At 70.2% G+C, this 54,227-nt stretch carries 60 protein-coding genes and 3 pseudogenes (1 of these 63 cut by a window edge); 37 read left to right on the top strand and 26 right to left on the bottom strand.

Annotated features, from left to right (window positions below; all coding sequences use genetic code 11):
- The first annotated feature begins 527 nt into the window (after positions 1–527).
- Complete coding sequence (locus ACFY1L_RS50495) at positions 528–1,379, top strand: calcium-binding protein (RefSeq protein WP_388841864.1); 852 nt, start codon at positions 528–530, stop codon at positions 1,377–1,379.
- Positions 1,380–1,841: 462 nt separating this feature from the next.
- Here ACFY1L_RS50495 and ACFY1L_RS50490 read toward each other — a convergent pair whose 3' ends face one another.
- The 4 genes from ACFY1L_RS50490 to ACFY1L_RS50475 all read right to left on the bottom strand — a co-directional run bounded on the left by ACFY1L_RS50490 (position 1,842) and on the right by ACFY1L_RS50475 (position 5,296).
- On the bottom strand, positions 1,842–2,306 hold the full coding sequence (locus tag ACFY1L_RS50490; RefSeq protein WP_388841861.1) for an ArsI/CadI family heavy metal resistance metalloenzyme: 465 nt from the start codon (positions 2,304–2,306) through the stop codon (positions 1,842–1,844).
- A 28-nt stretch (positions 2,307–2,334) separates the two neighbouring features.
- Positions 2,335–3,699 (bottom strand): FAD-dependent oxidoreductase, encoded by a 1,365-nt coding sequence (locus tag ACFY1L_RS50485; RefSeq protein ID WP_388841858.1) that lies wholly within the window; start codon positions 3,697–3,699, stop codon positions 2,335–2,337.
- A 118-nt stretch (positions 3,700–3,817) separates the two neighbouring features.
- Positions 3,818–4,786 (bottom strand): MFS transporter, encoded by a 969-nt coding sequence (locus ACFY1L_RS50480; protein ID WP_388841890.1) that lies wholly within the window; start codon positions 4,784–4,786, stop codon positions 3,818–3,820.
- Positions 4,787–4,939: 153 nt separating this feature from the next.
- The gene (locus ACFY1L_RS50475; RefSeq protein WP_388841855.1) at positions 4,940–5,296 is read right to left on the bottom strand and encodes an ArsR/SmtB family transcription factor; all 357 of its coding nucleotides are present in this window, start codon (positions 5,294–5,296) and stop codon (positions 4,940–4,942) included.
- An 86-nt stretch (positions 5,297–5,382) separates the two neighbouring features.
- Here ACFY1L_RS50475 and ACFY1L_RS50470 point away from each other — a divergent pair, with 86 nt between their 5' ends.
- Genes ACFY1L_RS50470 through ACFY1L_RS50460 form a run of 3 tightly spaced genes read left to right on the top strand, consistent with a single transcriptional unit; the run spans position 5,383 to position 6,268 of the window.
- Positions 5,383–5,751 carry an ArsR/SmtB family transcription factor gene (locus ACFY1L_RS50470; RefSeq protein ID WP_388841852.1) on the top strand — a complete coding sequence of 123 codons (369 nt, stop codon included), beginning with the start codon at positions 5,383–5,385 and terminating at the stop codon, positions 5,749–5,751.
- A gap of 29 nt (positions 5,752–5,780) precedes the next feature.
- A complete protein-coding gene (locus tag ACFY1L_RS50465; protein WP_388841849.1) occupies positions 5,781–5,924 on the top strand; it encodes a hypothetical protein in 144 nt (47 codons plus the stop codon).
- Positions 5,924–6,268, top strand: coding sequence for a hypothetical protein (locus tag ACFY1L_RS50460; RefSeq protein ID WP_388841847.1), 345 nt, complete (start codon positions 5,924–5,926; stop codon positions 6,266–6,268). The genes ACFY1L_RS50465 and ACFY1L_RS50460 overlap by 1 nt, the downstream gene beginning before the upstream one ends.
- 23 nt (positions 6,269–6,291) lie before the next feature.
- Here ACFY1L_RS50460 and ACFY1L_RS50455 read toward each other — a convergent pair whose 3' ends face one another.
- Genes ACFY1L_RS50455 through ACFY1L_RS50445 form a run of 3 tightly spaced genes read right to left on the bottom strand, consistent with a single transcriptional unit; the run spans position 6,292 to position 8,503 of the window.
- Entirely contained in the window at positions 6,292–7,359 is a 1,068-nt protein-coding gene (locus ACFY1L_RS50455) for an ArsO family NAD(P)H-dependent flavin-containing monooxygenase (RefSeq protein WP_388841844.1), read from the bottom strand.
- Positions 7,356–8,150 (bottom strand): aquaporin, encoded by a 795-nt coding sequence (locus ACFY1L_RS50450; protein WP_388841842.1) that lies wholly within the window; start codon positions 8,148–8,150, stop codon positions 7,356–7,358. The genes ACFY1L_RS50455 and ACFY1L_RS50450 overlap by 4 nt, the downstream gene beginning before the upstream one ends.
- A 38-nt stretch (positions 8,151–8,188) precedes the next feature.
- Entirely contained in the window at positions 8,189–8,503 is a 315-nt protein-coding gene (locus ACFY1L_RS50445; RefSeq protein ID WP_388841839.1) for an ArsR/SmtB family transcription factor, read from the bottom strand.
- Positions 8,504–8,607: 104 nt separating this feature from the next.
- On the opposite strand from ACFY1L_RS50445, the gene ACFY1L_RS50440 reads away from it, so the two are divergent.
- From ACFY1L_RS50440 to ACFY1L_RS50430, 3 genes and pseudogenes are all read left to right on the top strand, one after another.
- Positions 8,608–9,243: a low molecular weight phosphatase family protein gene (locus tag ACFY1L_RS50440; protein ID WP_388841836.1), complete on the top strand. Its 636-nt coding sequence runs from the start codon at positions 8,608–8,610 to the stop codon at positions 9,241–9,243.
- A gap of 48 nt (positions 9,244–9,291) precedes the next feature.
- On the top strand, positions 9,292–9,711 hold the full coding sequence (locus tag ACFY1L_RS50435; RefSeq protein ID WP_388841834.1) for an arsenate reductase ArsC: 420 nt from the start codon (positions 9,292–9,294) through the stop codon (positions 9,709–9,711).
- 5 nt (positions 9,712–9,716) lie between these two features.
- Positions 9,717–10,028 (top strand): annotated as a pseudogene (locus ACFY1L_RS50430) (NAD(P)/FAD-dependent oxidoreductase); the annotation flags it as partial.
- 357 nt (positions 10,029–10,385) lie between these two features.
- On the opposite strand, the pseudogene ACFY1L_RS50425 reads toward ACFY1L_RS50430, so the two are convergent.
- Positions 10,386–10,529, bottom strand: a pseudogene (locus ACFY1L_RS50425) (cytochrome P450); the annotation flags it as partial.
- An 83-nt stretch (positions 10,530–10,612) separates the two neighbouring features.
- A complete protein-coding gene (locus tag ACFY1L_RS50420; RefSeq protein WP_388841831.1) occupies positions 10,613–11,746 on the bottom strand; it encodes an FAD-dependent oxidoreductase in 1,134 nt (377 codons plus the stop codon).
- 110 nt (positions 11,747–11,856) lie between these two features.
- Here ACFY1L_RS50420 and ACFY1L_RS50415 point away from each other — a divergent pair, with 110 nt between their 5' ends.
- The 4 genes from ACFY1L_RS50415 to ACFY1L_RS50400 all read left to right on the top strand — a co-directional run bounded on the left by ACFY1L_RS50415 (position 11,857) and on the right by ACFY1L_RS50400 (position 14,052).
- Positions 11,857–12,585 carry a TetR/AcrR family transcriptional regulator gene (locus ACFY1L_RS50415; protein WP_388841828.1) on the top strand — a complete coding sequence of 243 codons (729 nt, stop codon included), beginning with the start codon at positions 11,857–11,859 and terminating at the stop codon, positions 12,583–12,585.
- Between the two features lie 111 nt (positions 12,586–12,696).
- Entirely contained in the window at positions 12,697–12,846 is a 150-nt protein-coding gene (locus tag ACFY1L_RS50410) for a hypothetical protein (protein WP_388841825.1), read from the top strand.
- Between the two features lie 389 nt (positions 12,847–13,235).
- Complete coding sequence (locus ACFY1L_RS50405) at positions 13,236–13,484, top strand: hypothetical protein (RefSeq protein ID WP_388841822.1); 249 nt, start codon at positions 13,236–13,238, stop codon at positions 13,482–13,484.
- A 43-nt stretch (positions 13,485–13,527) separates the two neighbouring features.
- The gene (locus tag ACFY1L_RS50400; RefSeq protein ID WP_388841819.1) at positions 13,528–14,052 is read left to right on the top strand and encodes a hypothetical protein; all 525 of its coding nucleotides are present in this window, start codon (positions 13,528–13,530) and stop codon (positions 14,050–14,052) included.
- 131 nt (positions 14,053–14,183) lie between these two features.
- Here the strand turns inward: ACFY1L_RS50400 and ACFY1L_RS50395 are convergent, their stop codons facing one another.
- Positions 14,184–15,089 (bottom strand): LysR family transcriptional regulator, encoded by a 906-nt coding sequence (locus ACFY1L_RS50395; protein WP_388841816.1) that lies wholly within the window; start codon positions 15,087–15,089, stop codon positions 14,184–14,186.
- Between the two features lie 139 nt (positions 15,090–15,228).
- Between ACFY1L_RS50395 and ACFY1L_RS50390 the strand changes: the two genes are divergently transcribed.
- A complete protein-coding gene (locus ACFY1L_RS50390; protein WP_388841813.1) occupies positions 15,229–16,047 on the top strand; it encodes a 3'(2'),5'-bisphosphate nucleotidase CysQ in 819 nt (272 codons plus the stop codon).
- A 40-nt stretch (positions 16,048–16,087) separates the two neighbouring features.
- Entirely contained in the window at positions 16,088–16,684 is a 597-nt protein-coding gene (locus tag ACFY1L_RS50385; protein ID WP_388841810.1) for an NADPH-dependent F420 reductase, read from the top strand.
- Positions 16,685–16,931: 247 nt separating this feature from the next.
- Here the strand turns inward: ACFY1L_RS50385 and ACFY1L_RS50380 are convergent, their stop codons facing one another.
- The 3 genes from ACFY1L_RS50380 to ACFY1L_RS50370 form a co-directional block, all read right to left on the bottom strand.
- On the bottom strand, positions 16,932–17,366 hold the full coding sequence (locus ACFY1L_RS50380) for a DUF2267 domain-containing protein (RefSeq protein WP_388841807.1): 435 nt from the start codon (positions 17,364–17,366) through the stop codon (positions 16,932–16,934).
- A 125-nt stretch (positions 17,367–17,491) separates the two neighbouring features.
- The gene (locus ACFY1L_RS50375) at positions 17,492–17,887 is read right to left on the bottom strand and encodes a DUF2267 domain-containing protein (RefSeq protein WP_388841804.1); all 396 of its coding nucleotides are present in this window, start codon (positions 17,885–17,887) and stop codon (positions 17,492–17,494) included.
- 90 nt (positions 17,888–17,977) lie between these two features.
- A complete protein-coding gene (locus tag ACFY1L_RS50370; RefSeq protein WP_388841801.1) occupies positions 17,978–18,412 on the bottom strand; it encodes an Hsp20/alpha crystallin family protein in 435 nt (144 codons plus the stop codon).
- Between the two features lie 131 nt (positions 18,413–18,543).
- Here ACFY1L_RS50370 and ACFY1L_RS50365 point away from each other — a divergent pair, with 131 nt between their 5' ends.
- The 5 genes from ACFY1L_RS50365 (at position 18,544) to ACFY1L_RS50345 (ending at position 22,874) form a co-directional block, all read left to right on the top strand.
- A complete protein-coding gene (locus ACFY1L_RS50365; RefSeq protein ID WP_388841798.1) occupies positions 18,544–19,224 on the top strand; it encodes a type III effector protein in 681 nt (226 codons plus the stop codon).
- Positions 19,225–19,665: 441 nt separating this feature from the next.
- Positions 19,666–20,571 carry an NADP-dependent oxidoreductase gene (locus tag ACFY1L_RS50360; RefSeq protein WP_388841795.1) on the top strand — a complete coding sequence of 302 codons (906 nt, stop codon included), beginning with the start codon at positions 19,666–19,668 and terminating at the stop codon, positions 20,569–20,571.
- Positions 20,572–20,651: 80 nt separating this feature from the next.
- A complete protein-coding gene (locus tag ACFY1L_RS50355) occupies positions 20,652–21,713 on the top strand; it encodes an alkene reductase (protein ID WP_388841793.1) in 1,062 nt (353 codons plus the stop codon).
- Between the two features lie 11 nt (positions 21,714–21,724).
- A complete protein-coding gene (locus ACFY1L_RS50350; RefSeq protein WP_388841790.1) occupies positions 21,725–22,204 on the top strand; it encodes a MarR family winged helix-turn-helix transcriptional regulator in 480 nt (159 codons plus the stop codon).
- Between the two features lie 265 nt (positions 22,205–22,469).
- Positions 22,470–22,874: an NAD(P)H-binding protein gene (locus ACFY1L_RS50345; protein ID WP_388841788.1), complete on the top strand. Its 405-nt coding sequence runs from the start codon at positions 22,470–22,472 to the stop codon at positions 22,872–22,874.
- Between the two features lie 678 nt (positions 22,875–23,552).
- Here ACFY1L_RS50345 and ACFY1L_RS50340 read toward each other — a convergent pair.
- The 3 genes from ACFY1L_RS50340 to ACFY1L_RS50330 all read right to left on the bottom strand — a co-directional run bounded on the left by ACFY1L_RS50340 (position 23,553) and on the right by ACFY1L_RS50330 (position 27,276).
- Entirely contained in the window at positions 23,553–25,016 is a 1,464-nt protein-coding gene (locus ACFY1L_RS50340) for a hypothetical protein (protein ID WP_388841784.1), read from the bottom strand.
- Positions 25,013–26,233 carry a hypothetical protein gene (locus tag ACFY1L_RS50335; RefSeq protein ID WP_388841781.1) on the bottom strand — a complete coding sequence of 407 codons (1,221 nt, stop codon included), beginning with the start codon at positions 26,231–26,233 and terminating at the stop codon, positions 25,013–25,015. Before ACFY1L_RS50335 ends, ACFY1L_RS50340 begins: the two co-directional genes overlap by 4 nt.
- An 872-nt stretch (positions 26,234–27,105) precedes the next feature.
- Positions 27,106–27,276 carry a hypothetical protein gene (locus ACFY1L_RS50330; protein WP_388841778.1) on the bottom strand — a complete coding sequence of 57 codons (171 nt, stop codon included), beginning with the start codon at positions 27,274–27,276 and terminating at the stop codon, positions 27,106–27,108.
- Positions 27,277–27,476: 200 nt separating this feature from the next.
- Between ACFY1L_RS50330 and ACFY1L_RS50325 the strand changes: the two genes are divergently transcribed.
- Positions 27,477–27,623, top strand: coding sequence for a hypothetical protein (locus ACFY1L_RS50325; RefSeq protein ID WP_388841774.1), 147 nt, complete (start codon positions 27,477–27,479; stop codon positions 27,621–27,623).
- Between the two features lie 28 nt (positions 27,624–27,651).
- Positions 27,652–28,371: a hypothetical protein gene (locus ACFY1L_RS50320; RefSeq protein WP_388841771.1), complete on the top strand. Its 720-nt coding sequence runs from the start codon at positions 27,652–27,654 to the stop codon at positions 28,369–28,371.
- 213 nt (positions 28,372–28,584) lie between these two features.
- Here the strand turns inward: ACFY1L_RS50320 and ACFY1L_RS50315 are convergent, their stop codons facing one another.
- Positions 28,585–29,574 (bottom strand): D-2-hydroxyacid dehydrogenase, encoded by a 990-nt coding sequence (locus ACFY1L_RS50315; protein ID WP_388841768.1) that lies wholly within the window; start codon positions 29,572–29,574, stop codon positions 28,585–28,587.
- 74 nt (positions 29,575–29,648) lie between these two features.
- Positions 29,649–30,284, bottom strand: a complete 636-nt coding sequence (locus ACFY1L_RS50310) for an RraA family protein (protein WP_388841765.1) — start codon at positions 30,282–30,284, stop codon at positions 29,649–29,651.
- A gap of 281 nt (positions 30,285–30,565) precedes the next feature.
- On the opposite strand from ACFY1L_RS50310, the gene ACFY1L_RS50305 reads away from it, so the two are divergent.
- From ACFY1L_RS50305 to ACFY1L_RS50265, 9 genes and pseudogenes are all read left to right on the top strand, one after another.
- Positions 30,566–31,918: an MFS transporter gene (locus ACFY1L_RS50305; protein WP_388841762.1), complete on the top strand. Its 1,353-nt coding sequence runs from the start codon at positions 30,566–30,568 to the stop codon at positions 31,916–31,918.
- A 27-nt stretch (positions 31,919–31,945) separates the two neighbouring features.
- A complete protein-coding gene (locus ACFY1L_RS50300) occupies positions 31,946–32,752 on the top strand; it encodes a LamB/YcsF family protein (protein ID WP_388841759.1) in 807 nt (268 codons plus the stop codon).
- 8 nt (positions 32,753–32,760) lie between these two features.
- Complete coding sequence (locus ACFY1L_RS50295) at positions 32,761–33,498, top strand: allophanate hydrolase subunit 1 (RefSeq protein ID WP_388841756.1); 738 nt, start codon at positions 32,761–32,763, stop codon at positions 33,496–33,498.
- Positions 33,495–34,490 carry a biotin-dependent carboxyltransferase family protein gene (locus tag ACFY1L_RS50290; protein ID WP_388841753.1) on the top strand — a complete coding sequence of 332 codons (996 nt, stop codon included), beginning with the start codon at positions 33,495–33,497 and terminating at the stop codon, positions 34,488–34,490. The genes ACFY1L_RS50295 and ACFY1L_RS50290 overlap by 4 nt, the downstream gene beginning before the upstream one ends.
- A 51-nt stretch (positions 34,491–34,541) precedes the next feature.
- Entirely contained in the window at positions 34,542–35,327 is a 786-nt protein-coding gene (locus ACFY1L_RS50285) for an SDR family oxidoreductase (protein WP_388841750.1), read from the top strand.
- Between the two features lie 28 nt (positions 35,328–35,355).
- On the top strand, positions 35,356–36,531 hold the full coding sequence (locus ACFY1L_RS50280; RefSeq protein WP_388841747.1) for a pyridoxal phosphate-dependent aminotransferase: 1,176 nt from the start codon (positions 35,356–35,358) through the stop codon (positions 36,529–36,531).
- Between the two features lie 32 nt (positions 36,532–36,563).
- Positions 36,564–37,151, top strand: coding sequence for a TetR/AcrR family transcriptional regulator (locus tag ACFY1L_RS50275; RefSeq protein ID WP_388841744.1), 588 nt, complete (start codon positions 36,564–36,566; stop codon positions 37,149–37,151).
- A 32-nt stretch (positions 37,152–37,183) separates the two neighbouring features.
- Positions 37,184–37,445, top strand: a pseudogene (locus ACFY1L_RS50270) (metallophosphoesterase); the annotation flags it as partial.
- 731 nt (positions 37,446–38,176) lie between these two features.
- Positions 38,177–38,734, top strand: a complete 558-nt coding sequence (locus ACFY1L_RS50265) for a hypothetical protein (protein WP_388841741.1) — start codon at positions 38,177–38,179, stop codon at positions 38,732–38,734.
- A 206-nt stretch (positions 38,735–38,940) separates the two neighbouring features.
- Here ACFY1L_RS50265 and ACFY1L_RS50260 read toward each other — a convergent pair whose 3' ends face one another.
- Entirely contained in the window at positions 38,941–39,870 is a 930-nt protein-coding gene (locus ACFY1L_RS50260; RefSeq protein WP_388841738.1) for a hypothetical protein, read from the bottom strand.
- Between the two features lie 157 nt (positions 39,871–40,027).
- Complete coding sequence (locus ACFY1L_RS50255) at positions 40,028–40,867, bottom strand: hypothetical protein (protein WP_388841735.1); 840 nt, start codon at positions 40,865–40,867, stop codon at positions 40,028–40,030.
- Between the two features lie 553 nt (positions 40,868–41,420).
- Between ACFY1L_RS50255 and ACFY1L_RS50250 the strand changes: the two genes are divergently transcribed.
- Positions 41,421–41,612 (top strand): helix-turn-helix domain-containing protein, encoded by a 192-nt coding sequence (locus ACFY1L_RS50250; RefSeq protein ID WP_388841732.1) that lies wholly within the window; start codon positions 41,421–41,423, stop codon positions 41,610–41,612.
- Between the two features lie 169 nt (positions 41,613–41,781).
- On the opposite strand, the gene ACFY1L_RS50245 is transcribed toward ACFY1L_RS50250, so the two are convergent.
- From ACFY1L_RS50245 to ACFY1L_RS50230, 4 genes are read right to left on the bottom strand one after another with little or no spacing between them, the layout of a single operon-like run.
- On the bottom strand, positions 41,782–42,450 hold the full coding sequence (locus ACFY1L_RS50245; RefSeq protein WP_388841729.1) for a response regulator: 669 nt from the start codon (positions 42,448–42,450) through the stop codon (positions 41,782–41,784).
- Complete coding sequence (locus ACFY1L_RS50240) at positions 42,447–43,727, bottom strand: sensor histidine kinase (RefSeq protein WP_388841726.1); 1,281 nt, start codon at positions 43,725–43,727, stop codon at positions 42,447–42,449. Before ACFY1L_RS50240 ends, ACFY1L_RS50245 begins: the two co-directional genes overlap by 4 nt.
- Positions 43,728–43,754: 27 nt before the next feature.
- On the bottom strand, positions 43,755–44,594 hold the full coding sequence (locus ACFY1L_RS50235; protein WP_388841723.1) for an ABC transporter permease: 840 nt from the start codon (positions 44,592–44,594) through the stop codon (positions 43,755–43,757).
- Positions 44,591–45,529, bottom strand: a complete 939-nt coding sequence (locus ACFY1L_RS50230) for an ABC transporter ATP-binding protein (RefSeq protein WP_388841887.1) — start codon at positions 45,527–45,529, stop codon at positions 44,591–44,593. The genes ACFY1L_RS50235 and ACFY1L_RS50230 overlap by 4 nt, the downstream gene beginning before the upstream one ends.
- Positions 45,530–46,339: 810 nt before the next feature.
- On the opposite strand from ACFY1L_RS50230, the gene ACFY1L_RS50225 reads away from it, so the two are divergent.
- From ACFY1L_RS50225 to ACFY1L_RS50205, 5 genes are read left to right on the top strand one after another with little or no spacing between them, the layout of a single operon-like run.
- Positions 46,340–47,008, top strand: a complete 669-nt coding sequence (locus ACFY1L_RS50225) for a DedA family protein (protein ID WP_388841720.1) — start codon at positions 46,340–46,342, stop codon at positions 47,006–47,008.
- Positions 47,005–47,610, top strand: coding sequence for a phosphatase PAP2 family protein (locus ACFY1L_RS50220; RefSeq protein ID WP_388841717.1), 606 nt, complete (start codon positions 47,005–47,007; stop codon positions 47,608–47,610). Before ACFY1L_RS50225 ends, ACFY1L_RS50220 begins: the two co-directional genes overlap by 4 nt.
- Positions 47,607–48,395, top strand: a complete 789-nt coding sequence (locus ACFY1L_RS50215) for a phosphatase PAP2 family protein (RefSeq protein WP_388841714.1) — start codon at positions 47,607–47,609, stop codon at positions 48,393–48,395. The genes ACFY1L_RS50220 and ACFY1L_RS50215 overlap by 4 nt, the downstream gene beginning before the upstream one ends.
- Positions 48,349–49,011, top strand: a complete 663-nt coding sequence (locus tag ACFY1L_RS50210; protein WP_388841711.1) for a response regulator transcription factor — start codon at positions 48,349–48,351, stop codon at positions 49,009–49,011. Before ACFY1L_RS50215 ends, ACFY1L_RS50210 begins: the two co-directional genes overlap by 47 nt.
- Entirely contained in the window at positions 49,008–50,387 is a 1,380-nt protein-coding gene (locus tag ACFY1L_RS50205; RefSeq protein WP_388841708.1) for a sensor histidine kinase, read from the top strand. The genes ACFY1L_RS50210 and ACFY1L_RS50205 overlap by 4 nt, the downstream gene beginning before the upstream one ends.
- Positions 50,388–50,412: 25 nt before the next feature.
- On the opposite strand, the gene ACFY1L_RS50200 is transcribed toward ACFY1L_RS50205, so the two are convergent.
- Complete coding sequence (locus ACFY1L_RS50200) at positions 50,413–51,201, bottom strand: hypothetical protein (protein ID WP_388841705.1); 789 nt, start codon at positions 51,199–51,201, stop codon at positions 50,413–50,415.
- A gap of 590 nt (positions 51,202–51,791) precedes the next feature.
- Between ACFY1L_RS50200 and ACFY1L_RS50195 the strand changes: the two genes are divergently transcribed.
- Both ACFY1L_RS50195 and ACFY1L_RS50190 read left to right on the top strand, forming a co-directional pair.
- Complete coding sequence (locus ACFY1L_RS50195; RefSeq protein ID WP_388841702.1) at positions 51,792–53,483, top strand: alkaline phosphatase family protein; 1,692 nt, start codon at positions 51,792–51,794, stop codon at positions 53,481–53,483.
- 166 nt (positions 53,484–53,649) lie between these two features.
- Positions 53,650–53,817 carry a hypothetical protein gene (locus tag ACFY1L_RS50190; protein WP_388841699.1) on the top strand — a complete coding sequence of 56 codons (168 nt, stop codon included), beginning with the start codon at positions 53,650–53,652 and terminating at the stop codon, positions 53,815–53,817.
- A gap of 76 nt (positions 53,818–53,893) precedes the next feature.
- Here ACFY1L_RS50190 and ACFY1L_RS50185 read toward each other — a convergent pair whose 3' ends face one another.
- Positions 53,894–54,227, bottom strand: partial view of a HEAT repeat domain-containing protein gene (locus ACFY1L_RS50185; protein WP_388841697.1) — the 3' end only. 1,211 nt of this gene lie beyond the right edge of the window; only the last 334 of its 1,545 coding nucleotides appear in the window; its start codon lies off the right edge, out of view — the gene reads right to left on this strand; the stop codon is at positions 53,894–53,896.

Here is a 54,227-nt window from a genome sequence, read left to right as displayed (position 1 = left end):
TCCCCTCGGAGCAGGCCGCGCTGAAGGTGCTCTACCTCGCCGTCCGCGAGCTGATCACCCCCAAGGCCCGCGATGTCAACCACGTCGCGGCACACTGGAAGAAGGCGCTGAACCAGTTCTCACTCTTCTTCGAGGACCGGCTCAACACCAGGTGAACCCCAAGGACTTACACAAAGCTACTGACACGCCCCGGCATTGGGCCCAGATGTGAATCCCGAGACCCCGGGCGCCTGCGATCGTCCATCGGTTGATGAAGGAGGGCGGGTCGTCCACCTTCTCGGCCTGCAGCATACGTGCACGGCGTGTCCACCCGGAGCGTGGACGACCTGGTCAAAGCACGCGGATGTGAGGCCGGTTGCGTCGTGTGGTGCGTCCCGGTGCGGTGGGTTGTTGCGGCATTCCGATCCAGGGGGCAACGGTCGGGTGGGTTCGGCAGTCGAACGGGGTGGCCTTTCATCCGTTTGTTGTGCCCGTCGCCGACTGCCGTTGTTGGGGGGCGTGTGGGTGCGTTGTCTTGTGGAGGATTCATGAGCCGTTTCGCCGCACCATTCGGCGTCAGACGAGGCGGCGGGCGCGGACACGCCGGGTCCGCGGCCGTCGTACGCGCTGTGTGGCGCATCCCTCGCGGTGTCGTGGTGGGGGCCGTCGCTGTGATGCTGGTAGGAGTTGGAGCACGGGCCGATGCCGCGGCCGATACCGGGCTCGGCGAGCCGACGGTCGGCGATGCCGTCATCAACTCCGGGCAGGACGTCATCGTGGGGATCACCCGCAACGTGGTGTTCCCGGTGACGGTCACAGGATCGGATGACTCCGGACTGTCTTTCGTCGACGTGGATCTGAAGGGACCGCACGGCGGCTTCTACACCACCGACGCATTCTGCGAGACCGCGACGGCCTGCACCACCTCGTTCACCGTCAACGCCCACCCCGCCCCGGGCAGTGACGATCCGGTGGATCTGGCCAACGCCAACGCGGGAACCTGGTCGGTGGACGCCTTGGTCGACGCCAACGACGGCGATTCCGTTTTCGCTCCCGGCGTGGGGTCGTTCGGCCTCAAGCGGGCCGCGCGTGTCACGGTGAACGCGTCACCGGAACCCGTGGCCAAGGGCGCCCGCATCACCGTCACCGGCAAGCTGGTGCGGGCCAACTGGGACACCTACCGGTACGCGGGATATGCGGGCCGGGCGGTAAAGCTGCAGTTTCGTCCGAAGGACAGCAGCACCTACACCACGATCGCCACGGTGAACACCAACAGCACCGGCACCCTGCACACCACCGTCAAGGCAGTCCAGGACGGCTACTGGCGATGGCATTTCACCGGCACCACCACCACCGGGCCGGCCACGGCCTCCGGCGACTACGTCGAGGTGCGCCCCTGAACCGGCGAACGCACGGCACATGCGGCTCGCGGTAGGCAGCAGGCGATTGTCTTCGTCGCTTCCTTCCCCCGGTTGTGGCGCGGCGGCCTGGGCCAGGGCCTGCCGCCCGCGATCGCCCTGCTGACGGCGGCCCTGCTCTGAGCCGGCTGCAGCCGGCGTGCGGCCACCGGGTATGCACCACACGCCGACGGAGGCCACCCTGCTGCGAATTCACTCCCTGCCAGCCCGCCACCACCCCACGCAGCACGGCATCGACACCCAGCATCCGAGCACAACCGGGCACGGCACGCGCCGGGCAACCGGGCGACACCCCAGACCCCGGCAGGCGACTGCAGACCATGCGAAGGGAACAAGACTGCTCGGACCGGCGGGGCGCACAGGACGGGCAGCGCGGCGCGGGGCCGTGACCGGTCTCCCGTCCCGGTCACGGCCTCGCCGGTGTGGAGGTTGGTCATCGGCGGATCAGCAGCAGCCGCCCGCGACGGCCGGTTCCTTCGAGCCGGTGTCGGCCTCGGCCGGGCCGGCGCAGCAGGTGCTGCCCTGCTGCTTGGCCAGGGTGTCGGCGTCGGCCTTGACGACGTACACCTCCCAGGGTTCCTGGCCGGGACCGTGGACCCAGACCTTGTCCTGGAGGGCGTAGCAGCAGGTGGTGTCGTCTTCCACGTCGGTGGCCAGTCCGGCCTCGTTCAGGCGAGAGGTGGCGGCGTGGACGGCCTCCGTGCTGTCGACCTCGACGCCGAGGTGGTCCATGCGGGTTACCTCACCTGCGGGGCCTTCGATGAGGACGAGCTTGAGCGGGGGCTCGGTGACGGCGAAGTTGGCGTAGCCGTCGCGTAGTTTGGCGGGCTCGGTGCCGAACAGCTTGCTGTAGAAGGCGACGGACGCGTTCAGGTCGGGTACGCGCAGGGCGAGCTGTACGCGGGACATGGCGAACCTCCTTGGGTGGATGGGGAGTTCAGCAGCCGCCAGAGGCGGCCGGGGCGCCGATTCCGATCTGCACAGTGGCCGGGGCGGCGCAGCAGCCGCCGCTCTCACTGCTCTGGGCGGCGTCGGGGTCGTCGAACAGGCCTGCGCCGCCGCACACGCCGGTTTCCGGCAGGGTCAGCTCGACGCGTTCGGCCGCCTCCCGGTCGCCCGCGATCGCGGCGGTGATGGAGCGGACCTGCTCGTAGCCGGTCATCGCGAGGAACGTGGGCGCGCGGCCGTAGGACTTCATGCCCACCAGGTAGACGCCCTGTTCGGGGTGGGACAACTCGTTCACGCCGTGCGGGTAGACCGTGCCGCAGGAATGCACGTTCGGGTCGATGAGTGGAGCCAGCGCGGTCGGGGCCTGGAGGCGCTCGTCGAGGCCGAGACGGAGCTCAGAAAGAAAGGACAGGTCGGGGCGGAAGCCGGTCAGGACGATGACCTCGTCGACCGGGTCCAGGCGGCGCCCGTCCTCGGCAATGAGGACCAGCCGGTCGCCATCGCGTTCCACGGACTGGGCACGGAAGCCGGTGACCGCGCTCGCGTGGCCGGCCTCGACGGCTGCCTTGGCGCGCAGGCCCAGGGCGCCACGGGCGGGGAGTTGGTCGGCCTCGCCGCCGCCGTAGGTGTTCGCGCCGATTCCGCGGCGCAGGATCCACACCGCATGGGTCCCGCCCTCCTCCTTGGCCAGGTCGGCGAGGTACGCGAGGGCGGTGAACGCGGAGGCTCCTGAGCCGATCACAGCGGTGCGCTTGCCCGCGTACCGGGCGCGTACGGCCGGGTCCTTCAGGTCGGGGACGCGGTAGGAGATGCGGTTGGCGGCGGTCTTCTCGCCGAGGGCGGGCAGGCCGTCGGCGCCCAGCGGGCTGGGGGTGGACCAGGTGCCGGAGGCGTCGATGACGGCGCGGGCGGTGAGCCGCTCCTCACGGCCGTCGGCGGACTGGATGTGGACGGTGAAGGGCTGCTCGTCGCGGCCGGAGTCGACGATGCGGTCGCGGCCGGCGCGGGCCACGCCGGTGACCGTGGTGCCGTAGCGGACCTGGTTGCCCAGGACGTCGGCGAGTGGCTGCAGGTAGTGCTCGGCCCAGTCGCCGCCGGTCGGGTAGGCGGAGGCATTGGGTCGGACCCAGCCGGTCGGGGCCAGCAGCTTCTCAGCGGCCGGGTCGGTGACCTCGCCCCAGGGGGAGAACAGCCGCACGTGCGACCAGGCCCGTACGGCGGTGCCCGCGGACGGCCCCGCCTCCAGAACCAGCGGCTCCAGACCTCGCTCGACAAGGTGGGCGGCGGCGGCCAGGCCGACCGGGCCGGCGCCGACGACCACGACGGGCAGCTGGTCGTTGGTAGGTGCGTTCACGGGACTCCCCTTTGTTTCGACGTCTGTCGATGTCTTGCGCGGCCAGGATGGCACCTGATTCGACAAGCGTCAACATAGACATTTGTCGAATCTGAAGATCCAGTTAGAGCCGGAGGGTTCACGCGCGGTCGCCGCGGACGAGCATCGCGGCAGTCCCCAGCGCCGTCACCGCGACGATGACGGCGACCGCCCCATAGCCGAAAGCATCGGCAACGGGGCCGCCGAGCAGAGGGGCGAACAGGTAGCCCAGGATGCCGAGCTGGGACCACAGCACCATGGCGGTCACGATGCGCGGTGCGGGCACGGCGTCCACGAGGACGCCGGTCCCTCCAGTGTTGGCCAGGCCGATACCGGCCCCCGCAAGGGCGAGTGCCGCGATCCACACGGGTACAACAGAACTGGCTCCGGCGACCGCGAAGCCGGCGACCACCAGCACGGTGGAGACCAGCAGCACCCTGCGCGGCCGCCATCGGGCCGCCACCACCCCGGCGACCGCCACCACTACGGACGTCGCCGCGTACAGCACACCGATCCGGGACTGGTCCAGCTTGGTGCCGAAGTGAAGCGGCAGCACCCCCTCAAACATGCCGAGCGACAGTACGGCGACGACGATTGCGACAGCGGCCGCCCGGAACCCGGGCGAGCGCAGAGCGCCCCGGTCGGCGCTGAACGCACCGACCCCGGAAGGAAGCCGGAGCATCAGCGCGGGTACGACGGCGAGGAGGACGAGGGTGAGGTAGGCGGCGAAGGGGCCGCGCACCCCATGGATCGCCCCGAGCAGCGGACCGAGGAGGCCGCCTGCGGAGTAGGCGGCGTAGATGCGGCTCACGCACCGGTACTCCTGGCCGGGCCAGGCGGCCAGGGCGGCGAAAGTGATCCCCAGCCACAGACACCCGGAGCCCACCCCCATCACCAGGCGGGAGGCGGCGAAGACGACCAGATCCATACCGAGGGCGAACCCGTGGCTACCCGCGGCGATCAGCGACAGCCCCGCCAGGACCAGCCGTGCCGGGCTAGCGCGCTGGACCATGGCTCCGCCCACGGTGAACCCGGCGACCATCCCGAGCGGGAACGTGGCGCCCAGCAGTCCCGCCGTCGGCCCCGGTCTGTGCGGCCAGGCCAGGAAGCACCGGTGCGATCAGGCTGTACCCGCCGGCGTCCAGCGCGCCCAGCCCCAGCAGCAGCGCGTAGAGCGCCCGGGAACGCATCGGCGCCCGCTCGGCCTGCCCGGCGGCGATGCTCATGGGCCGCTTTGCCGGCGCCCGCGCGCCGCGCTGCCTGCATCCTGGGCAGGCGCGGGGCGCCCCATGACGACATCGGCAGCCGAAGGGAAGGCGGCCACGCAGCGCTCGTTCAGCCGGTACCAACCGAACGAGCCCTTCCGCTCGACCAGCACGAAGCCCACCTCCGCCAGTCCCTTCAGGTGGTGCGAGACCGTCGACTGCCCCACTCCCACGGCCTCGACGATCTGCCCCACCGTCAGTGGCTCACCACTGCGCGCCAGCAGCGTGACGATCTGAATGCGGGTGGCGTCGGCCAGCGCCTTGAACCAGCTGGCGTACTCCTCCGCCTCGGCGCGTTCCAGGAAATCTCTCATCGGTAATCGACGATAATCGATGAGGAGAGGAGAGGGTAGCCCTGCCGCCCCTCGCCCACTGGTTCGACGTGTGTCAACATAGATGCATGTCGAATACGAGGGCGCTGCCGCTGCTGGAACCCGAGGTCCCCGAGGCCGTGGCGCCGTGCTGTCCTCCGCTCACCGAGCGCCCCCTGACTGCCGACGAAGCCGAGAAGACGGCCCGGATGTTCAAGGCGCTGGGCGACCCGGTGCGGTTGCGCCTGTTTTCCGCGGTGGCCTCGCACGAGGGCGGCGAGGCCTGCGTGTGCGACATCTCCGACGTCGGGGTCTCCCAGCCGACCGTCTCCCACCATCTGAAGAAGCTCAAGGAGGCCGGCCTGCTCGCCTCCGAGCGGCGCGGCACATGGGTGTACTACCGGGTGGAGCCGTCGGTGGTCGCCGCGATGGGAAAGATGCTCGGCTCCCTCGGCTGAGCCGGCAGCACGGGCCGCGCAGGGAGTGGGTGAGTCCGATCGAGGAGCCGCCGGTGGACCGTCAGGCGATCCACGCAGAGCTGGAGGGCGCCCGTACGGCATTCCATCGGCTCCTCGACGACGCGACCGAGGCGGATCTGCGCCGGCCCACCGACGGCCGCTGCTGGTCCTGATGCGCGTCTTCAAACGGCTGCCGCGCGGTGCCAGCCGGTCCTTTGCCCGACTCCTCAACGCCGGGACCAGGCCCTTCGATGTCGTCAACTACCTCGGCCCGCTCGGCGGCGCGAAGCTTCTCGGACGCCGACGGATGGGATCCGCGTTCGACCGCATGATCGCCTACCTGCACCGCCGTCTGGACGCCGAACGGGACGCCGGCCTCGCTGTGGGCATGCACTTCCCGACCCGCTGGGACCCGTACTTCTGCGACGTCATGACCGTCGCCGACCTCTACCGCTACCCGACCCAGCACTTCGACTTCCACCGCCAGCAGCTCACCCTGGCCGACGAGGACCGCTGACAGGGAATGGCGCCGTTCCGCAGCTATTGCGTCCCGGTTGAAACAAGCGCGCTGATCTCGCGGGCGGCGTCGCGGGCGGGGCGTCCGACTCCGATGAGGGTGGCGGAGGCAGGCCCGGTCCAGTCGCCGTAGCCGAGCAGATGCAGGCGCGGCTCGCCGACCGCGCGGGTGCCGGCGGTGGCGATGTGGCCGCACCGGCCGCGGAGTTGGAGCGGGGCGAGATGGGCCAGGGCGGGCCGGAACCCGGTACACCAGATGATCGCGTCGGCCTCGGCGCGGGTGCCGTCCGCCCACTCGACGCCGCCGGGGACAAGGCGGGTGAACATCGGGCTCGTCTTGAGCATTCCGCTGTCGCGGGCCTCGCGGACGGGCGGGACGGCGACGATGTCGCCGAGCGAGGCGACGCCGCCGGTATCCGTACGCCCTTCGTCGAGGGCGCGGCGGCGGGCGGTGGCCACGTCGAACAGGGCTCGGCCGTCGATGTCATCGGCCAGGAAGCGAGGCGGGCGCTGGGTGACCCAGGTCAGTCGGGTGTCGTAGGCGAGGTCGGCGGCGATCTGCGCGCCGGAGTTGCCGCCGCCCACGACCAGGACTCGCTGACCTGCGAAGTCTGCAGGACTGCCGTACTCCACCGTGTGCAGCTGGCGTCCGTTGAAGTCCGCGTGGCCCGGGACGGAGGGCAGGAAGGGCCGCCACCAGGTGCCGGTCGCGCTGATCGCCGCCCGGGCATGCCAGGTGCCGGAGTCCGTCTCCACGCGCAGGAGCTCGCCGTCCCGGTGGACGCCGAGAACGCGTACGGACCGTTCGACGGGAAGCTCGTAGCGCTTCTCGTAGTCGGCGAGGTACTCCACCACGTGCTGGGCGTCCGGGTAGGTCTCGCCGGCCTGTGACGGCATGAGGCGTCCGGGCAGCGAGGAGTACGCGGCCGGGGAGAACAGGTGCAGCGAGTCCCAGGCGTGCTGCCAGGCTCCGCCCGGCGTGGTCTGGGCATCGAGGATGACGAAGTCCACGCCGAGCCGGCGCAGGTGGTAGCCCGCAGCGAGCCCGGCCTGGCCGCCGCCGATCACCACCACCTGCGTGCTGTGGCTCATTCGGCCGATCGCCCAGGCACGAAGACGAGCGCGACCAGGGCCAGCCCGATCACCGCGCCGACGAGCTGCATGCCGATGAAGCCCAGAACCGACCCGGGCGCGATACCTGCGAAGGTGTCGGTGAAGGCACGGCCGATCGTCACCGCCGGATTGGCGAACGACGTCGACGAGGTGAACCAGTAGGCGGCACCGATGTACGAGGCGACCGCGACGGGGGCAAACCGCAGGCGGTCGGTGCGGGCCAGGCCGAAGATCAGCAGGATGAGACCGGCCGTCGCGACCACCTCGCCGAGCAGCAGATGGCCGGCGGACCGGTCATGGGTGGACCACTTCACGAGCGGCTCGCCGAACATCGCATCCGCCAGGATCGCGCCCGCGATCGCGCCCACGATCTGGGCGGGGACGTAGACGGCCGCCTCACGGAGGGAGACACCCGCGCCGCCGCGGCGGGCACTCCACCACTCGGCGAGGGTGACGGCGGGGTTGAAGTGCGCGCCGGAGACCGGGCCGAGCAAAAGGATCAGGACGCCGAGGCCGAAGACGGTGGCTGTGGAGTTGGCCAGTAGTTGCAGGCCGACGTCCTTGGTCAGTTCGGTGGCCTGGATGCCGGAGCCCACGACAACCGCGACCAGGGCGGCGGTGCCGGTCAGTTCGGCGGCGGCCTTGGCGAGCAGCGGGGGTGCCTGGGGCGGGGTGGCGCCCGGGGCGGGCTGCCGCGCGGTACCGCTCGCTGCGGGGGCTATGGCGGTTTCCTCGGCTCTGTCGTGCTCGGTGGCCTCGGTGGCGGTCAACAGGACTCCTCGGTGCAGGTCGCCGCAGGGGGCGGGGATCAGGGGCAGGACCGCTTGATGTTGTTCTCGGCGGTGGCGCGCGCGGTCTCTGCCAGGTCGGCGAACTGGCCCGCGAGGGTGGCGATGACGTCGGGCTTGAGCCGGTAGTAGGTGAACCGGCCGCAGGGTTCGGTCTCCACGACCCCGGCCTCGCGCAGCACCTTCAGATGGTTGGAGAGGTTGGTCTGTCTGGCCCCGGTCTCCTCGATCAGGTGCGTGCTGCAGAGCGTCTCCTTGGCGAGCAGGGTGACGATCTGGAGCCGGAGCGGGTCCGCGAGAACCCGCATCAGATCAGTGTCGACTGACTTCAGCATGGGCTGATACTGTCACATCACTCCGGGCTGATACCAGCCTGGGGTGATACTTGGGACCCGCATCCCTGCAGCCCGTGGGGACCCGTGCCTCGAAGGGGGATCCCATGACCGCACCCCCGCCCCCTGTCCTGCCCGACGAGCGCCTCGCGTCCGGCACCGCCCGCCTGGCCCTGCGCTACCGCGGGCGCTTCTCCGCCGAGACCATTCAGCGCCTGGTCATCGACTCCTACGAGCGCCTCGCCGAGCACGCCCGCGTCCGCACCCACCTGGTCGTGCTGGCCGAACACCTGGCCACCGAGCGCCTGGACGCACTCGCGCACATCGAGGGGGCGCCGGGCAGCCGCCTGCCGTGCGTGCTGTTCGTGTGCAGCCACAACGCCGGCCGATCCCAGATGGCCGCCACCCTCCTCGCGCACCGTGCGGGCGGACACGTGGTCGTCTCGTCCGCGGGCACGCATCCTGCCGGGGAGGTCGAGCCGGTGGTTGCGCAGGTGCTGACGGAGACCGGCGTGGACCCTATGGACGCGTTCCCCAAGCCGCTGACCGACGAGGTGGTGCAGGCCGCCGACATCGTCATCACCATGGGCTGCGGGGACGCCTGCCCCGTACTCCCGGGCCGCCGTTACCTGGACTGGCCGGTCACCGACCCCGAGGGCGCCCCGCTCGCCGTCGTCCGCGGCATCCGCGACGAGATCGACGCCCCCATCACCCGACTGCTCGCCTCCCTGCCGAGCACCTGAACTCGACTGCCGCACAAGCACCTTGATCCACTTACGAAGGAAGAACCGATGTCCTCCAGCCCGCTCGCCTCCGTGCTGTTCGTCTGCGTCCACAACGCCGGCCGGTCGCAGATGGCCGCCGGATTCCTCAACCACCTCGCAGGCGACCGGATCGAGGTCCGCTCCGCCGGCTCCATCCCGGGCGACCAAGTCAACCCCGCTGCGGTCGAGGCCATGAAGGAGGTCGGCGTCGACATCGCCGACGCCAAGCCGAAGATCCTCACCACTGAGGCCGTCCAGGCATCGGACTACGTCATCACCATGGGCTGCGGCGACGCCTGCCCGATCTTCCCCGGCAAGAAGTACCTCGACTGGGCCCTCGAAGACCCGGCGGGCAAGGGCGTCGAGGCCGTCCGCCCGATCCGCGACGAGATCAAGACCCGCATCGAGGCCCTGATCGCCGAGATCGACGCCAAGCAGGAGGCGTGACCCCTGTGACCGATACCGGCATATGCGAGGTCATCGTCATCGGCTCCGGCCCAGCCGGATACACCGCCGCCTTCTACACCGCCCGCGCCGAACTCAAGCCGCTCGTCTTCGGCGGCGCGATCTTCGTCGGCGGCGCTCTGACGACGACCACCGAGGTCGAGAACTTCCCCGGCTTCCCCGAGGGCATCGACGGCCCGGTTCTCATGGAGAACATGCGGGCCCAGGCTGAACGCTTCGGCGCCGAGATGGTCGACGACGACATCGTCGAGGTCGACCTGACCGGGGACATCAAGACGGTCACCGACACCGCGGGCACCGCTTCGTCTTGTCAATAGGACTCGAAGGTCCGGGCATACTCAAAGGCTCGCTCCGCGCCCCGAAGGACGGCGAGGCCATCGCCCAAGAACGGGGCTTAGTACCGACCTTCGGGTCCCATTAGGCGTACTGCTCTCGCCGCAACAGGCGCTGATATTGATCTTGCTGGGGTTCCGCTACTCCGCAGGGGTTCGGGCTTGCTGGGCCCGGGGCAGCGTTCCCTTCTTCGGACTCCGCCGGGTCGGACCGGGGGCCCGAAGGGACCGTGTTATCCGTCCGGCGGCGCCGAGGACGTTGGAGCCCTTCCAGCGGTGCGGCAGCATGGGGATCACTGGGAGTATGCGTTCCGGGCCTGCGCGAGCAACTGGGCCACCACGTCGTCGGTTGCTGCGCGCACCGAACTCGGCCCGGTCGGCGAACGGCACCCCGAGCAACTCGCAGATCACCAGTGAAGGCACCGGTAACGCGAACGCGAAAACCAGATCGGCGGGCGGACCGGCGGCCTACCTCACCGACGCGCGTCGCCCGGCGTAAGCAGACTACTGACGTCGGCTCGTTAACTCCCTCTCCCCTCCGGCGATCTCACTCACTCGGTCGACTCCTGGCCGATGAGCAGGTCGAGCAGGCTGGCGGGGGCGTTGTCTCCGAAGATGAGCTGGTGATTCTTGTCGGATTCGGCGGCGAACTGGGAACTGCGGGGGAAAAGGGCCTGCTCGTACTCCGCAAGGGCGGCTTCGATGTCGTCGGGATGTGCGGCGATGGCTTTGCCGAGTTCGGCGCCGTCGAACATGGCGAGGTTGGCGCCCTCCCCGGCAAACGGTGACATGAGGTGGGCGGCGTCGCCCAGCAGCGTCACTCCGGGGACGCGGTCCCAGCGGTGGCCGATCGGCAGGGCGTTGATCGGGCGCGGGGCGAGGGCGGTTTCCCCGTCAGTGATGAGTGCGGTGAGTTCAGGCGCCCATCCGGTGAATTCTGCCGCGACCCGGGCCGCCGCCGTTTCGGGGCTGGCGAGGGTGGCGGTGATCCAGTCCTGCGGCTTGTTGAGCGCGACATAGGTGTGAAGAACGGCGTCGGCCTCTCGGTGGCCAAGGATCCCCTTGCCGGCTGTGACGGCGAACAGGGAACCGTCGCCGGCGGCCTTGGCCGCTGCGGGGTGGCGCTGGTCGGCGTCATACAGGTAGGTCTCGATGAACGACGTGCCGACGTACTCGGGCTTCGCGTCGGAGAGCAGCGGCCGGATCCTCGACCAGGCGCCGTCCGCGCCGACGAGGAGGCCGGTCGTCACGGTTGGCCCGTCGGCGAAGGTCAGCTCGTGCCTGCCGTCTCCTAGGGGGCGGACACTGGTGACCTTGTGTCCCCACTGGATCATCTCGTCGGGCAGCGAGTTGATCAGTATCCGACGCAGGTCTCCGCGGAGCACCTCAGGGCGACCGCCCGTGCCGTCGTCGGGCTGGTCGAGCAGTACCGCGCCGTGCTGGTCGAGCACGCGCAGGGCCTCGCCGCCTTCGTGGACGATCGCGCGGAACTCGTCGGTGAGGCCGGCCGCTTCGAGGGCGAGCTGCCCGTTGTACTCGTGGATGTCGAGCTGACCGCCCTGCGTGCGGGCGTCCGCCGATATCTCGGCTTCGTAGATGGTCGCGGGGATGCCGTGCAGGTTCAGGACCCGTGCGAGGGTCAGGCCGCCGAGTCCGGCGCCGACGATCGTGACGGGAGTGGTCATGGTGGTTTCCCTTTCGGCTGGACACGCTCCACTCGGATACAGTGTTCGCAGTACCGGCGCCACGATAACATTACTGCGAACAGTGAGCGCAGTAACGAGGAGGAAAACCGATGGACGACGCTCACACGGTGATCTGGAACCGGCCGGAGCGGGCCGCGAAAGGCCCCGCGCCGTCACGCACGCGGGCGGAGATCACCAGCGCTGCTATCGCGATCGCCGACGCCGAGGGCATCGAGGCGCTGTCCATGCGGCGCGTCGCCAAGGAGCTGGGAACGGGCACAGCCTCGCTCTACCGCTACCTGGCGTCCAAAGACGACCTGCTCGACCTCATGCTCGACGCCGTAGCGGCCGAAGACGGCGGCCCGCCTGCCCCCACCGGCGACTGGCGCAGCGACCTGCGAGGCCTGGCCCATCGTTCCCGGGCCGCCTTCCACCGGCATCCCTGGATGACCTCCCTCGCAGCAGGGCGCCCATCGCTTGGACCGAACTCCCTCGATGCCATCGAACACACACTCGCCGCCCTCGATCCCCTCGGCTTCGATATCGACGTCATGATCACCGTCGTCGACACGCTGCAGGCCTTCGTCCGCGGCTACGCCATCGGCGAGCTCGCCCAACAGGAAGCCGTCCGACGCTCCGGAGTCGGCATCCAGCAATGGATGGACGCCCATGCCCCCTACCTCGACAAAGTGGTCAAGAGCGGGCGCCATCCACTCCTCGCCCGGGTCATTCGTGACGCCGAGCTTCCCCACGCGCCCGACCGCGCCGAGCGCGGGTTCGAACTCGGACTCGAGCGACTCCTCGACGGCTGGGAGGCCAACCTCCCGGTCCGACCCTGACGGTCCGGCAGCGTCAACCGAGGGTTCGTCGGGGAACTCCACACCCCGACGCCGGCCTCCGCGGGCCGAACCCCCGACGCAACGCGGTTCCCCGAAACGACCCGCCAGGGCTTGCACCCATCGGCGGACGCCTCGTCGTATCTGCTTTTGGGCCAGCTCGGCGACCAGCCCCGGGGGAAGTCGATCCGCTACCTCAAGCCCACTCCCGAGGCGATCTCGGAGCTGACCAGACTCCTCGCGCCCGGCGATACGCGGCGCTGACTCACCTATCTGGGTCAAACGAGCGAGCGGGGCCCGGTGACCGCGTCGTCTTGGGGGCGGCGGCATTGACCCGGGTATGGAGCCGGGAATCGCGGAGTCGCCCGTCACGATCAAGACGCACGCCGCCTCGCCGCAGCCATACGAGAACAGACCCGGTGCGGAGACATCCAGAAGCGGCGTCCCGCCCAGCGCGTTCCCGACTCCGTCCTCACGCGGGTACGGAGCCCGTTCCTAGCAGGCGGCGTACGCGCGGATGAACGCGTTGGCTCCGTCGTCCATGGTCTGGCGGACCTTTTCCGGGTCGGCGGTGGCGGAGGATCAGTTGCCGTTCGTAGGCCAGCAGGACGGTCAGGGCGCTGAAGTGGTCGGCGGCCAGGCGTGGGTTGTCCGTGTCCAGGAGTCCGGCGCCGGCGAAGTGGGCGATACGGTCCGCCAGGTCCTGCGACGCCGCGTCCGTCGCGACATCGTCCGTGGTCGTCGGCGTCTGCAAGCGCTGCTGGGCGACGAGGGCGAAGGCGGCGGCGCCCGACCCGCTCCACCTCGCCGAGGTGTTTGGGCTCGACGAGAAGACCGCGATGCGCTCCGCGGACTCAGCACGAGCCCTGCTGGAACAGGCCGCTGAACAGCGACTTCGATGAAACCGGCTCGACCGCGACGCACCATGAACGGAATCATGGGCGAGTGACGTCGACCGAAGCAGCAGCACTCGCCCTACAGGACCATGCCGCCCTCTGGAGCATGGGTGAGATCCGGGCAACCGATGTCGTCACGGGTGCCTGTAATGCGCTCGTCGCCGGCCTCGACAGTCCCGCCCTGCGGATGCTGGCCGCGTGCACACGCGCGGAGGCGGATTACGACGTCCCCGATCTCCTTCCCCCAGCACTCGACGAACTGGGCGTCACCTTCTACCCAGTGGACAGCGTTGCCGGACAGGAAGCCGCCGCACGAGCACTTGCCGCCCGGATGCTGGCCGGCGAGCTGACGCCACGCGAGCTGGTCTTCCGGATCCACCAGCGTTTCGGGCACGAGCTGCCCTTGGCCGAACGACTCGCCAACCTGGACGACGAGTACGACATCCTCGAATACGGCGAAAGGACGCCGGCACAGGTCGACGCCGACGTTCTGGCCGAGGCTCTTCGGCTCACTCAGCATCCTTGTGTTACCTCCGAACCCACGGATCCACTGACCGGCGATCCGCGATTGTGAGCCGCAGGCGTCGGTCTGGCCGCCTCCACGGCCAGCACCCGCACGGACAAGCCGCTGCTGGCCTTCAAGCAGATCGCCGTGGTGGTCGTGTGGACCGTGGACGTATGGGTGAAGCGGCCGGACGGCGCCGACTACGACGCTGCGCACATGGCCAGCGCGGTTCGCGCCAGCCCGCGCAGCCAGGCGTGGGCGTGGTCGGTGTCGTAGCGCTGATGCCACGACAGATATATCGGTGCCGACGGCAGTTCGAGCGGGAGGGGAAGCACGACCAGGCCGAGGTCGGCGACCGCTGACCGCGTGGTGGCTTCGGGGACGCTGATCAGGAGATCGGAGCCGCGCGCGAACTCCAGCGCGGCCGCTTCCGTGGGCGCGGTCGCCACCACGCGGCGGGTGAGGCCGAGCCGCGCGAGGGCCTCGTCGAGGGCATTGCTGAGGTTTCCACGTCGCGAGACGGTGACGTGCTCAGCGGCGGCGTACTGCTTTGCGGTGACGGTCCTGACGCGGGTGAGGGGATGCCCCTGCCTCACGACGATGACGAGGCGGGTCTCGCCCACGTTCTCGGCACGGATGTCCGGTGCGCCCGGGCGGCTGGCGTTCGCCTCCAGGTCGACCTCGCCGCGCCGCAACTCGGGGGTGTCGATGCTCGATTCCGCGACGAAGCGCAGTCGCACGCCCGGCGCCTGTCCGCGCACGGCCGCGAGCAGCGCGGGACCGCTCAAGGCGACCAGGGAATCGTGCCAGCGGAGTGTGAAAGTGCGCTCCAACGTTGCCAGATCGAGTTCACGGCTCGGTGCCAGCACCCCCTGGACCTGGTGCAGCAGCTCATGCACCTGTTCCCGGACGGCGATCGCATACGGCGTCGGGGTCATCGTGCGGCCGGTGCGCACCAGGATCTGATCCCCGGTCGTGCGCCGAATCCGGCCCAGACTCCGGCTCATCGCGGGGGCGGTGACATGCAGGCGCGCCGCCGCCCCGGCCACACTCCCCTCCTCCAGCAGCGCGTCGAGCGCGGCGAGCAAGTTCAAATCCAATTGCATGCGAGTAATCCTAGGCGTGCCTGACATGCATTTGAAGTTAATTACGGGGCTGCATACCGTTGAGGCGAAAGCGCAAGAAGTAACGCGCAGTTCGGCCCTCGACCGGCCTCAGCACCCCTCCTCAGACGGGAATACCGCCATGTCCGAAACGCCTCAGACCAGCGCAGTCGCCGCCTCCGACGCCGACCTGCTCGCCCAGACCGCGAACGCCGTGCGTGAGGCGGGTTCGGCGCTGCGCGAGCGCTTCGGCGAGGTGGTCCGCTACCAGACCCGCGAAGAGCTGATGCGCGCGCTCGCCGCCAATGACGACACGGCCCTCGATATCCTGCGCCCCCGCCTCACGCGCCTGCGCCCGGACGCCGGCTGGGTGGAGGACGAACTGGACGGCGGGGCGCTGCCGCCCGGCGAATGGTGGGTCGTGGATCCGGCCGAAGGCAACGTCAACCACCTGCACGCCCTGCCGGAGTGGGCGGTGACCGCCACCCTCGTGCGTGAGAACCAGCCGGTGCTCACCGCGGTCCACCTGCCGTTGACCGGCGAGACCTACACCGCGCTCACCGGCGCGGGCGCCCACCTCGACGGTCGGCCGCTGCACGTCTCCCCCACTTCGGACCTCGGCCTGAGCATCGTGGCCACCAGCCAGGCCCGGCCGGACGAGGACGAAAAGGTCGTGCGGCGCGTCGGCTCCTCGATCACCGCGATGCTCTTCGACGCACTCGTCGTCCGCGCCGCCGTGCCCGCGACCCTGCACCTGCTGAACGTGGCCGCCGGCCGGATCGACGCCTTCTGGCAGTTCGCCGGCGCCCGCGCGGACCTGCTTCCCGGAGCGCTGCTCGTCACCGAGGCCGGCGGACGGATCTCCGATGCCGAGGGCCGCCCCTGGACCCCACAGAGCCAGAGCTTCCTGGCCGCCGCGCCCGGCGTCCACGCCGAGGCCGTCGCCACGCTCTCGCGCTGACCGCGCACCACAACCCGCACGCACGGAAGGACCAGATCCCATGACCACGATCGCAGTTCTCGGAAACGGCCGCGTCGGCGGCAACCTGGCCACAGCCCTCGCCCGGGCAGGACACGAAGTGACCGTGGCGGACCGCACGCCGGGCGCCGCCGCCGACGCCGCCCGGACTGCCCGGATCGTCATCAACGCCACCCCGGGTGCCGGCTCGCTGGACCGGCTCGCCGCTCTGCGCGAAGAACTCCGGGACAAGACCCTCGTCGACGTCTCCAACGCCACCACCGACGGACCGGACGGACTGCCCGCCGATCTGATCTACCCCGGCTCGAGCCTGGCCGAACAACTCCAGGAAGCGCTCCCCGAAACGCGCGTCGTCAAGACACTCAACACCATGCTCTTCCCGGTGATGACCGCGCCAGCCACACTCACCCAGGCCCCGACCGCCTTCCTCTCCGGCGAGGACCCGCAGGCCAAGCAGACCGTCCGCGAACTGCTCACCGACCTCGGCTGGCAAAAAGAATGGATCACCGACCTCGGCGGGATCCAGACCGCCCGCGCCACAGAGGCCGCGATCCTCTTCGTCCCGCACGTCATCCGGTCCACCGGATTCACACCCTTCGCGATCTCAATCGCCCGCTGACTGTCGAGCTGCGCCGGCTGGAGGTAGCCGGAGCCGGCGCGTGGGCACGACGGGCGGAATCGCACCGGAGAATCGTCCATGAGCCAGTAGGCACCGAGCAGCGCGGCCGGGCCGGCGTTCTCCTCCGATTCCATGACCTGGGCAACGAATCCCGCCCCCGCCAGGAAACGTCCGCCGTCCGTCCGCCCTCACATCCGTCTGCTCCATGAGGAGGGCGCCTCAGCCGGAGTCTGCGCCGTCTTGCAGGTCAGGCCGCCTGGGTGAGTTCGGCGCGGCCGAACAGCAGGGCGTAGCCGGAGGGAAGTTGGGCGAGGATGCGGGAGAGGAGTGTCTCGCCGGCGAGCTGGGCCACGACGCGGAAGACGGTGCCGGTGTCCCAGCGGGTGGTGGCCGGGCTGCCGCCGATGCGGGCCGCCAGGTCCTTGACGAAGCCCCAGCCGGTGAGGGGTTCGGTGGCGGGGACCTGGGAGGTGAAGGTGACGGCGGCCTCGTACGGCAGCCGGGCGGCGAGCTCTACCCGCTCCTCGCCGGTGACCTGGCGCCCGAAGGCCGCCAGCACGGCGCGCACGGCCTCCTCGGCCTGCGCGCGGGTGGCATAGGCGCCTTCGTAGCGCACCTGTTCCAGCATCTGGTCGAACGTCATGCCCGCGGTGGACCGGAACGGCTGCTGCTGGTGATTCATCGCTGACGCGGTTGCCTTTCTCGTGTGCGGTGGTCGCGGCACCGGTGGCGGGAGTCTTGCGCCGGCCACCGGTGCCGCCCGGGGTCCGGGAAACGGGGTGTGGCCGCCTGTGGGCCGGACGGCGGTCAGACGGGCTGGGGATGGCCGAACAGCAGGTCGTAGCCCGCCGGGAGCTGGAGCAGGATGCGGCCGGTGAGCTCCTCGCCTGCCGCGTCTGCGGCCACGCTGAGCACCGCGCTCACGTCCCAGGCGGCGGTCTGTTCGGTGGCTCCGTCGATCCATGCCGCGGTGGCCCGTACGAACCGCTCGGGAGAGAGCGGCTCGCGCGCCTGGAGCGGATTGAGCAGGACGAGCGCCAGGTCCTCCGGCAGACGGGCGGCCAGGTCCGCCCGCACCTCGCCCACCAGGTGCGCGCCCAGCAGCGCCAGCACCGTGCGGGCCGCCCGCTCGGCTTCCTGGGTGGTTTCGTAGTCGCCGCGTTCCTTGACCTGCTCAAGGAACGCTTCCCATCGCATCACCATCGCTGCTCCCGTGCTGTGTGCGGCTGGGACGGAGGACGGGGCGGCCGCGGGGGAGGTCGGCTCCCCGTCCTCCGGTGCGGCCGGGCGGGCTCAGCCGCTGATCTCCTTGCGCGCGGAGCCACCACCGATGGAGATCTTGCGGGGCTTGGCGCGCTCGGCGATCGGGATCCGCAGGGTCAGCACGCCCGCGTCGTAGTCCGCCTTGATGTGCTCGGTGTCCAGGGTGTCGGCCAGCACGACCTGGCGGGAGAAGACCCCCAGGGGCCGCTCGGACAGTTCCATCTGCACGTCGTCCGCCTTGGTGACGGGCCGCCGCTCGGCCTTGACGGTCAGCATGTTCCGCTCGACGTCGATGTCGATCGCGTCCGCGGCCACACCGGGCAGGTCGAGGGCGATCACGTACTCCTCGCCCTCACGGTAGGCGTCCATCGGCATCGGCGACGGCCGCGACCAGGTCCCGGTCGTGCCGAGCAGCTGCTGAGTGAGCCGGTCAAGCTCACGGAAAGGGTCGGTACGCATCAACATCGTCAAACACCTCCAGCGTTCAAGTCAGGCACTGTGCTGCCAATGCGTTCACCTGCCATCGTTGTAACATGTCATCCAAACGATGACAAGCTCGCAGTCAACGAAACGACGACAGCATTTGTGGAGGCCCGATGACCAGGGACGACCAGCCCGCCCCCCGCGCCCGCGGCCTCACGCCGGCGTCCTTCCTCGCCGCCGCGGCGGCGCTCAACACGATCCACGAAGCGCTGCACACCGCCCAGGCCGCGCCGGACGGCACCCGCTCGGGGCCCGACGAGAACAGCTCCGAGCAGGCACTCGCCGCGCTGCTGCTGCTGCGCGAGGCCCGCGAGCAACTCGCCGAGTGGGAACCGGGCCTGATCGAGGCCGCGCGGGAGGCGGGTGCCAGCTGGGCCGACCTCGCCCACCCCCTCGGCGTGTCCAGCCGTCAGGCCGCCGAACGCCGCTACCTGCGCGTGCGCCCCGGAACGCCGGGATCCACGGGCGAGCAGCGGGTGACGGCCACCCGCGACCGCCGCGCCGCCGACCGCACCGTCACCGCCTGGGCCCGCTCCAACGCCGCTACCCTGCGCCAGCTCGCCGGCCAGATCACCGCACTCCCGGACCTGCCCCCCGCCGCCCGCACCCCCCTCGCCGAACTCACCGCCGCCCTTGCCGACAACGACCCGGCCGCCCTCGTCGCCCCCCTGACGGACACGCACCCGTTCCTGGCATCTGGCCACCCCGACCTCGCCGCACGGGTCGACGACCTCACCCGCCACACCGACCAACTCCGCCTGCAAAGCGGAAACCAGCGCCGAAACCGAGCCTGACCCCCGACTCCGACCAGCACCGAACACGCACAGCGAAAGTGCCGCACGCATCCTGACGGGCCCCGGCACTTCCTCACGTCTCCTCCCGCCAGTGACGGCCAGGGCCGTTGGGCCCACGTATTGACCCAAGGTCTGCAATGCCCACCGCACCCCAGGACCGGTCCAGCCAGTCCTGCGCGGTGGCGCGGTCCGTGGTGGAGGGACGCGGGATGAACGGGACACCGAGCATGTCTCGGATGAAGAGGTCCTCGCAGATCGCGCACCGTTCGCCGGTATGACCAGGTGAGGAGTTCGGTCCCTCCGGTCTGGAGGGCATCGAAAACGATCAGGTAGGCGGGCCTTTGCTCTTACGTCCGGCATTACTTGGCTAGCCACATGATTGGTGTTACCTTGATTATGTGGCCAGCCACGCTTTTGGTGGCCGATGAGAATGGAGTCATCATGAAAGCAATCGTTTTCGACCAGTTCGGCGGCCCGGACGTGCTGCACGAGGCGGACATCGAGGTCCCGCAGCCCGGCCCCGGCCAGGTCCGGGTCCGCGTGAAGGCGGCCGGGCTGAACGCGCTGGACGGCAAGATCCGCGCCGGGATGCTGGAGGCCGTCCGCCCGACGACCTTCCCCGCCGTGCCCGGTGGCGAGCTCGCCGGCGTGGTGGACGCCCTGGGTGAGGGCGTGAGCGACGTGCAGGTCGGCGATGAGGTGCTGGGCTGGTCGGACACCGGCGCGTACGCCCAGTACGCGCTGGCCACCACCGTGGCCGCCAAGCCCGCCGGCCTCGACTGGCAGCACGCGGTCGCGCTGCCGGTGGCCGGCGAGACGGCCGAGCGGGTCCTGAACCTGCTGGGGGTCGCCGCCGGGGAGACCGTGCTGATGCACGGCGCGTCCGGAGCGGTCGGCACCCTGGCGGTCCAACTGGCCACGGCCCGCGGAGCACGCGTGATTGCCACCGCAGGCCCCTCCAACCAGGACTACCTCACCTCGCTCGGCGCCACCGCGACCGTGTACGGCGAGGGCCTGGTCGAGCGGGTGCAGGCGCTGGCCCCCGACGGCGTGGACGCGGTGTTCGACCTGGCCGGGAAGGGCGCCCTGGAGGACTCCATCACCCTGCGGGACGGCACCGAGCGCATCGTCACCATCGCCGACTTCGGTGCACGGCAACTGGGCATCACCTTCTCCCAGGGGTCCCAGAAACGCTCGACCGCCCGCTTGGCCGCCCTGGCCCAGGACGCCGCGGCCGGAAAGCTCGTCACCACCGTCACCGCCTACCCGCTCGACCAGGCAGCCACGGCCCAGCAGGTCAGCGACGCCGGGCACGTGCGGGGCAAGCTCGTCCTGACCATCGACTGAACACACCCGCCCACCGCCTCCCCACCACCACCCGCTGCCCTTTCGGTGACCGACCGGTCACCGCCTATCGAAGGACCCCCATGCTGGATTCCCTGTGGACGCCGACCACTCTCGGCGGCATGTCTCTCCCGCACCGCCTGGTCATGGCCCCCATGACCCGTGACCGCTCCACGCCTGAAGGCGTACCGACCGAGCTGAACGCCGAGTACTACGCCCAGCGGGCCTCGCACGCGCTCGTCATCACCGAGGGAACCCAGCCCTCCGCCGACGGCCAGGGCTACCTCCTGACCCCCGGCATCCACAGCGACGAGCAGATCGCCGGGTGGCGCAAGGTCACCGACGCCGTGCACGCGGCCGACGGCCGGATCGTCATCCAGCTGATGCACACCGGACGCATCGCCCACCCCGACAACACCCCCCACGGCCGCCGGCCGGTCGCCCCTTCGGCGATCCGGCCAGCAGGCGTGATGTTCACCGCGTCCGGGCCCCAGGAGATGCCGACGCCCCGTGCTCTGTCGACGCAGGAGGTCGCGGCGACCGTCGAGGACTTCCGCCGCGCCGCAGCGGCCGCCGTCGCGGCAGGCGCCGACGGCGTGGAGATCCACGGCGCCAACGGCTACCTGGTGCACCAGTTCCTGTCCGACAACACCAACCAGCGCACCGATGGCTACGGCGGCTCGATCGAGGGCCGCATCCGCTTCGCCGTCGAGGTCGCCGCCGCAGTGGCCGACGAGATCGGCGCCGAACGCACCGGTATCCGTATCTCCCCCGCGAACCCTTACAACGACATCGCCGAGTCCGACACCGCCGAGCTGTATCCGGCGCTTCTCGACGCTCTGCGCCCCCTGGACCTGGCCTACCTCCACGTCCTCCACGCGGGCGACGAGGAGCTGCTGGGCACTCTGCGCGCGCTGTGGCCGACCACGCTGATCCTCAACCGGGGCGGCACCGACCTGCCCGCCCGCGCCAAGGACATCGACAACGGCACGGCCGACCTCGTCTCCGTCGGCGCCCTCGCGCTCGCCAACCCGGACCTGGTCGAGCGCCTCCGCGCCGGCGCGCCGCTGAACACCCCCGACCCGGCGACTTTTTACGGCGGCGGAGTGGCCGGCTACACCGACTACCCCACCCACACCGTCTGAGGAACCGAACCATGCCCACCCCCGAACCCCACATCCCCACGACGGCCGGCGCAGGACCGATGAGCTACGCGATCTTCCAACTCGCCCGCACCCACCGCGCCTACGCCGCCACCCTGCTGCGCGAGATGGACCTGCACCCCGGACAGGAACTGCTGCTGATGCACCTTCTCGACCGGGACGGCCAGTCCCAGTCCGAGCTGCTCGAATGCCTCGGCGTGGACCACTCCACCATCTCCAAGGCGCTACGCCGCATGCAGGACGCCGGCCTGGTCATCCGCGAGCCGGCCGCACATGACCGGCGCGTCATGGTGGTCCACCTCACCGACAAGGGCCGGGCGATGCGCGAGCCCATCGCGGCGCTGTGGCAGGCCCTGGAGGAGACCTCCGCCCGGAATCTGTCGGAGCAGCAGGCGCAGTCCTTCGTCGAGACTGCGTACGCCATCACCGAGGCGATCAGCAGCCGCGCCCTGCCGGAAGAAGAGTCGGCGTGACTCCCCGGTGTGCACCCCATGTCCGCGTACGCCCCACCACACGTGAGAAGGGGCACGCGGACTGGGATGCACACCGTCCCGCATGCGGCGCGACCACCTTCAGGTCGGCCATATCACCCACCCCGTCGCGGCTGCCTTCGGACGCGGCTAGTGGCGGCGAGGCGCACTGCGGATCCGCCCCACGGCCCGCCTCCATCAGCCCCCGGCACGCGGGCGCCCATGTCTGCAGCCACCGCCCACCGGCCCGATGGAACGTGAGACTCCCATGCCCGCCACCGACTCAACCATCCTCCCGGTCCTCGTCGTCGGGGCGACCGGCTCCCTGGGGAGCAAGGTCGTCGACGAACTACTCAAGCGCGGCAAGAACGTCCGCGCCCTGGTGAGGCCGGCCAGCGACGCCAGCCGGCTCGAAAGCCGGGGCGTTCAGAGCGCCCGCGGCGACATGCTCAACGTCGACTCGCTCGTGGCCGCCATGAACGGCGCCCCCGGGCCGGCGGCCGCGAGTGAGGCGGTCCCACGTGCGGGCGCCGTCGGGCTGAAGCACGCGGGGGTGCAGCCGGTCGGGGTTATGGCCCGCGCTGGCCAGCAGCTACCCGGCGGTTTCGTGCAGCCCGGCGGCTCCAGCAGTCGCGGGACACCCCGACCGCAGCCGACGCTCTCAACCGGCTGACGAGACCGCACTGTTTCGCCTACAGGGCGAGCAGCTGGTGGCTGTCAGCTCTCGTCGGCCGCCTCGAGGGCCGCGTGGACTCCGCCGGCCTGAAGGCGCCAGCCCACAACTACCGCCACCACACCCGCGATTGCGGTAGCCGCCAGCGAATGCGTCGACGTATACACAGCGGTCAGCCCTGCCGCCGCAGACTGAAAGTACAACGGTCCCACCGCCGGTGCGGGCGCCGGCGTACCGCCACCGCCCTGGCCGTCATCCTCCGCCACGGGAGACACCCCATCGAGATCTGCCATACCCCTAAAGAGGCACCAGCCCCGCTCCGCGTGCAAACACCCCGGCCCGCGGCGGAAACCCGGCGCAAGACGAGCTCACGTACGACACCCGCGCAGCTGGGCCGGCGCGTCAGGCCAGGTGCCACCTGGCGCCTACCGAGGCAGCGGCGGGCGGGCGGCGCCGGGGCGTCTTGAGCCGGGTGGCGCCAGCCTGCCTTGTTCGTTCGCGGGGGCCGGGTGTCATGGTGCCGTGTCCGGTGCCGGCGGTGCGTTTGTTGCGGGCCAGATAATGATCGCCGACTGCAGCGACGGCAAAGACGGTGACGACCACCGCGCCTCCGGTGCTGGCGCACGGCCAGCAGCCGACACAGCTCCGCCCAGACTTCGTCGGCCTCGTCGCCGAACATCACCTGGCATCCCCGGGGTTGATCGGGGACAGCAGGCCGTCCCCGGGCCACAGCTTCTGTTCGGCCACGAGGCTGGTGAGAAACGTGTCGACCTCGGTCAAGACCGCGGCGCGGTCGGTGGGCCCGTAGTCGATGAAGTCGTCGGCTGCGGCGTCGTAGGCCCGTACGTGGCTGCCGGGGCCGGTGCAGACCAGGGCACGCGCGATCTCGGGCAGGCCGAGGCTGAGGGCATCGCAGTCTCCGCAGCGGACAAGGTGGAGCAGGCCGGTGGTAACGCGCTCCCAGTCGCCGACCCTCGGCCAGTCGGCGCCGCCGCCCAGTTCGTGGGAGAGGGTGGCCAGCGGGATGATCTCGCCCTGCCTGCGTCCTCGGGTGAGAAGGTCGTGGATCCGGGTGCCGTCGGGCTGGCGCACCCGCGGGTGGAGCAGGGAGCCGGCAACAACGACGGTGGTGTTGATCTCCTGGGTTCCGGGGCCGGGGTAATACGGCTCGTGAGCGAAGAGCAGGTAGACGTCCGGGGTGCGGACAACAGGGCTGGATTCGGACGGGAGCATGGGCAGGGTTCCCTTCAGCAGTGCCGGGCTGGGGCTTAGGTGCGGCGACCGGGACGTCGGGCGGACGTCCTGCGGGTACGAGCACGTCGGCTGCCAGGAGGCGCGCCTCTGGTCCGTGTCAGGTGCACCGTCCTCGGAGGCAGAACGCTCGACGATCTGCGCGACCTGGTGAGCGAGCTGGAGCATCAGCCGTTCACGGGCGATGAGTTCGGGCCAGACGGTCGTGCGGGCGTCTGGGGTCTTAAGGAGGCCAGCCGCGTCCCACAGCACGTGCTGGCCGATCCGGGCCGGGTGGCGCACCTCGTGGCAGTCACGGCCGCCGGTGGCAGCCTGCACGAGGTAGGTCTGCAGGGCGGCAAGGCGCCGCAGGTAGCGGCAGGGCCCGTCCCCTTCGACCATGCGGACGTGCTCGCGGGCCCGGGCATCCAGCCGGTCGGGCAGGTGCTCGGCGAGCAGCGGGGGGAGGAACACTGCCGGGAGCACGACGTCAACGGGGATGCCATGCCGGGCAGCGAACAGTGCGGTAAGCAGGCTGATGAGGGCGACGCACGCGGTGGAGCAGCGCAGGGATTTGGGGACGGTGGCCAGGGCGAGGTGCCGGGCGGGGCGCCTAGTCAGCCAGTACAGGGCGAGGCGCTGCGTGCGGGTCGCGGCCGGGGTGAGCACCCCTATCTGGTGGGGGATCTCGGGCGGGCTGCCGTCGCCGGGAACGGTCCAGCCGAGCCAGCCCCACCGGGCCCGCTCATACACCAGCACGGGTTCGAAGGCGGCCGTGCAGGTGCGGCCTGGGACGTGGGCGGTGCGCAGGGCGCGGACGCGTTCCTTTTCCCACCGACCCGGGCGGCCGGTGAAGGGGCGCTCGTGGTGCGCGGCCGCAGTCGGCGATGGGGTGCGGTGGGTGTCGGTCACGGGCTGTTTCCCTCCGGTTGGTCGATCAGGCTGAGGCGCACGTCGTGCAGCGGCCGTCGCTGTCGGGGTGGGCTCGCCTGCGCGTCGGGCCGGGGCAGGTACGGCACAGCGGCCAGCCGAGGCAGGCCGGGCAGAGGTCTTCGCCGGGGGCAGTGGCGGGCACGCCACAGCCGGCGCACTCGGTAAGGGCCCAGTAGGTGAGGGCTTCGCTCACGGTGCGGGCGGCCGCCGTGGTCGGTGACCGCTGCGCAGTCGCCGCCGCGAACAACTCGTCCGGCTCGGCCGCGGTACGACAGGCGGCAGGCGGCGGGTAGGCCTGGGCTGCGCGGAGCCCAGGTGAGGGCTTCGCTCACGGTGCGGGAGGCCGCCGTGGCCGGTGACCGCTGCGCAGTCGCCGCCGCGAACAACTCGTCCGGCTCGGCCGCGGTACGACAGGCGGCGGTGGCGGTGGCGCGCGGCGGGTAGGCCTGGGCGGCGCGGAGCCGGGCGGCGATGATCGCGCCGACCGAGATGCGTACCGGATGGGGCAGGGGCCGGCCGGTGATGACGTGGCGCAGCTGCGCGCGGCTCCAGCCGGAGTCCATCATCACGTTCGCCACGCGGCCCTGATCGGTCAGCGCCGGCCCGGTCAGCAGCAGTTCGGGACGGGCCGCCCCGATCTGAAGCAGCAGCCGGATGCCGTCGTGCAGCTCGTCGGCCGGCGGCGGCTTCGGCGACGTTGTCGCGCGCGAGGGGGCCGTCCGTGCGTTCGCGGGCGCGGCGTCGCCGGGCTCGCACGGACGGAGGGGGCTGGTCTTCTGCTGGTTGGTCTTCTTAACGATGGTGTTCTTAGTGCCGGGATCAGCCAACGCTGGCTCAGCCCATCCTGGACAACCCGACTCTGGTGGTGAGCTGGGGTTGTGCAGGGCGGGCAGGTCGGTGATGACGTACCGGGTCTGCCCGAGCGTGCCGTCGGGGTTGCGGTCGCGCTCGCGCAGCAGGAAGCCGTGGTGCTCCAGTTCCTGCAGGCCGCTGCTCACCGCGTCGACGCGCTCGCCGCCATGCCGGGCCAGATCGGCGACGGTGACCTGCCAGCCGTCCCGGTGCGTGCTGAGGCAGCCGAACAGTCCCTTCGCCCGGTAGGAGATTCGGTCGTCGCGGAACAAACCGTTGGCGATCTGCGTGAACCGGTCGGCCGCCATTACCCCGCGGCGGATGCCGGATCCGAAGCCACTCATCGCTCCGCCTGGAACCCAAGCCGCCTGCGGTCGCCACGGCAGCCCACCGTGCCCACCGAAGAGGGGCCGCCGAGGGGCACAGATACGGAGGCGCACACACGTTCCATACCGCCAGCCCATCCGCCGACCCCGACCAGACCGACGGCCACCAGCACCGACCACCAGTCACGATCCGGCAACGCGGCCCTCTCGCTGCCACGGTCGGGGTCATGGTCTGGGTTCCAGTGGTCGTTGCGACACCTCGGCTCAGAGGTGGCAATGGACATCGAGGCTCACGGGCGCCGGAAGCCTCAGGGGAACAAGCCCCCACTCCTGGAACGGGAGACATACTTCCAACTTGTGGATCAAGGGATGAGCTTTGCCGAGGCAGCGAGGGCAGTCGGCATCAGCGCACGGAGCGGTGAGCGTTGGCGGGCGAGGGGCATCAGGCACGGGCCTGGGAGGCCTGCGCAATCGCGGCTGCGCGTGGGTGCGGCGCACAGTGCGCAGCAAGCTGCGCACCGAGGTAGGGGCGGGCCCTGCGCAGCCGGGCCGCACAGCCAAGCGCGGGGCTGCGCAATGATCGAATGACGCCCGGAAGACGCAGCCGGCCCGCCCCTTGTGTGGGGCCGCGGCGCGCCGCCCACAGATTCGGCCCGACGTTCCCCTGTCCCCTGCCGCCGTCCTGACAGATACCGACCCCGGCGTCCCGGCCTGGGGCATGGTGGGGGCCATGGTTGGGCCAACCATGACCCCCACCACGGCCTTTGTGTCCAGTTCGTGACCGTGGTCGGGCTCTCGTGGTCGGGGGCACCAGGTTTCCTCAAGGTCAGCAAGTCCACGTCCTGACCGGGGAGTTGCATCATGTTCCCTGACAAGCCGGCCCCGCACGGTCAGGCCGGCGCCCCGATGGTGGCGGGCGCCCGGCTGGAGAGGATGCGCCGGCGCGTCCGCCTCTGGCGGCTGACGCCGCTCACCGCGATCGCGGCCGGCCCCGCCGCCCTGGCTGCCGCGGTGCTGTCCGGGCCGACCACCGTGGCGGCCGCCCCCGCCAAACCCACCACCGTGCGCACCGCGACGGCCGCCGCCGACCCGGCCGGCTACGCGCACTGTTCCTCGACGCCTGGCTGCGCAGCAGCACCGACAACGCGACCAGTGCGCAGGCCCGGCTTGCGCAGTCACTCGCAATGGACGCAACTGCGTGGAGGCGGCCTGCTGATGGCTGTAGGTGATTGCCGACAGCAATGCCAGCGCTGCTGCCAGGATGATCGTCATCACACACACCACGGGGACGGTCCGCCAGGACGCGGCGGATCTCGCAGAAAGCCTTCTCACTCACGACGACACCGAGTTGGACCGGCCGTTCACCATCCTGACGCACGAGGACGCAAGCGGCCTGGTCGAGCCGTGAGACCCTGCGGCCGGTCTACGAGGCCATCGTGGCGCGCATCGGCCGGCCCACACTGCTGGGCGGCACCACACACGGGCCCAGCGTCCGGTGGAGCAACCACACACGGACCCTGCTCCTGTCCGGCTCCCACAACGAGGCGACGCTGTCCGTGCACGAGGCGACGGCGTTCGCCCGGGACGAGTTCTGGAGTTTCGACTCGGGCCACCTGCCCTACACATGGCAGCTCGACCGCCACGGCCCCGGCCACGACCACGGCTGGACCTTCAACGGACACGCGCCGGCGGACGACTGGACGTCGGCCGAGGAGCGACTGGCCGGGATGCTCACCTCCTGGGCGGAGCACATGCCCGTACAAGCCCCCGGCGACTGGGCGGGCTTCAAGCTCCGGGCGTCACGGGACTGGGAACGCACCATGATCGTGTCCTTCAACCCGACGGACACGAACGCCGAGTTCCACCTCGCCATCGACGACCGAGACCACGAGCAAACGCCCGCGCGTGCCGCGGAGATGCGCGCTCTGGGCTGGCAGAGCGTGGACGAGCACCGATGGTGGCGCACCAAGCTGCCCGAGACGGACCCGACGGCAGCTGCCGCACTCGCGCGAGTGGTCATCACCGATCTGCGGGCCCGCGGCACCACATGCCCGGACGAAGTGAGCGCCTGGGACATCAGCGCCGGCGACGACGGCGAACTGTGGGTCCCCGGCATCGGGGTCGACGTGCATCCGCGCCGCGGAGAGCACTACTAGGCAGGCGGGCAGCGCAATGGCTGCGCGCACTCGGGTGCTCATCCCGGAGCCAGGCAGCCGGTCGTGAGACGAACGAAGGGTCCCAGACGCGCGCTACGGCCGAATGGGCAAGTGCGCTGCGGGAGTTGGGCGCGCTATGACAGCGTTTTGCGTTCCATCGATGTGGCCTGCCCGCTACTGATGTCCGCCAGCCAGGTGGACAGCCGTCGCAGATCAGTAGAACTCGACGGTGTTCACACGGTTGAGCAGGTCATGCCCGTCGAGAAACCGGGTGGCGTTGGCGGTGAAGAGTTCGGCGATGAGTCGGTCCTCCGCGGCGTTGAGTGCGGCGGTGTGGGGGCTGATCAGCACGTGGTCGTGGTCCCAGAGCGGGCTGGCGGCGGGCAGTGGTTCCGTCTCGAACACGTCCAGCGTCGCGAAGCCCACCTGTCCGCTGTTGAGAGCGCCGATCAGGGCGGCTTCGTCGACGACGTTCCCTCGTCCGACGTTGACGAGCGTCGCGCCGGGCCGGAGGGCGTCGAAGAACCGTTTGTCGAGCAGATGCTCGGTCGCCACGGTGCCGGGGAGCGTGTTGACGACCGCGTCCACGGACGGTGCCGTCTCGATGAGACGGTCGGGATGCACCACCTGGGACACTCCGGGGGCGGTGGCGTCCTTCCTGCTCGTACCGATGACCCGCGCGCCCAGCGCGTGCAGTTTCGCGGCGACGACCCGGCCGATCCCGCCGAGGCCGAGTACGAGTACGGTCTGCTCGCTCACCTGCTTCATCGTCCAGCGGTCGCTCCACTCGTGGGCGCGCTGCTGACGGCCGAGGCGGAGCAGGTCCTTGGCTCCCGCGAGGACGCCGAAGACGGCGAACTCGGCGAGCGGCTGTCCGTGCACACCGGCCGAGGTGGTGAAGGCGACCCGGTCGAGTTCTTCGGTGCTGAGTCCCGCCGCCTTGACCTGGCTGCCGCCGCCGGCCGCCATGGTGTGCACCCAGCGCAGCCGCTTGTTGGCCCGGACTGTGCGCGCCAGGGCGGACGGATCCACGTCGGGGATGCCGTACAGAACGTCGGCGGAGTCGAGAAGCGCCTCGTACGCTCGCTGCTGTCCCTGCGTACGCCGCCAGGCTGGATCACCCGCGAAATCGGCGGGCCAGCGCATCGGCGGAAGAAGTGCATGGTCGACGACGAGGTCGATCCGGGGCTCCAACTCGGTCATGCGCGCGCAGTTCTCTTCGGACAACGACGCGGCGACCGCGACTCGGAGTCGATCCGTGACCCGTTCCGCTGCCATCAGGCGGCCTTCCTCCGGAGTGTCTCGACCTCGGCATCAAGGTCCGCCTCGCGGGCGACGATCTCCTTGACCGCCACGAGCGCCTCCTCGGCGCGATGCGGGGGAATCACGATCACACCGTCGGCGTCAGCGACAACGATGTCCCCGGGATTGACGACCACCCCGCCGATGGCGACGGACTCACCGATCGTGCCCGGCCCGTTCTTGAACGGGCCGGCGGGAGTCAGCCCCCGCGCGAAGACCGGGACCCCGAGCTGCTCGATGATCGCGCCGTCGCGCACATAGCCGTCGACGACCGCGCCGACGGCACCGAACACGTCGAACCGCTGGGCGAGGTTGTCGCCGATGATGGCGCGTCCTTCGAAGCCGAAGGCGTTGATGACGAGGATGTCCCCGGGGCGGATGTGTTCCAGTGCGGCGATCACCGCCTTGTTGTCGCCCGCGACCGTGAGCACCGGGAGCGCGGTGCCGACGGCCCGGGCCCCGTTCCAGACGGGCGCGATGCCCCCGTCGACGATATTCAGCCGGTCGAGGGCGTCACCGAGGTTGGCCACCGAGTGCTCGCGGAACTGGTCGAGCACCTGCCGGTCGACACGCTCCCACCCCGCGTGAACCCGCACGTTGTCCTGGGTCATCAAGATCCCCTTCCCATAAATGCGAAAGACTTCGCGTTTCGATGAGCCAGTGTGCATCCCTCCACACCACCAAGCAAGGGGCGGCGGCCACCGGATCAGCTGCAACAACCACGGAAACATGGCGGAATCGCAAGGTTGACACGGATGCAACTCCAGCCCTTGACCGCTCCGAGAATGCGAACCTATTCTCATTCGCGATTCGAGTCGCAGCTTGGAGCAGTACCTCCCCGCCGGTCCCCAGGACACCGCTTCGGCCGTCCGCGACACCGAAAGTTGAAGCTATGGCAACGTCAGATCGGCTCCACTCCGCATCAAACCAGCCAGAGGCACCGGCCATCCCCGTCACCGCTCAGGACCGGGTTGTCCGCAAGGCCACCGTCGCGGGCGCGATCGGCTCGTTCGTGGAGTGGTACGACTACGGCATCTACGGCCTGCTCGTCACCTATCTCGCGCTCAACATCATGGGCGATGCCGGTTCCGGCGGGCTCTTCCTCACCAACGTCGGCTTCCTGATCAGCTTCCTCGCCCGCCCCTTCGGCAGCGTGATCTGCGGATACCTCGGCGACAAGCTCGGGCGCAAAAGGCTCCTGGCCACCCTCCTGGTACTCATCTCCGGAGCGACGGCCGCGATCGGCCTCATCCCCTCGCACACGGCCATCGGGGTCGGCGCGCCCGTCCTGCTGGTCCTGCTCCGAGTGCTGCAGGGCTTCTCGGCGGGGGGCGAGGTGGCGGGCGCCATGTCGTTCGTCGGCGAGTACGCCCCGGACACGCGACGGAACTACATGATGAGCTTCATCGCGGTCGGCTCCTTCGTGGCCCTCATGTTCGGCAGCACCTTCTCGGCCGTCCTCATCACGGCACTCGGCGACGACGCGATGACCTCCTGGGCCTGGCGGGTGCCGTTCCTGCTCGCCGTACCCCTCGGCTACGTCGGCTTCTACATCCGCAGCCGGCTGGAGGAGACCCCGCACTTCACAGCCCTGCGCGAGCAGAAAACCGTCGCCCGGAACCCGCTGAGGGAGGCACTGACCTCCAAGCGGCACCTGAAGGCGATCGCGCTCACGATCTTCCTGCCCGCGCTCAACGGCCCCGGCTACTACCTGCTGTTCGTCTACATGCCGACCTACCTGAAGACCTCGCTCGGCGACCACAACTTCTCGATGGTGCGGGCGCTCATGGTCACCGCGTGCAGTCTGGTCGCCATCGTGATCTGTATCCCGCTCATGGCACGACTGTCGGACCGGATCGGCCGCAAGCCCGTCCTCGCCTTCTCCGCGATCGCGATGGCCGTGGCGTCCTACCCCATGTTCCTGCTCATCACCACCGGCCGGTTCGGACTCGCCTGTATCGGCACGGTCGTCCTCGCTGTGGCCTTCTCCGGCCACGCGGCGGTCGTGCACACCGTGCTCGCCGAGATGTTCCCGACCAGCGTGCGCTACTCCGCGTACAGCATCGGTTTCAGCATCTCGACGGTCATCTTCGGAGGCAGCGCCCCGCTCGTGATGACCGACCTGATCGAGTCGACCGGGTCCAACCTGATCCCGGCGTTCGCCTCGATCATCACCGCCGCGATCACCCTGGTCACCGTAGCGTTCCTGCGGGAGACCAAGGGGCAACCCCTCGCATCCCACTGAACCGAACCGCACTTCGGGAGACACACCATGGCATCCGGAATCAACTCGGTGGCCGTCGTCGCCGACCTCGGCGAGAGCTTCGGCAACTACACGATCGGTGACGACGCGGCCCTGCTCGGCCTCGTCACCGCGTCGAACATCGCCTGCGGCTTCCACGCCGGCGACCCGCGCATCATGGACCGGACCGTCGCCGACTGCGTCGAGCGCGGCATCGAACTGGGCGCCCACCCCGGCTACCCCGACCTTGTCGGTTTCGGCCGTCGGCTCATCGAGGCGTCGGAAGAGGAGATCCGCACCGACGTCCTCTACCAGCTCGGCGCGCTCGACGCCTTCGCCCGCGTGCACGGCGGCACGATCAGCCATGTCGCCCCGCACGGCCGCATGGGCTCGATCGCGCAGACCGACGCCAAGCACGCCCGCGCCATCACCGACGCGATCGCCGCGTACAACAAGGAATACATCGTCATCTGCCAACGCGGCCTGCTCGCCGAGGAGTCCCGCAAGCGCGGCCTCGACGTGGGCTACGTCTTCCTCGCCGACCGCGGCTACGGCGACGACGGCATGCCCGTCCCCCGCTCGCACCCACAGGGCCTCATCTACGACCCCGAACTCATCGGCGAGCGTTGCGTGCAGGTGGTTCAGGAAGGCACCGTTCGCTCCATGGACGGCAACGTCGTACCGCTCGGCCACGACGTCGACGTACTCCTTCTGCACGGTGACCACCCGTCTGTGCTCGCCAACGGCACCGCCCTGCGGGCCGGGTTGGACGCGGCGGGTGTCAACGTCACGGGGTTGAAGGACGTGTTGGCCGAGAAGGCGAAGGCACTGGTCTGAGCGCCTCCATGACCGCCGCACAGTTCCCCGCCGTCACCGTCGAACCCTTCGGGGACTCGGCGGTGATGGTGACCGTCCCCCACCCCGACCCGGTGATCCGCAGGACCGCGATCGTCGCCTTCCGCGAGCGGTTCCTGGCCCAACGCCTGCCCGGCGTGCTCGATGTCGTCTCCGGCCTGGAATCGCTGCTCGTCGAGTACGACCTGCTGGCGACCGCACCCGAGCACGTCGCGTACGCGATACGGCTGCTCGCGGAGCGGCCGCCGGCCGGACAGCGGTCCGCACGCGCGCGTACGGCTCGCCGGTTCGCCATCCCAGTCGTGTTCGACGAGGAGACGGGACCCGATCTGGCCTCCGTCGCCGAAGAGGTGGGCCTGGCGCCCGCCGAAGTGGTCGACGCGATCGCGGAGTCCACGTTCACGATCTCTCTCCTGGGCGCGGCGATGGCCCCGATGATGGACGGGCTCCAGGTGCCCCGACCGGTACGGCGACGGGCCGAGCCGCGTACCGACGTGACCCCGGGGGCGATCATGATCGCGGGTACCAACGCGATCATCCAGCCGTTCCCGGGTCCGACCGGTTGGCGGGTGGTGGGACGTACGCCGCACACCATCGTCGACATCTCCCGCCCGGACCCGGTGTCGTTCGGCACGGGTGACATCGTGCGGTTCGTGCCGGTCACACGGGACGAGGCGGCGGCGCTGGACGCGGGCTTCCTTCTGCCGGTGGCGGAGGTGCTCGCATGAGGACCGTGGGCCTCGCCATCACCCGCACCGGGTGGGTCACGACGTTCCAGGACCTCGGCCGGCGCGACAGCGAACGTCGTGGTGTTCCCACCGGCGGCGCGGCCGATCAACTCTCGGCGGCCGTGGCGAACGTCCTCGTGGGCAACCCGCGGGGCTTCACACTGATCGAGAACCTGGGCGGCGAGCTGGCGTTCGTGCCCGACTCCGATGTCCTCGTCGCGGTGACCGGCGCCCCCTGCCGGGTCACCGTCGGTGGCGCACCCGCCGCGAGTTGGTCGCCGGTGGTGGTGCCGGCCGGCCAGGAGATCCGCGTGCGCGCCGACGTGGCTCTCGGCGCCCGGAACTACCTCGCCGTGAGCGGGGTGCTCACGGCGGAGACCCTGCTGGGCAGCACCGCCCCAGACGCCCGGATGGGATTCACTCAGAACCTCGGAGAACGGGTCCTGCTGGAGTCCGGGTTCCGCGGCTTCAGGCACAGCCACTTCACTCCCCCGCTCTTCCGGCTTCCCGTCCCCGTCCTGCCCTGCGCGAAGGGGCCCTGGCTCGTCGACGTAGTTCAGAGCTACGGCGCCCGCTCGATCCCCGGGGTCCGTGAGCTGATCGCGGAGTCGTCGTATCTCGTCACCGCCCGCTCGAACCACGTGGGCCTGCGCCTCGACGGGCCGGTGCTGCATCCGGACACGGACACCGAGATCGTGTCGCACGGAGTGCCGATCGGGGCGCTCCAGATCCCCCACGCGGACGAGCTGATCGTGCTGGGCCGGTACCGGAGTCTGACGGCCGGCTACCCGATCGTCGGGGTCGCCTCGAGGGCGTCGCTCCCGCTGCTCGGACAGGCCGGGCCCGGCCGTGAACTGCGGTTCAGGTGGGTGGACCGGGAGACCTCGGTGCGCCGGTCCACCGAACAGGAGAGCGAGCTGCGGGTGCTGGAACGAGCGACGACCGAGGCGTTCGGCGCGCTCGGTTTCGCAGGGCACTTGATCCACCAATAGTTGAGAAACTATTCTCAATTGAAACGAATACCTCATCTGAAGGAGGAACGGGTGACGCGGATCGCGCTCATCACCGGCGCCGGCAGCGGGATCGGGCTCGAAACAGCCCGTCTGCTCGCCCGGGACGGCATCACCGTCGTCCTCGTCGGCCGCCGACAGGAGGAGCTCCACAAAGCCGAGGCCACGATCCACGCCGAGGGAGGAACTGCCCTCGCCATCGCGGCGGACATCACTCGCGCCGACGACGTGACCCGTGCCCTCGACCGCGTCCACGCCGAACTCGGCCCGGTCGACATCCTCGTCAACAACGCGGGAAGCGCGTCGTCGGTGCTCAACCCGCAGTGGCTGCCGCACGACGAGTGGCGCCAGGTACTGGACGTGAACCTCACCGCGGTCTTCCAGCTCACCCAGGCCGCACTGCCCGACATGCTCGGGCGCGACGGCGGGACGATCGTCACGGTCTCCTCGCTCGCCGCCGTCAACCCGAACCTGCTCGGCGGGGCAGCGTACGGAGCGGCCAAGGCGGGCGTCCGCAACTTCATGACCTTTCTGCACAACACCTTCCGCAACCAGGGACTGCGGGCCATCACCGTGCTGCCCGGCGAGACGGACACCCCCATCCTCGACAACCGCGCCCGGCCGCCGGCCATCGAGGAACGCGCCGACATGCTGCAACCGCAGGACGTGGCCGAAGCGATTCACCTCGCAATCACACTGCCCCCGCGAGTCGTCCTCCAGGAGATCGTCGTCGCCCCGACCCGACAACGCGACACCTCGGCCGACCTTGAGATCAGCCGCTGGGCAGGCGCCCCCGCCGACGTCTCACCCCGGGACTGACGCCCCCCTGCCACTCCAGGAGAACCGCATGCCCTCCACCGTCACCGCCACCCCGCCGGCCTCGTTCGCGCCCGCCGCGGCCGTCGCCCGGATCGCCGCCGCCTCCCGCCGGACCCAACAGCCGCAGTCCGGAGGCGACTTGGTCTCCCTCGCGATGGGCGAACCCAACTTCGACACACCCGAGCAGGTCACCGAGGCCGCCCTCGCCGCACTGCGCAGTGGTCGTACCCACTACTCGCCGCTGCTCGGCGAACCGGCCTTGCGCGAGGCGCTCGCCGACAAGCTCACCGGCATCGCCGGAGCACCGGTCTCCCCCGCCGACATCCTGATCACCCAGGGCGGCACCGCCGGACTCGCCGCGTCAATCCTCTCCCTCGTCGACCCCGGCGACAAGGTGGTCATCCCCGACCCCACCTACTCCCTCTACGCCGACCTCGTCAGCATGGCCGGCGGAGTCGTCGTCCCCGTCCCGCTCGCCCCCGACCTGCACTGGGACCTCGACCGACTGGGCGACGCCCTCGCCGGGGCGAAGCTCTTCGTCTTCTGCAACCCCAGCAACCCAACCGGAATCGTTCACAACCGGGCCGAGTTGGAGACACTCGCCGAACTGCTCGACGGCACACCCACGCTCGTCATCTCCGACGAGGCGTACGCCGACCTCGACTTCACCGGCCGCCCGTTCACCTCGACGATCTCCCTCGACGGCCTGCGCGACCGTACGGTCTACTGCCAGACCTTCTCCAAGAGCTACGCGATGACCGGCTGGCGCGTGGGCTACCTCTGGGGCCCGCCGCCACTGATCCAGGCCGCCGCACGCATCCACAACACCTTCAACGGCTCGGTGAACACGGTCGTCCAGGACGCCGCACTCGTCGCGGTGCAGACCTGCGACGCCGACATCGCACGGATGCGGGCGGAGTACGAGCGGCGGGGCGAGGTCATGCGCTCGGAACTCTCCAAGGTCCCGGGGCTCACACTCAGCACCCCGGAGGGGGCGTTCTACCAGTTCCCCTGCTACGACCTCGATCTCCCATCGGCCGAGGTGGTGGCGGCGCTGCGTTCCACCTACGGTGTCGCCGTCCGGCCGGGGAGCGAGTTCGGTGCCCGGGGCGAGGGGCACTTGCGGCTGTCGTACGCTGCCGACGCGGAGTCCATCACCGAGGGCGTCCGTCGTCTGGCCCGCGGCCTCTCGGCCCTCCGGTGAACACCACCGCCACGCAAACGGGGAGTCGACCCATGCGCAGTGACACCCAGCGCAACCGCAGGCAACTCATCAAGGCTGCTGCGGAGTTGTTCGAGAACTCGCCGACGCCCGTCAGCTTGAGCGAGATCGCCAAGCGCGCCGAGGTGTCCACCGCGACGGCCTACCGACACTTCTCCTCCGTCGAGGACGTCCTGCACGCCTTCCGCGCCCAAGTCGGCTCCGAACTGCGGGACTTCAGCGCGACGCAGACCACCCGTGGGATGCAACGCCTCGAAGCGGTGTCCCGCCACTGGGTGGCGCTCGTCCTCGAACATGGCGGTGCCATGGCTCAGATGCGCTCGCACCGCGGCTACCTGGAACGGCTGCGTGAGAACACCGGCTACCTCGCTCCACAAGCCGAAGCACTCACCGAACCCCTCCGCCAGACCACCGAAGACCTCGGCCTCGGCGACCTAGGCGACGAAGCCCTGTACCTGTGGAACGCCCTGTTCGACCCCCGCGACATCCTCGACCTCATCAAAAGCGGACGCACCGAGGACGAAGCAGCATCCCGCCTCGTGGCCGCACTGCGCGGCGCCCTCATCGGTTGGTCCACAGCCCCCGACCGGAGGTACGACTGAAGTCCGGCCCTTCGCAGACGACGCCCGAATCGGTTCTGTTCACCTGGTCCGTTCTGCCCGGCGTCCTCTTGCGGCTCGCCCTGACCGTGGCCGGCGTCGGTGAGAGTCAGGACCGGGCCCGAATCGTCACTTGGGCCGTCCTCGGCACAACCGCCGTACTGCTCGCCTGGGGGTACGCCGGGGCCCGCCGCGTGCCACGGGTGCGCCGCCTCGACGTGCAACTCCCACGGCTGGGTGCGGGGTTGGACGGCCTCCGCGTCGTCCTCATCACCGACACCCACTACGGCCCAGCAGTGCCGGGCTGGGGCTTGGGTGCGGCGACGGGAACGTCGGGCGGACGTCCTGGGGATACGAGCGCGTCGGCTGCCAGGAGGCGCCGGAGGCAGCCGCTGGCCACACATACGGCGGCGTACGCGCGTTACATGCCGAAAGCTCATCCACCGACCCCGACCAGACCGACGGCCATGAGCCCCGACCACCGGTCACGATCCGGCAACATGCGCACTGGGCTGGCGTGGTGGGGGTCATGGTCGCGCCGACCACGCCGCCCCCGGCATGGTGCGCAGTCATGGCGCAATCGCGGCTGCGCAGCCTCGGCCGGGCGTTGCGCAATCGGCCTGCGCAACATAGCAAAGGCCGTACCCAGTCCGATTGCGCGCAGCGGGTGCGCACCACGGCTCGTGTAGCCCGATGTCCTCTTGTGCCCAGCCGGGTGTGCGGATGCGCAGGCCACCCCCGCGGTCTGGTCGTGTCCTTCCGCGCACTCGCCCACGGGCCCCGGCCCACGGTGCTGCAGGCGGGTGTGATCGCATCCGCCGCCGACGGGCGCTGGCGGATGACGCGGTGAGCGCCGGCAAGCCCCCGTCGGGCCCATGGTCGGGTCCGTGGTTGGGCCAACAGGACCTCGACCACGGGTCTTGTGTCCCCATCGTGACCGTGGTCGGGCTTCGTGGTCAGTGGCCGGGTCGGGGGCGGCGCGTTTCCTCAAGGTCAGCAATCACAGTTCCTGACCTGGGAGTTCGACTGTGTCTCCTGGCAAGCAGGCCGCGCAGAACAAGGCCGCTGCTCCGATGGCAGCGGGCGCCCGGCTGGAGGCGATGCACCGGCGCGTCCGCCTCTGGCGCGTGGAGGCCTGGACGGTCATCGCGGCCGGCCCCCTCGCCCTGGCCGTCGCCGTCACCTCCACTCCGACCACGGTCAAGGCGGCCACCCCCGCCAAGCCCTCCGCCGTGCGCACCACCGCGCCCGCCGCCGACCCGGCCCGTTGTGCACAGCTGTTCGTCAGCACATGGCTGCGCAGCAACGCCGATGACGCCACGACTGCGCAGGCGCGCCTTGTGCAGTGCGTGCCGGCCACTGGCCAAGCTCCATCAAGAGGCGGGGGACAACCGATCGCTCTACTGCCAACACGGAGGCTACGGAACATGACCACAACAACCACAACGCTGACCCGCCCCGAACCCGTACCAGTCAACCCGCCACCGGTCGCCGACGGCGAGTACCGCACCATCGACGACCTGGACGTGGACGTCGCCGAGTCCGCCGGGTGCAGCTGCTCGGCCGGTGACGATCAGCCGTACTAAGACGGCAGTCACCTCCCACCCGCTGCCCCGGCCGTACGCTGGCCGGGGCAGCCCCCGTCACCACCAGCCACCGTGGGCAGTGACCACATAGCGCCCGATCGCGAGGCCAGTTCCACGTCGCCGGAGTTCCGGTCTCGGGCGGACTGGACCATGGGGAATCGGAAGTCATGCTCACGGTGCTCGACAACACCGGAGCGCCGAACTGATCAATCTGTCCGCCGAGTGCCCTCGTCGCGTCCGCCAGGCCGTGGAGGCAACGACGGAGACGGGACGGGGCGCCGACGCTCGTGGACGTGCGCGTACCCCATCAGGCCGATCAGGACCGTCAGCAGGACGGCCGATGAACCCGCCGTACCGAGGTCGAGGCCGCCCTTGGCGACCGGCTTGGTCAGGAAGTCACCGACGGTCGCACCGAGCGGACGGGTCAGCACGAAGGCGATCCAGAAGAGCAGCACGTTCGGCACCGCGGGCGCCCTCATCAGGGCGACGAGCACCAGCAGGACGCCGGTCACGAGTGCCGCCCCGCCGGCGTAACCGAGGCCCGAGCTGTCGGAAAGGAAGTCGCCCATCGAGGTGCCGAGGGTGTTGGAGACGAGGATCGCCGACCAGAACAGCGCCTCCCCACGGAAACTGACGATGTCACGGATGACGAACGTCATTCCGGTCAGCTTCCAGACGGCGAAGATGACGACCAGGATCGAGATCAGGATCGCCGCGCCGATCGGGTAGCCGAGGCCCAGTCCCTGCGGTCCCAAGCCCAGTGAAGTGGCGCCGTTCGAGAGGTACTTGGCGCTCGCGTCGCGGTTCATGAAGTCGGACATCGTGGTGCCGGCCATGCTGGTCGACAGGATGACCGTCCAGTAGAAGAACGGGTTGTAGCGCCTTGAGCGCAGCTGCACCACGAGGGTCACCACGAAGATCAGGAACAGCGCGATGGTGGTGAGGAAGTAGCCGAGCTTCAAGGTCTGGGCGAAGAGGTCGCCGGCCGTCTCGCCCAGGGTCGTCGCCGCGATCTTCATGATCCAGAAGGCGAGGGTGACCTCGGGCAGCTTCTTCACCACCGACTTGGCAGTGGCCACGGTCCGCTGGTGCGTACTGGCGACGCCGGTGTCGGTGAGGGCTTCCGGAATCTCCAAGGTCGGACACTCCTGTTCGGTGGGGGGTGTGGAAGGGCGCCCGTTCCCGTGAAGGAAACAGGCGCCCTGCAACGCATGACCCGGCCGCGGAAGACGGCCGTGGTGTCCGACCCTGTCGGTCAATTCCTGAACGCTTCCTGAACGCCTGCCGCCCTGTTCACGCCGCAGCCGCGCGACGCGCGTGGGATCCCGTGACGTCCTTGCGGGTCACCGTCAGATAGACCACCAGGCCGAGGATGACCGCCAGGAAGAGCCCGCTCGTGACGACGGTGCCAAGGCCGAGGCCGCCGTCGCCGGTGGGCTGGGAGAGGTAATCGCCGATCGAGGCGCCGAGCGGGCGGGTGAGGATGTAGGCGATCCAGAAGCTCCACACCGCGTCCAGGCCGAGGGCGAAGTGCGCGATACCGACGGCGGCGATGGCCAGGGCGAACAGGACGGCCGAGAGCCAGTAGCCGAGGTTCATACGCTCGGAGACCAGGTCGCCGGCCGCCGTGCCGAGCGCGAAGGTGAACAGCACGGCCAGCCAGTAGTAGGACTCACGGCTGGTGGTGTCGATGCTGTGGATGGACAGGGTCCGCTCGCGCCGGTACCAGACGACGAAAACGATCGCGAGAAGGACCGCGAACACCGTGGTGCTCGTCTCCAGCGGCACGCCCATGTTGTCGGTGAGGTTGTCGCTGATGAGGGTGCCGACGATGCTGATCAGGGCGACGGCGAGCCAGTACACGCCCGCGCGGTAGGCGCTCGTACGGAACTGGACGACCAGTACGACCGCGAGCAGCGCGCTCATGAGCAGCGACACGCCCGTCAGACCCAGCCCGGCCTTCTCGTTGAGCAGGTCGGCCGCGGTCTCCCCGACCGTCGTACACAGGACCTTGATGACCCAGAAGTAGACGGTGACTTCGGGGACCTTGTTCAGGCGCAGGCGATGCGCGTGCCGAGAGGGACCGCCTGCGTCCTGTGCGGTTTCTGGTGTTTCGGAGAGTTCGTAGGTCATGGATCCCGACCGTGCCAGCCGATACCTGAACGCATCCTGACTACGCGTGGTGATCACCACCCCCACGCATCCCGTCCGAGCAGATGGCGGCCTCATGACCTCCCTCGTGCCCCGCCCGCTGATATCGGCGTCCCGTCCCAGCCTCGTGACGGAAGAAAGCCGCCGTGAATCCCCCGAATCCTTCCCATCCGTCCACTGACCGCGCGACGCACCGGCTGCGGCGACGGCTCGGCCGCGCCGTGCTGCTCTCCTACGCCGCCGCCCTGCTCCTGCCGGGGCCCGGCCTGTGGCTGCGCCGCCCGCACGCCGTACCGCCGACGGGCCCAGTCCACCTGCCTTTGGACACTGCTGTGCGCGCCCGCCCTTCCGCCGTCATGGCTCTCCCGCCTCCTGCGAACCTTGATCCCATCGGCCATGACGGGATCGCTGGTGCTGACCTACGTCAACGCCAACAGCGCCCTCGGCTCTTTCGTCGCCCGGCCGCGTCCGCTGCTGTTCGTCGCCGCCCTCGCGCCGCACGGCCACAGGAACCCGTCCGCCTGGCCGACCTCGTATGCGAGGTCACTGCTTGCCGCTGCACGCTCCACGACGAGGAAGTCCCGCTCCGCCCCAAGGAGTTCGACCTGCTCGCCGCCTCGCCCAGCACGGGGGCGAGGCCGTCTCCCGGGAAGCCCTGATAGCCGAAGCCTGGGACGAGAACTGGTTCGGCTCCGCCAAGACTCTCGACGTCGCCATGGCCGGCTAGCGCCGCCGCCTCACCGAGGCCGCTGGGACCCTCGCCCGGCTGCCCCGCATCACCACGCTGCGCGGACACGGCTACCGCCTGGAACCCTGACGGAGACCTCCTGCGCGGTGCGCTGCCGCGCCGTCGGGGCAAGCGCCGGCCCGGGCCTTCCCGAACGCCGCGCGTTGCATCAGTCCGCGTTGGGGCGGGCGAGGCCGTGGTCGTAGGCGAAGATCACGGCCTGGATGCGGTCACGAGCGCCGATCTTGGCCAGGACGCGACCCACATGGGTCTTGACGGTGGACTCGGCCAGGACGAACCGGGTGGCGATCTCGCCATTGGTCCAGCCCTTGCCCACGGCGACGAGGATCTCGCGCTCGCGGTCCGTGAGGGAGCCGAGTCTGGGGTCCTCGGCGGAGTCGGCGCGGTGGGCGGGGACGTAGCGGGTGAACTCGTCCAGGAGGCGGCGGGTGAGGGCGGGCGCGATGACGGCGTCACCGCCGGCCACGGCCCGAATGCCGGCGAGGAGCTCCTCGGCGTGCGCGTCCTTGAGGAGGAAGCCGCTGGCACCGGCGCGGATGGCGGCGTGGACGTATTCGTCGAGGTCGAACGTGGTGAGCACGAGGACGCGCGAACGCTCGCCGGCGGCGACGATGCGGCGGGTGGCCTCGATGCCGTCCATGCCGGGCATGCGGACGTCCATCAGGACGACGTCCGGGCGCAGTTCGGCGGCCTTGCGGACGGCCTCGGCACCGTGGGCGGCCTCGCCGACCACCTCGGTCTCCGGGACGGAGTCCAGCAGCATGCGGAAGCCGTAGCGTTGCAGCGGCTGGTCGTCCACGATGAGCACGGTGGTCACCGGGCACCGCCCTGGGGCGCGAGGTCGAGGACGGCCTCGACACTCCATCCTCCGTCGCCCGCCGGCCCCGCGCTTACGGTGCCGCCGTACAAAGCTGCTCGTTCCCGCATCCCCACCAGCCCGTGCCCTTCCTCGTGCGGCGGTCCGGTCGGTGTGGCCGGGCCGGTGTCCTGGACCCGGATGTTCAGTCGGCTGTCCTCGACGAGGATCGCCAGGTGCACCCGGGTATCGGTGTCGGCGTGCTTGAGGGTGTTGGTGAGGGCTTCCTGGACGATGCGGTACACCGTCAGCTGTACCCCGCTGTCCAGGGCGTCCACGTCACCGGAGGTGCGGTAGACGACCTCCAGTCCAGCGGCGCGCACCTTGGCGCACAGCGGCTCGATGTCCGCGACGCCGGGCTGCGGACTGAGCTCGGGCCCGGTCGGGGAGCCGTCCGTCGGCTCGCGCAGCACGCCGAGCACGCGCCGCAGCTCGCCGAGGGCCTGGCGGCCGGTGTCGCCGATGAGCTGCAGGGCCTCCTTGCCTCGTGCGGGCGCGATGTCGGTGGCGTAGGCGCCCGCGTCGGCGAGGGTGATGATGACGGACAGGTTGTGGCCGACGATGTCGTGCATCTCGCGGGCGACACGGGTGCGTTCAGTGGCCGCGGCAAGTCTGCTGCGCTGATCGCGCTCGATCTCCAGCCGGGCGGCGCGCTCGCGCAGTCCGGCCAGCTGGGCGCGGCGGATGCGCACCATCAGGCCGAGTGCGAGTGCCGCGGTCGCCGTGCTCAGCAGGAAGAACAACGCGTCCCAGACGGACACCGCCGACGATGCGCGTACGGCGACCAGCACCATAGCGGCCGTCATGGCGGCGCAGGCCCACGGCAGTTGGCGCAGCCGTCCGTGCAGGGCCAGGCTGTACAGGGCGACGAAGAGGGCGATGTCGGCGCGCAGCGCCGCGCCCAGCGACCACTGGAGGACGAACACCGCTGCAATGGCGGCGAAGGCCGCTACAGGCTTGCGTCGCCGCCACAGCAGGGGCAGCACCAGGCCGGCCTGCAGGGCCAGCATTCCCGCGACGGGCAGCTGGGTGAAGGCGAGCCGGAAGCGGCGCGGGCCGTCGCCGTCGTCGGCACCGCCGTGGAGCAGTTCCGGCAGGCAGAACATCAGGAAGACCAGCGCCACGACCGCGGTGTCCAGCACCCACGGATGTGTCCGGTCGGCCTGCCGCAACCGCTGGCCGCCCCGGGCGAGCCGGGCGACCAGCGGCCCCATCCCGCTGATGTCATCAGTAGTCACGGACGTCACCTGTCCATGGTGCGGCTGTCAGACGTCGGTGCGCGCGAGCCGGTACGCCGCGCCGCCCAGCGCCAGCGCCGTCCAGCAGAGGAAGACCAGCAATCCGGCGCCCGGCGACAGGGTCGTGGAGTCGTGGGTCAGCGCGAACATCGACTCCCCGGCGTTGGACGGCAGGTAGGGGCTGATGTTGTCCTGCCAGGAGCTCGGCAGGAGCGAGATCAGGCCCGGGATCAGCATCAGGGCGGCCACCAGTACCGAGATCCCGCCGGCCACCGATCGCAGCAGTGCGCCCAGGGCTACGCCGATCACCCCGACCAGGCCAAGGTAGAGCCCGGCGCCCAGCAGGCTCCGCAGGACTCCCGCGTGCGAAAGGCCCATGGCGGCGGGGGTGCCCGAGACGATGCCGCTGCCGAACAGGAAGGCGACGAACGCCCCGATGGTCCCCACGGCCAGCGCGACCAGCCCGAACACGGAGGCCTTGGACCAGAGCACGGGCAGCCTGCGGGGCACCGCCGCAAGGGTCGAGCGGATCATGCCGGTCGAGTACTCCCCGGCCGTGACCAGCACGCCGAGTACGCCCAGGGCCAGCTGGGCGAAGTTCGTACCGAAGAGGGACAGGCTGACGGCCGTGGACGAGGCGAAGTCCCGGTCCATGTGGCCCGAGTTGATCCCCGACTTGTAGCGGCTCGCGGCGATCAGCCCGAACGCCACCAGGAATAGCAGGCCAAGGCCCAGCGTGATCCAGGTCGAGCGCAGCGACCACAGTTTGGCCCACTCCGAGGAGAGGACGCGCCGTCCGCTCACGCGGTAAGCGGGGCGGGCGGGGGCGGTCCGCGGTTCCTCGGCGGTTGCGGTGAGGGTGCTCATGCGGGCCTCCCGAGCGTCTCGATCCCGGTCGTGGAGCCGTGGTACTCCACGGCATCCCTGGTCAGGTCCATGAACGCCTCCTCCAGTGACACGGTCCTCGCGCTCAGCTCGAACAGCGCGATCCCGTGCTCCGCCGCCTTCAATCCGATCTCGCGGGCGGTCAGCCCGGTCACCTGCAGCTCCTCGGAGCCGATGCGGCCGGTGACGTCGACGCCCGGCCCGGCCAGCACGTCTCGCAGCCGAGCCGGGTCCTGTGTCGCGACTTTCACCGTGTCGCCGCCTGCCTCGCGGATCAGGTCTCCCACGGTGGTGTCGGCCAGCAGCCGGCCGCGGCCGACGATGATCAGGTGGTCGGCCACCAGGGCCATCTCGCTCATCAGGTGCGAGGACACGAACACTGTGCGGCCCTCGTCGGCGAGCGTCTTGAGCAGGTTGCGGATCCAGAGCACACCCTCCGGGTCCAGTCCGTTGACCGGCTCGTCCAGCATCACCGTCTGCGGGTCGCCCAGCAGCGCCGCCGCGATGCCCAGCCGCTGGCCCATCCCGAGGGAGAAGGCGCCGGCCCGCTTGTTCGCCACGCTGCCCAGTCCGGCGAGGCCGATGACCTCGTCGACCCGGCGGCGGGGAATGCCGTGGGTCAGCGCGAGTGCCCTGAGGTGGTTGTACGCCGAGCGGCCCGGATGGATCGACTTCGCCTCGAGCAGAGCACCGACCTCCTGGAGCGGTGCCTGGTGGCGGGCGTAGGGGTGGCCGTTCACGGTGACGGAGCCGCTCGTCGGGGCATCGAGGCCGACGATCATGCGCATGGTCGTGGACTTTCCCGCGCCGTTGGGTCCCAGGAAGCCGGTCACCGTGCCCGGCTTGACGACGAAGTCCAGGCTGTCGACGGCCGTCTTCTCGCCGTACCTCTTGGTCAGCTGCCGTGCGTCGATCATTTCGCTTCTTTCTGTCGGCCCCCGGCGTCCGCCGCTCGCGGCGCCTGATGGCCACGCTAGGTGCCGGTTCACCCTGATCCCGTGGTACCGGGAGGCTGACCAGGGCCGGGCAGGTAGTACCGCGGTACTACGTATCCACCTGGGGTGCCTTCCGTGGTGGTCCGCTCTCCGGTGCTCGCAGCAGGCGTCCGGCCGCCGCGGAAGGTGTCCCGCCCATGCCATGCCCGGCGGCGCGGTGTCCGCGGCGCAGTGGGCCCGCTCCGCACTGTCGACCAGGTCCTCGCTGTCGGAGGCGGCGTTGGCCAGGCTGGCGCAGCACAAGGTGAGCAGGAGGGCGCCGGCCACGAAGGGCAGGGTGCGGCGCGGCGGGGGCGGGGCCAGCAGGGCCTGCACCCGCTGGGGTACCGCACCGCCGGTCGCGGCCAGGGCGGCGGGGCGGGACGCGCCGGCGGAGGCGAGGGCCGCACGCCCGACGGCGCGGGCGACGACGGTACGGCTGCCGATGCGGGCCGCGGCTTCCTCGTCGGCCCGTCGCTCCAGTACGAACCCGCCCGCCTCGGCCAGCGGTCGCAGCAGCGGGTTGACGGCTGCCGCAAGGAGCGGAGTTCCAGCGGCCCACAGCGCGGCCATGACGGCCGCTTCGAGCTCGCCGGCAGGCCGCCTCTCGTCCCTCGAGTCGGCCATGGGAACGTTCCTCCCTCCCCCGTCGTCTACAGTTGAGTAGACCGTCTACAGGATTGTAGTCACTTGTCGGGTGCCTCCGTTTCGGCGCATCCGGCGTCCGGACGAACGATGAAGGGGCCCTCGACGATGACCACAGCCATGCACCTGTCGTCGCAGCTCGCTGTCAATGTGCTGGACGCGCGCTCGCTGCTGTCCGCCTTCGGCGTGCTGGGCGTGGGTGTGGTGCTGTTCGCCGAGACCGGGCTGCTGATCGGCTTCTTCCTGCCGGGCGACTCGCTGCTGTTCACGGCCGGTCTGCTGTGCACCGGCAGTGCCGACCGCGGCCTGAAGCTGTCGCTCGGCCCGCTGCTGGTCGCCGCGGCGGTGGGGGCGCTCGCGGGCTCGCAGTGCGGATATCTCCTGGGTCGAAGAGCCGGTGGCGCCCTGCTCGCCCGTAGCCGCTCGGCCCGTCTGCACGAGGGGGCGCGACGGGCTGAGGAGCTGCTGGGGCGCTACGGGCATGCGAAGGCGATCGTGCTGGCCCGCTTCGTTCCCGTGGTGCGCACGGTCCTCAACCCAATGGCAGGTGCCCTGCAGGTGCCGGTGCGGACCTTCACCGTCTGGCAGGTGACCGGCGGGCTGCTGTGGAGCCTCGGTCTCACGCTGGCCGGCTACGCGCTGGGCTCCTCCGTACCGAATGTGGACCGGTATCTGCTGCCGATGGTCGCGGTGATCGTGGCCCTGTCGCTGGTTCCGCTCGCCTCCGAGGTATACCGCTCACGGCGGGCGGCGAAGGCGGAGGAGGCACAAGGATGATCCTCGCCCTGGACGGGTCGTCCCTCGACGGTTCGGCCTACGCCGACGTGGTGCACCTCGCCCGACGCGCTCCCACATGGCTGAACGACACCGTCCTGGCGTGGTCGACATACGGCCTCGCCCTGTTCGCACTGCTCATGGCCATCGGCTGGTGGCGCGCCCGGCGGGCAAGCGCCATCGCGTCGGTAACGGCGCTTTCGGTGCCGTTCGTCGTGGTCGTGGCCTACGTAGTGGATGCGGCGCTGAAGCTGCTGGTGGGCGAGGACCGGCCCTGTCAGAGCCTGCGGGTGACCACGTTGGAGGCGTGTCCGGCGCCCGGCGACTGGTCCTTCCCCAGCAACCATGCGGCCATCGCCGTCGCGGCGGCCGTCGCCCTGCTCTTCGTCTCCCGCCGGCTCGGCGTGGTCGCCTTGGTGGCCGCTGGTGCGATGGCGGCCTCGCGGGTCTGGATCGGTGCGCACTACCCCCACGACGTGCTGGCGGGGGTCGTGGTCGGCGCACTCACCGTGCTGCTCGTCATGCCTGTACTGCGCAGGTATGCGGGGGCCCTGGCCGGGTGGCTCACGGCCACCCGCCTGGGTCCATTGCTGGCGGCGTCATGAAGCGCGTCGACGCCGCCGAACTGGCCGTCAGCTGCGGCCTGGGCGCGTGGACCGGGTTCGGCCTGCTGACCATGGTCATGGTGGGCCGCGACGGCAGACCGCAGTTCTCGGACGGCGACCTCCTCACCTGGTCCGTCGGCCACCGCCCGGACGTGGCGGTGGCGTTCGCGCGCGGGCTGACCGCGACCGGGACGGGTGTCATTCCGTACGCACTGGCCGCGCTCGCCGGAATCATCGCGGGACGCACCCTGAGGCAACGCGCGATCGCCCTCGCGCTGTGTCTGGCCTGTCTCGGAGCGGGCCAGGGACTGCGGTACGGGGTGATGGAGCTCGTCGCCCGGCCGCGGCCACCCCAGGTGGACTGGCAAACGCATGCTTCGGGATGGGGGTTCCCCTCGGGGCACGCCACCACGGCGGCCCTCAGCGCAGGACTGCTGATCATTGCGGTCTGCGTGCGCGGACCGCGGGGCAGGACCCTGCTCGCCCTGGTCATCGGCGGCTGGGGCGCACTGGTCGGCCTGACCCGCGTCTACCTCGGCGTGCACTGGTTCACCGACGTCCTCGGCGGCTGGCTGTTCGCCCTCGGCTGGCTGGGCGTGTGCCTGGGCGCCGTGACCCGCTGGCTGCCCGAACGTTGGACGCCGAACACGACACAGACGGACACAGCACGAGCGACGAAAGGGCCGGCTCGCACAACAGGAGGCCGGACGGACACGACACACCAACCGAGGGAGGACCATGCGGCGGACGATCCTGGTCGTCGAGGACGATCACGCCCTGCGTGATGTGCTGCTGCGGGGACTGCGCGACGAGGACTTCGACACCGTCCCCGCGCCGGACGGCGCCACCGCCCTGCGGCTGGCCACCCCCGACATCTCCGCCGCCGTGCTCGACGTCGGGCTGCCCGACGCCGACGGACGGGACGTGTGCCAGGCGATGCGCGCGAACGGATTCCTCTCCCCCGTCGTCTTCCTGACCGCCCATCACCGGCTCACCGACCGGCTGTCCGGATTCTCGGCCGGAGGAGACGACTACCTGCCCAAGCCGTTCCATCTCGCCGAGCTCGCGGCCCGGCTGCGGGCAGCGCTCAAGCGGGCCGCACCGGCGCCCACCGCCGCGACAGGGGATCTGGTTCTGGACGCCATCCGGCACACGGTCACCGTCCACGGCACCCGGATCGATCTGACACCGACCGAATTCCGTCTCCTGGCCGCGCTCATGGCGGCCTCCGGCGCCATCGTGCGCCGCCGCGAACTGGTCCGGGCGGCCTGGCCCGAGGGAGCCCAGGTCCACGACAACACCCTCGACCAGTACCTGACCCGACTGCGCCGCAAGCTGCGCGAGGCGGGCAGCGACCGGACGATCGGCACCGCCCGCGGCATCGGCCACCGCCTGACATGAGCAAGGTCCACCTCCGACAGCGGTCGACCGTGACAGTCTTCCTCCGCTGTCTCGCGCCCCGCACGCTGCGCGGCCGTCTCTCCCTCGTCGCGCTCATCACGGCCACGCTGCTGATGCTGGTCCTCACCGTCGCCTTCAACGCCGTGGCCCAGCACCGCCTCCAGCACCAGGCCGACGACGAGCTGCGCACTCGCGCTGCCGCCGTCGCGACGACCGTCGACACCAGCGGCACGACCGTACGCGTCCTCGAGACCTCCCACGACGACCTCCTCGACGCCAACGTCTGGATCTACGCCGGCCGACGCCTGCTGGAAGCACCGCCCGCTGCCAGCCCTCTCACCCGCGTCGCCAACGCACTCGCCGAGCGGGGCGGAAGGCTGTGCGTCACCACCGACATCCACCGCCCCCTCCGCCTGTGCTCACACCCGATCCCCGGAGGACGGAGTGCGGCCACGGTGGTCACCGCGCTGGACCTCTCGCCCTACCGGAGTTCGGCCAACACCCTGCTCCTGGGATCGCTCGCCCTGGACGCCGTCATGCTCGCCTGTACCTACGCCCTCACCCGGCTGGCCGTCGGCCGCGCGCTGCGCCCCGTTCGCACGATGACCGACCAGGCCACCCAGTGGAGCGCCGTCGCCTCCGAAGAACGCTTCGGCAGCATGCGGCACCCGGCCGAACTGGCCCGCCTCGGTTCGTCGTTGGACGCCATACTGGACCGCATCCGCACACTTCTGCGCCACGAGCGGCAGCTCACCGGGGAACTCTCGCACGAGCTGCGCACGCCTCTGAGCCGGATCATCGCCGAACTCGACTGGTGGCAGACCCGTCCCCGCACAGCCGACCAGACCCGCGCCACCCACAAGGTCATCGCCGATGCCGCCGAGTCCATGCGCACCATCTGCGACACCCTCCTGGACGATGCCCGGGGCGGCACGCTCACCGCTCCGGGCACCGCCGAGGTCCTGCACACGCTGCATCGCCTCACCGAAACCCTGGACGTGCCAGGCCACTTGACGGTCTCCACCGACGGCGAACGTCTAGTGGCCGGAGCGCCACCCGCCCTCCTCGAACGCATCGTCAGCCCGCTCGTCGCCAACGCCTGCCGCTACGCCCGCTCCAGCGTCGCCGTCCACGCATACCGCGCACCCGACGGCGTACGGATCGACGTCATCGACGACGGGCCTGGCGTACCTCCCTCGTTCACCGGACAGCTCTTCGAGCCCGGGCGACGCGCGGATCCCCGCGACGGACACGGCGGAGCCGGCCTGGGGCTGCCGCTGGCGCGACGCCTCGCCCGCTCCGCCGGCGGCGAGGTGACACACGCCCCCGGACACACGCCCGGGGCACGGTTCGTGGTCAGCCTGCCTGCCGGATGACGGCCGCCCTGCGCAGGGCGGCGTATCAAACGGTGTCGTGCTGGATGTCCTTGCGAGAGGCGGCCAGATAGCCGACGAAGCCGAGGATGGCCACCGTCCAGGACAGCGTGACCGGCCCCAGCCCCAGGCCGAGCCCGCCCCGGTCGTGACCGACGGCCATCCAGTCGGCGACGGAGGCACCGAGCGGGCGGGTGATGACGTACGCCGCCCAGAACGCGGCCACCGCGTTCATGCTGCCCCAGCGGTGCGCGACGGCCGGAACGGCGATCGCGGCGCCGTACACCACGGCGGAGCCCAGGTAGCCGAGGCCGATCGTGGCAGTGAGGTCCCCCGCAGCGGTGCCCAGCGCGAACGTGGCCAAGACGGCGGCCCAGTAGAAGGTCTCCCGGCGCCGGGTGTGGATGCTGTGGATGGACAGGGTGCCCTCGCTGCGGTACCAGAGGACGAAGACGGCGGCCAGCGCCACCATGAAGAACGGCGTCGAGAGCAGGTACGGCACACCGAGGCCGACGTGCAGGACGTCGGCGGCCATCGTGCCGAACACGCTGACCATGACGATCGCCGTCCAGTAGATCCAGGCCACATACCGCCGGGCGGCGAACTGCACCGCCAGGGCGGCCACCAGGGCGATGCCGCCGAGGCCGACAGCGGGGATCGGGCCGAACTCATGGGCCAGGAAGTCGGAGGCCGTCTCGCCCATGCCGGTCGTCAGCACCTTGATGACCCAGAAGTAGACGGTCACCTCCGGCACCTTGCTCGCCGCGTGACGGATGTGGCCCGCGGGCCGGTTGTGAGTGAGGTGATCAGTCGACATGGCAGGCACGATGGCATGCTGCCGGGCCGTCGCCCCAGACCCCTTTGCCAGAGTTTTGGCGCTTCTGGTGCTCGAGTTGCCCGAGGCCCGTCCGAGCCTGAACACAACCTGAACACGTTGGCCGATGCGCTGGTCAACGATGTACGGCCGGTGTTACAGAGGTACGCAGCAACTCTGGCCGGGGCCAATGTCTTTGATCGCTACCGGCCTTCGCCGGCCAGCCCTGGGTGAGACACGCGGTCGACGGCAGCCAACTGCACGTGCCCGCATCAATGAGGTACCGGGGCAGCTCCGCCCACAGCGCAGCTACAACCTCAACGACCAGACACGCTTGGTGAAGATCAACGACGACCGCTGCGGCCGACCATCCGCCGCGGCTCTGTGTACCCCGCCTCGAAGAGCCGGGATACACAGTCGATCTCCGCTTCCCCGTGGACGCAGCGGGCTGTTGGGGAAAACCAGACCTGCTTGGTGAAGACCCGACCGGTCCTTCCGGGTGTGTTCACAGATGCGCCGGTTCCGGTACACAAGGCGCGACTCTGATGGGCCCGGCACCCGCAGCCCGCCCCGAACACCCGGGAGAAGACCAGATGTCCAGACGTTACGTCAGGCCCGCCACCGTCCTCGCCGCCACCGGAGTCCTGGCCGGGGTGACCGCCGCCCAGCCCTCCGCATTCGCCGCTTCCACCCACCGGGCCGCCACCAGGCATGTCCTGCTGGTCTCCGTCGACGGACTGCACCAGTCGGACCTGACCTGGTACATCACCAGGCACCCGAAGTCCGCGCTGGCCCGGCTGGTCGGCGGCGGAGTGGAGTACACCCACGCCAGGACCACCACACCGTCCGACTCCTTCCCCGGCATGGTCGCCCAGGCGACCGGCGGCAGCCCCGGCACCACCGGCATCTACTACGACGACACCTACAACGCCGCGCTCCTCCCGGCCGGAACCACCAGTTGCAAGGGCGTCAAGCCCGGCGTCGAGGTGGACCTCACCGAGGACCTGGACAAGAACCAGGCGTCCATCGACGCCGGTCAGGGCCTCGCGGGTCTGCCGGACAGCATCCTGTCGATGACCGGCCACCCGGCGAGCCTGATCAACGCATCGAAGCTGCCGGTCGACCCGAAGACCTGCAAGCCGGTCTACCCGCACTCGTACCTCAAGGTGAACACAATCTTCGAGGTGGCCCGCCAGGCGGGTCTGCGCACCGCCTGGTCGGACAAGCACGCCGCCTACGAGATCCTCAACGGCCCCTCGGGCACCGGCATCCAGGACCTGTTCACCCCCGAGATCAACAGCGACGCCCTCGGCTACGCCGCCGGTAACAACTGGACCACGGACAACAAGGCCACCGAGCAGTACGACGACTACAAGGTGCAGGCCGTCCTCAACGAGATCGACGGCTACGACCACAGCCGCACCCACAAGGTCGGCACCCCGGCCATCTTCGGCCTCAACTTCCAGTCCGTCTCCACCGCGCAGAAGCTGCCCGCTTCGGACGGCCTCACCGGCGGCTACACCGCCAAGAACGTCCCGGGCCCGCTTCTGGTGAAGAACCTGGACTTCGTCAACACGGAGATCGGCGCCCTGACCGCCGAAATCCGCAAGCGGCACCTTTCCGGCAGCACGACCATCATCCTCTCCGCCAAGCACGGCCAGTCGCCCACCGACCCCGCCGCGCTCACCCGCGTCGACGACGGCCCTCTGCTGGACGGCCTCAACGCCGCCTGGAAGAAGCTCCACCCCGGCGCCGCCGACCTGGTGACGCACGCGGTGGACGACGACGCCATGCTGCTCTGGCTCTCCGACCGCTCCACGGCCGCCACCGCCTTCGCCAAGAAGTACCTGCTCGCGCAGAGCGGCACCGGCACCGACATCAACGCCGCGCCCAAGGCCTACGCCCACGGCGGGCTCAGCAAGGTCTACGCCGGCAAGGCCGCGGCCGACTACTTCCACGTCAAGGCCGACGACGCCCGGGTCCCGGACCTCCTCGGTATCGCGCAGTACGGCGTCGTCTACACCGGCGGCACCAAGAAGATCGCCGAGCACGGTGGCGGCCACTCCGACGATCTCGACGTCCCCCTCGTCGTGTCCGGCGCCTCTGCCCCGGACGGCGTGCGCGCCTCCGCGAGCGTGCAGACCAAGCAGATCGCACCGACCATCCTGAGCCTGCTCGGTCTCGACCCCCGCTCCCTGCAGGCCGTCCGCGAGGAACACACCACCGCGCTGCCGGTCCACCGAGCTTCAGCCAACGTGACGTCGCAGGTCAAAGTGCTGGTGTGATGGTCTTCCTGGGTACTCACACTGGTTGTGGGCGGCAGTCTGTGGAGTAGATCGCCTGTCAACGGTTGGCTTCGAGGGTCGTCAGAACGAGTCGGGCGCATCGTCTGCACTCACCGGGCTCCGCCTGCTTTCCTCAGGCGGGGCCGCGTCTTGTTCCGGTTTATTAGTGGCTGGCCAGCCGCCGGCGGATGCCCTTCTCATCCCCGTCACACAGGACCTCATCGACGACCTGGCCCAGGCCTGCGCACAAGCCGACGCCCTGGCCAAGGCCGTCGCTGAAATCGAACGGACCGGCAGCGACTTCGTCACCAGGATGGAGCGCACGTGGTCGTAGGCCGGATCACTCCCCGCGCCAACGAGGAGCACCCGTCGAGCAGCATGAATGCCCGCTGCAGAGGGGTGGCGCAGCCTCAGGCTGTTCGCCGGGCGGGAGCTCCCGGTGCTGGAGGATCGAGCCGGGTGATGAGGGTACGGCCGATGCGCTGGAGTTCCTCGTCGTGGTCGATGCTCGCGAATCTGCCGCCGCGTCGGGGCAGGGCCAGTTGCTCGCGGAGCAGGGGCAGGGCCGGTGCCGCGAGGGGGCCCATGCGGTCCAGGCAGGCCACGACGTGGTTGGCCGTCGCGGAGTTCTTTGCCATGGCCTGCAGCAGGGTGTTCAGGACGGCAGGCGCCTCGGCCTCGCCGCCGATCTCCCACAGCGCGGCCGCGCAATGCACGCGAACCCATTCGTAGTCGTGCGTCAGG

The organism is Streptomyces sp. NPDC001663 (genome assembly GCF_042893105.1).
GTDB lineage: Bacteria > Actinomycetota > Actinomycetes > Streptomycetales > Streptomycetaceae > Streptomyces.
The sequence above is the reverse complement of the archived record's forward strand: the minus strand, read 5'-3'. Positions and strand labels throughout refer to the sequence as shown.

Coding starts and splice junctions, on each gene's coding strand:
- ACFY1L_RS50490 (WP_388841861.1), bottom strand. CDS start 2,306: ATGTCCCGCGTACAGCTCGCCCTGCGCGTACCCGACCTGAACGCGTCC.
- ACFY1L_RS50195 (WP_388841702.1), top strand. CDS start 51,792: ATGTCCAGACGTTACGTCAGGCCCGCCACCGTCCTCGCCGCCACCGGA.
- ACFY1L_RS50315 (WP_388841768.1), bottom strand. CDS start 29,574: ATGACCGAGTTGGAGCCCCGGATCGACCTCGTCGTCGACCATGCACTT.
- ACFY1L_RS50305 (WP_388841762.1), top strand. CDS start 30,566: ATGGCAACGTCAGATCGGCTCCACTCCGCATCAAACCAGCCAGAGGCA.
- ACFY1L_RS50300 (WP_388841759.1), top strand. CDS start 31,946: ATGGCATCCGGAATCAACTCGGTGGCCGTCGTCGCCGACCTCGGCGAG.
- ACFY1L_RS50230 (WP_388841887.1), bottom strand. CDS start 45,529: ATGATCGACGCACGGCAGCTGACCAAGAGGTACGGCGAGAAGACGGCC.
- ACFY1L_RS50205 (WP_388841708.1), top strand. CDS start 49,008: ATGAGCAAGGTCCACCTCCGACAGCGGTCGACCGTGACAGTCTTCCTC.
- ACFY1L_RS50415 (WP_388841828.1), top strand. CDS start 11,857: ATGGACGACGCTCACACGGTGATCTGGAACCGGCCGGAGCGGGCCGCG.
- ACFY1L_RS50290 (WP_388841753.1), top strand. CDS start 33,495: ATGAGGACCGTGGGCCTCGCCATCACCCGCACCGGGTGGGTCACGACG.
- ACFY1L_RS50370 (WP_388841801.1), bottom strand. CDS start 18,412: ATGTTGATGCGTACCGACCCTTTCCGTGAGCTTGACCGGCTCACTCAG.
- ACFY1L_RS50345 (WP_388841788.1), top strand. CDS start 22,470: ATGCCCGCCACCGACTCAACCATCCTCCCGGTCCTCGTCGTCGGGGCG.
- ACFY1L_RS50435 (WP_388841834.1), top strand. CDS start 9,292: ATGTCCTCCAGCCCGCTCGCCTCCGTGCTGTTCGTCTGCGTCCACAAC.
- ACFY1L_RS50475 (WP_388841855.1), bottom strand. CDS start 5,296: ATGAGAGATTTCCTGGAACGCGCCGAGGCGGAGGAGTACGCCAGCTGG.
- ACFY1L_RS50460 (WP_388841847.1), top strand. CDS start 5,924: ATGCGCGTCTTCAAACGGCTGCCGCGCGGTGCCAGCCGGTCCTTTGCC.
- ACFY1L_RS50390 (WP_388841813.1), top strand. CDS start 15,229: ATGTCCGAAACGCCTCAGACCAGCGCAGTCGCCGCCTCCGACGCCGAC.
- ACFY1L_RS50250 (WP_388841732.1), top strand. CDS start 41,421: ATGCGAGGTCACTGCTTGCCGCTGCACGCTCCACGACGAGGAAGTCCC.
- ACFY1L_RS50310 (WP_388841765.1), bottom strand. CDS start 30,284: ATGACCCAGGACAACGTGCGGGTTCACGCGGGGTGGGAGCGTGTCGAC.
- ACFY1L_RS50455 (WP_388841844.1), bottom strand. CDS start 7,359: ATGAGCCACAGCACGCAGGTGGTGGTGATCGGCGGCGGCCAGGCCGGG.
- ACFY1L_RS50380 (WP_388841807.1), bottom strand. CDS start 17,366: ATGAATCACCAGCAGCAGCCGTTCCGGTCCACCGCGGGCATGACGTTC.
- ACFY1L_RS50365 (WP_388841798.1), top strand. CDS start 18,544: ATGACCAGGGACGACCAGCCCGCCCCCCGCGCCCGCGGCCTCACGCCG.
- ACFY1L_RS50470 (WP_388841852.1), top strand. CDS start 5,383: ATGTCGAATACGAGGGCGCTGCCGCTGCTGGAACCCGAGGTCCCCGAG.
- ACFY1L_RS50395 (WP_388841816.1), bottom strand. CDS start 15,089: ATGCAATTGGATTTGAACTTGCTCGCCGCGCTCGACGCGCTGCTGGAG.
- ACFY1L_RS50355 (WP_388841793.1), top strand. CDS start 20,652: ATGCTGGATTCCCTGTGGACGCCGACCACTCTCGGCGGCATGTCTCTC.
- ACFY1L_RS50225 (WP_388841720.1), top strand. CDS start 46,340: ATGACCACAGCCATGCACCTGTCGTCGCAGCTCGCTGTCAATGTGCTG.
- ACFY1L_RS50275 (WP_388841744.1), top strand. CDS start 36,564: ATGCGCAGTGACACCCAGCGCAACCGCAGGCAACTCATCAAGGCTGCT.
- ACFY1L_RS50295 (WP_388841756.1), top strand. CDS start 32,761: ATGACCGCCGCACAGTTCCCCGCCGTCACCGTCGAACCCTTCGGGGAC.
- ACFY1L_RS50420 (WP_388841831.1), bottom strand. CDS start 11,746: ATGACCACTCCCGTCACGATCGTCGGCGCCGGACTCGGCGGCCTGACC.
- ACFY1L_RS50385 (WP_388841810.1), top strand. CDS start 16,088: ATGACCACGATCGCAGTTCTCGGAAACGGCCGCGTCGGCGGCAACCTG.
- ACFY1L_RS50255 (WP_388841735.1), bottom strand. CDS start 40,867: ATGACCTACGAACTCTCCGAAACACCAGAAACCGCACAGGACGCAGGC.
- ACFY1L_RS50200 (WP_388841705.1), bottom strand. CDS start 51,201: ATGTCGACTGATCACCTCACTCACAACCGGCCCGCGGGCCACATCCGT.
- ACFY1L_RS50220 (WP_388841717.1), top strand. CDS start 47,005: ATGATCCTCGCCCTGGACGGGTCGTCCCTCGACGGTTCGGCCTACGCC.
- ACFY1L_RS50280 (WP_388841747.1), top strand. CDS start 35,356: ATGCCCTCCACCGTCACCGCCACCCCGCCGGCCTCGTTCGCGCCCGCC.
- ACFY1L_RS50445 (WP_388841839.1), bottom strand. CDS start 8,503: ATGCTGAAGTCAGTCGACACTGATCTGATGCGGGTTCTCGCGGACCCG.
- ACFY1L_RS50210 (WP_388841711.1), top strand. CDS start 48,349: ATGCGGCGGACGATCCTGGTCGTCGAGGACGATCACGCCCTGCGTGAT.
- ACFY1L_RS50440 (WP_388841836.1), top strand. CDS start 8,608: ATGACCGCACCCCCGCCCCCTGTCCTGCCCGACGAGCGCCTCGCGTCC.
- ACFY1L_RS50350 (WP_388841790.1), top strand. CDS start 21,725: ATGCCCACCCCCGAACCCCACATCCCCACGACGGCCGGCGCAGGACCG.
- ACFY1L_RS50495 (WP_388841864.1), top strand. CDS start 528: ATGAGCCGTTTCGCCGCACCATTCGGCGTCAGACGAGGCGGCGGGCGC.
- ACFY1L_RS50325 (WP_388841774.1), top strand. CDS start 27,477: ATGATCGTCATCACACACACCACGGGGACGGTCCGCCAGGACGCGGCG.
- ACFY1L_RS50375 (WP_388841804.1), bottom strand. CDS start 17,887: ATGGTGATGCGATGGGAAGCGTTCCTTGAGCAGGTCAAGGAACGCGGC.
- ACFY1L_RS50235 (WP_388841723.1), bottom strand. CDS start 44,594: ATGAGCACCCTCACCGCAACCGCCGAGGAACCGCGGACCGCCCCCGCC.
- ACFY1L_RS50335 (WP_388841781.1), bottom strand. CDS start 26,233: ATGAGTGGCTTCGGATCCGGCATCCGCCGCGGGGTAATGGCGGCCGAC.
- ACFY1L_RS50215 (WP_388841714.1), top strand. CDS start 47,607: ATGAAGCGCGTCGACGCCGCCGAACTGGCCGTCAGCTGCGGCCTGGGC.
- ACFY1L_RS50360 (WP_388841795.1), top strand. CDS start 19,666: ATGAAAGCAATCGTTTTCGACCAGTTCGGCGGCCCGGACGTGCTGCAC.